We start from the raw sequence: 54198 nt of genomic DNA on the forward strand, positions 1-54198 counted from the left end.
CGAGATGGAAAATCATGGCACCGATTTTTCGTCGCGCCACAAGTTGGCGCGCGAGCGGGTCGAGGCGATGAAGGCGATCTGGACCGAGGCGTCAGCGGAGTATCATGGGGAGTTTGTCGACTTCGGGCCAATGGCGGCGCGCCCGAAGCCGATGCAGGCGCCGCATCCCAAGATCCTGATCGGCGGCGCGTTTCCCTATTCCGCGCGACGTGCGGTGCGTTATGGCGATGGCTGGATGCCGCAGGTGACGGCAAGCGACAGGACCCCGCTGACGGAGTTGATCCCCCGGTTCCGCCAGATGACGGCGGAAGCCGGACGGGATCCGGCGGCGATGCAGATCGTGATTGGGGCACAGGCGCCCGATGCGGCGCTGATCGAGCGGTATCAGTCGCTGGAGGTGGATATGGTCTATCCCAGCCTGCCGTCGGAAACAGCGGAGACGATCCTCCCGATACTGGATCAGTGGGTCGGGGTGATGCAGCAGGTGAACGGTTCGCCGGATCAGGTGTAGGCCGCCTCGACCATGCGCCTGACCAATTCGGCGGCTTCATCGGCCTGGGTTTCTTCCGGTGGGCTAACGGCTGGGGGGTCGGGCTGGAAGGTCGGCACCTCCGGGATGTCGGCGCCGCGAGCCCGCCGCGGGGGGCGGTCTTTCTTGCGTGGCGTGGCTGCTCGGGGCGTGGCTGCTCGGGGCGTGGTTGCTCGGGTTTTTCTTCGCATGGTGTCCTGTCACGGTGCCGGCGGAAACAAGCCGGTTACCGTCAACCCTGGCGGGTCGAGCTGCAAGTCGCCATCGTGAACGATCCGTGTCAGGATCGTTCCGTCCAAGTTGCGAGCGTGATGGATGATCGCTCGATCCTCGGTGCGCACGATAAGGTAGTGATGCACCGATGGAAGGCGGAAATAATCCACCAGCTTCGCTCTTGCATCGCGGGTTCGGGGGGACGGCGAGAGAACCTCGACCACGATGACCGGATCGTCGAGTGTGATCGCGTCGGCTGGCGGGATTGGCCCGCAGCGGACCAGCGCGTCCGGCTCGTAGGTCGTTGCGGCGTCAATGGTGACGGCCATGCCGTCAGGATAGACTTGGCACGGAAGCGCGTCGCGGTCGACGGCGTCGGCCAGGCGGCGGGCGTCGTGGAACTTGGTCAGCGCGTGGGCGCTGCGTTCGGGGGCCATGGTGACGACCTGGCCGGCGAAGAGTTCGAAGCGGTGTCCCTCGGGCTGGCGCATCGCCCAGGCGACGAATTCGTCGGAGGTCATGCGGGAGGGGGCTGGATCGGACATCGGATCATGTTAGCACAATTCATCCTGGCGTGGGCGAGGTTCGGTCAGAACACCAGGCGTCCGCCGACGATGCACAGCACGGCCGCAAGCACGGACCGCAGCGCGGTTTCCGGGATGCGCCCCGACAGGTAGCTGCCCAGGATGATGCCCGGAATCGAGCCGACCAGCAGCGAGCTGAGCATCGTCCAATCGACCGAGCCCAGCCACCAATGCCCGACTCCGGCGATCAGGGTGAGCGGGACGGCATGGGCGATGTCGGAGCCGACGATGACCTTCATCGGCAGGCGCGGATAAAGCATCAGCAGCGCGGTCACCCCCAATGCCCCGGCGCCGACCGATGACAGCGTGACGAGCGCGCCCAGCACGATGCCGGTCAGTATGGTAAGCCGACCCGCTTGGCGCGGCGAGATCCGGTCCAGCGTAGGGCCCATCAGCTGCAGGAAGTGGGAGCGGAGGATCAGCGACAGCGCGGTCAACAACAGCATGATCCCGAGCACCAGCGAGATCACTCGACCGCTGGTGGGACCGCCGATTCCGAAATGCGCGATCGCCAGCAAGGTGATGACGGTAGCCGGGACGCTGCCTGAGGCCAGTCGGGCGACCATCCGCCAATCCACGGTGTGGTTCAGACCATGCACCAAGGTTCCGACCGATTTTGTCGCGGAGGCGTAAAGCAGATCGGTGCCCACCGCGGTGGCGGGGTGGATGCCGAACATCAGCACCAGGATCGGCGTCATCAATGAGCCGCCTCCGACTCCGGTTTGGCCGACCAGGAGTCCGACGACAAATCCTGAGACTACGTAAAGCGGGTTGATGGCGGAAAACAGATTCATTCGGGATCACCGGTTGCTATCTGCTCTTGGGATATGTGCCGTTCGGGGGGCACATGCCGTTTGGCTTGTGGCAGCCTATCACGCCGGCAGCGTTGCCTGGGAACAGCGCTTTGGTTCGGCTGTCGAGTGGCGTGGGACAAGGCAGGCATGACGCTACGCTGAGCGCTTGAGCTGTACGCTGGGCGCCTGTTATCTGTCGTCCACCGGCAGGTTCGCCTGCACCGATGGGCGGGCATTGAAAGTTTCGTGCCAGGCGGCCAGTTTCGGATGGCCGTCGCGCCAGGCCAAGGATGCGAAACGGAAATCCAGATAGGCCAGAGCCACGCCGATGGCGAGATGGCCGACGCTGAAACGGCTAGTCGAAAGCGCCTCGGCTTCGGGCTCGAGTGCGGCCGCGCAGGCGGCCAACTTGCAGCGCCACAGTTGCTTGTGCGGTTCGCTCTGCCGTTCAGGCGGCCGGAAGCCTTCGGCGAGCAGCGGCAGGGCGGTATCCAGCATGCCTTGTCCCAGCGCGTGCCGCCGCAATGCGGTCAGTCGGTCGGGCCAGGCTGTGGGGTAGAGTTTCGGGCCGTCATGCAGGGTGTCGAGGTACTCGATGATCACCGGCGAGTCGTAAAGCGCGGTGCCGTCCGGCAGTTGCAGCGTCGGGATCTTTCCGAGCGGATTGATCCGCATCAGTTCCGCATGCGGGGTGGTGCCGCCGGCTACCGTGCGGACCGTGCGGATACTATCATGGAGGCCCATTTCCGCAGCCGCGATCATCACTTTTCGCACGTAGGGCGAGCGCGGGGACCAATGCAGGATCATCGTCTGGTTCATTCGTGGACCTTCAGCAGGCATTGGGTCAGAGGTGTCTTGTCGCACGAGTCACCCGCCTTGAACGTTGCGTCCGGCGCGACCACGCCGAGGAATCCTCGGATCGGCACAGGGAGATTGACGTTGCCATGAACTGGATCGAAGTCAACGGTACCAGCCTAGGATGCGGCGGTCTTCGCCGCATTCCGAGCACGCTGGCTTGGCAACGATCCGACGAGCTTCGCGGCGATCAACCGCATGCTGGCGGCGGACAACATCGCGCCCGAACTGGGCCGGATCGCATGTCCCGCTCTATTGACCGCCGGGCGGCATGACGGGCTGCGGCCGCCGTCGATCATCGAGCCGATGGCGAAGCAGGTTCCCGGTGGGCAATTCCTGGCGTTGAACAGTGGACATTTCGCGCCGGTGCAGACTCCGGCGCTGGTGGCGCAGGCGATGCATGCGTATCTGCACGCAGTGGGGCTTGATCGCCAGGATTTCGGCGGCCGGATTCTGGCGGCTGATTTGATGGCGGCTGGATTCTGGCGCCTGGTTCATGATTTGGTTAGGCTTGCGGGGCGCGTTGCAGGTTGCGCGGCCTGATCGTGCGGCACAATCCAGAGGGGGTGGTCCATGCCTACGAAGTCGATGCATTCGGTTTGGCGCGGCGGGCTGTTGGCGGCGGGGGTGTTCGGATTTGCCTTGACCGGGGCGGCGATTGGGGCGCGGGCCCAGATCCGCATCGCCGTGGCGGGTCCGATGACCGGGGAATACGCCGTGTTCGGACAGCAGATGAAGACCGGGGCGCAACAGGCGGTGGCCGACATCAACAAGGCGGGCGGGGTGCTGGGTCAGCAGCTTGGGCTGGAGGTCGGCGACGATGCCTGCGATCCGAAGCAGGCGGTATCGGTTGCCAACCAGTTTGCGTCGAAGGGGGTCAAGCTGGTGGCTGGGCATTACTGCTCCGGCAGTTCGATCCCGGCGAGCAAGGTCTATTCCGAGGAGGGCATCCTGCAGATCTCGCCGGCTTCGACCAACCTGAAATACACCGATGAGGGAAGCTGGAACACGTTCCGTGTGTGCGGCCGCGACGATGCCCAGGGCAAGGTGGCCGGCAACTTCCTGGCAAAGCATTTCAAGGACGAGAAGATCGCGATCCTGAACGACAACTCGGCGTACGGCAAAGGCCTGGCGGACGAGACGCAAAAGGCGCTGCACGCGGCCGGCGGTCAGGAGGTGCTGGCGGCGGCCTACACGCCGGGCGAGAAGGACTACTCGTCACTTGTGAGCCGGCTGAAGCAGGCGGGTGTGACGGTGATCTATGTCGGCGGCTATCATACCGAGGCCGGTCTGATCATCCGCCAGGCGAAGGAGCAGGGCATGAAGGCCACGCTGGTCGGCGGCGATGCTCTGGTGACCACCGAGTTCTGGCAGATCGCCGGTGACGCCGGGGCCGGCACGTTGATGACGTTTCCGCCCGACCCGCGGCTGATGAAGACGGCGGCGGACGTGGTGAAGGAGTTCAAGGCGAAGAACGTCGATCCCGAGGGATACGTGCTTTACACCTATGCGGCGATCCAGGTGTGGGCCGACGCGGCGAAGAAGATCGGCAGCACGGATCCGAAAAAGGTCGCCGCGGCTTTGAAGGCGTCGGGCAACTGGCCGACGGTGCTGGGGCCGATCAGTTTCAACAGCAAAGGTGACACGACGGGCGGTGGCTACGTGTTCTACGTCTGGAAGAACGGGTCGTACGCCGAGATGTAGCGCGGTGGATGGCGATGGGGCGGCGGCCGGATCAATCCAGGCCGGCCACCTTGTGGTAGCCGCGGCCGTAGTAGATCAGGCCTTCGTGGGCCGATCCGGTGCGCACGGCCTCGACCAGGCAGAAGAACACGTCGTGGGTGCCGACCTCGACCACCTGGGTGATGCGGCAGTCGAACACCACCACGGCCTGGTCGAGCACCGGGGCGCCGGTCTCCAGGGTCTGCCAGGCGTAGCCGTCGAAGCGTTCGTTCATGGTGTGCTGGGTCAGCCCGGCGAACACCGGTGACAGGCCTTCCTGGGCCGGGGTCAGCGTGTTGACGCAGAGCACGCCGTTCTGTTTCATCGCCGGATAGGAATCGTTGGTTCGGTTGGCGCAGACCAGCAGGGTGGGCGGTGTGTCGGTGACGCTGGTGACGGCGCTGGCGGTGAACCCGGCCCGGCCGCCCGCGCCATCGGTGGTGATGACGTTCACCGCGGCGCCCAGACGGGCCATGGCCTCACGATAGGCTTGCTTCTCCACCGGCACCTTAGGCGTCCTCCGCTGCAATGCGGTGAGTATGCAGCACGTTCGCGGCAGTGGCCAGACGAGGCCGGGGCGCAGAGTGTCTGGGGTGCAGAGCGTTGTGGAACTGCCGAACCCAGCCGATTAAACGATGGCCATACGGTTGGGGGCGTCGAGTCGGACGATGGCGAACGAATCGGTGGCTGAAACGATGGGCGCCTCGGGCGGAAGGGTCGTCCGCGGGGGCGCGCTGCTGGCCGACCGGTGCAGCGAGCGGCACGGTTGATGCGGCTGCCGGCCGCCCTGGTGCCGTTGCGCAATGGCACCTTCCGCCATCTGTGGATCGCCAGCGTGGTCGGCTGGCTGGGGACCTGGCTGCAGAACACCGGCGCCGGCTGGTTGATGACGTCGCTGGCGCCGGAGCCGTTCATCGTGGCGATGGTTCAGGCCGCGACCATCATGCCGGTGTTCCTGCTGGCGCTGCCGGGCGGTGCGCTGGCCGACATCGTCGATCGCCGGGTGTTCCTGCTGGCGGCGCAGACCTGGACGATCCTGGCGGCGAGCCTGCTGGCGGTCCTGACGCTGTGTCACCTGATGACTGCGGTCTGGCTGCTGGTGCTGACCTTCGCGATCGGCATCGGGTCGGCGCTGACGGGTCCGGCGTGGAGCGCGATCGTGCCGGAACTGGTGCCGCGCGAGGACATGGTGCAGGCGATCGCGCTGAACGGCATCGGCTACAACCTGACCCGAGCGGTGGGGCCGGCGATTGCGGGTTTCCTGATTTTGCTGGGCGGCTCCAGCCTGGCGTTTTCGATGTATGCGGTGTCGATCCTGGCGGTAATCCAGGCACTGTTCGTGTGGCGGCGGAACCGCCGGTTCACCGGGTTGCCGCGGGAGCATCTGGTCTCGGCGATGCGGGCGGGGATGCGCTTCGTGCGCAACACGCCGGCGGTGCAGGCGGCGATGATCCGCACTGCCTCATATTCGATCCCGGCGTCGGCCCCGTGGGCGCTGCTGCCGCTTTATGTGCGGCACGACCTGGGGCTGGGCCCTGGGATGTATGGCTTGATCCTGGGCATGATGGGGGTCGGCGGGGTGACCTCGGGCATGCTGCTGCCGGTGGTGCGGGCCAAAGTGTCGCGTGGAGCCACGGTGGTGGGCTGCACGCTGCTGTCGTGCGTCGGAATGGCGGTGATAGGGGCGGAGCGGCACTGGATACCGGCGTGCTTGGGGATGTTGCTGTTCGGCCTGGGATGGACCTCGGCTTTCGCCACGATCCAGGCGGCGGCGCAGTTGGTTTGTCCGCCCTGGGTGCGGGCTCGGGCGCTGTCGATCTACCAGTTGGCGCAGAACGGCGCGCTGACCCTGGGCTCGGTCGGCTGGGGGATATTGCGCGGCGAGGTGGGAATCGCGCGCACCTTCCTGACCGCTTCGGTGGTCGGCGTGGTGCTGATGCTGATCGTGCGCGGCTTCAGCATCGAGGCGCTGGTGCGCGCGGTTTCGCCGGCGGCCGAGCAGGCGGCGCTGATGCCGGAGGCGCCGGCGGCGGAGTTTGTGCCGATGCTGCGGAGCTCGCGCGGCCGGATCATGGAAGTGGCGTATTATCGGGTGGAACAGGCGCGGCGGCTCGAGTTTCTGACGTTGATGGGCGAATTGCGTCACGTCCGCGGCCGCGCCGGAGCGGTGTTCTGGCAGGTGTATGGCGATGTTGCCCATCCGGAGGGCTGGGTCGAGGTGTGGTCGATGGAAAGCTGGACCGAACACCTGCGCGAGGCGATCCGTCTTTCCGACGACGATAAGAAATTGCTTGCCTCGGTTGCGGGATTTCAGCGCCAGGCGCAGCGGCCGTCGCGTTTTTTGGCGATCGAGCCGAACGCCTACCTGGTGGCGCACCGCGACCCTGCGATGGGGCAGACCAATCGGCCGATGGGTACACAATAGTATCAACGTCGTGATTTAGGGTTACCGAAATAACAGGAGTTATGAAGACAACCCGGCCTGGGGGTACTTCGTTGGCTTTATGCAGGGTTGGACGGTCTGCGACGCGCCCTGCGTGAAACCGCGATGAGGGAACACGATGGCTGCATCCCAACACACCGGTAATCCGGGGAATTTTGCCGAGGATCGCGCGAAAGCCGCTCGTGCCGGCCATATTGGCGGCCAACACAGTTCGGGTAACTTCGCCAACGATCGAGAGCGTGCCGCTCGGGCGGGCCGCAAGGGCGGTCAGATGAGCCACGGTCGGCCGCGCGGTAGCGACGCCGCCGGAACCGCGGGCGATGAGGCTGAGCGTGGTTCGGGAAGCGCTGCCGAGGTTCGGGAGGCAACGTCCGAGACAGGTCATGCGGGCGGCTCGCCCTGACTCGTTGCAAAACGCTGGACTTTTGGGAAAGGTGGATGAGATGAGCGGTCAAGCAGGCAGTGCCGGCGCGCTGCGGGAGCTGAGGGCGACGTTCGCCAGTCCCGATCAGATGCAGGATGCGGTCAGCAAACTGTCGATGTCGGGGTTCGACAGGGCTGACCTGAGCCTGCCGTCACCGGGGTTGCTGGACGGCACCGAGACACCAGAGTCGGGGACCAAGGCGGCGTCCACCGGATCGGACGCGCAGCAGGCCCGCACCTTGGGCGCCAGCTTGGCGGGGACGGCCGCGGCGCTGGCGGCGGCTGGCGTCACTGTGGCTACGGGCGGGGCGGCGGCGCCGGCGGTGGCGGCGGCGGTGGTTGCCGGCGGTGCGGCCGGCGGGTCGGTTTTCGCGGTGCATGGCGCGGCCAACAAGAAGGAGCAGGCCGAACGGGACACAAAAGCGGCGAGCGGGGACCTGGTGCTCGCCGTGCGCGCCGCCACCGATGCGAAGCGAGCCGAAGCGGAAGCCATTCTGCGTGCCGCGGGGGCGACCGGCATCGAGGTGGCCGCCTGACCACCCAGGACTGATCGGCCGTCTCAGGCGGGCGCGGTCTGATCCTCGCGGATCATGGTGGCGCCTTTCTCGCCTATCATGATCGTTGGGGCGTTGGTATTGCCGGTGGTCAGGGTCGGCATGATCGAGGCGTCGATGACGCGCAGCCCGGCCAGGCCGCGGACCCGAAGCCGGGAGTCCACCACGGCGGCGGGTCCGTCGCCCATGCGGCAGGTTCCCACCGGATGGTAGATCGTGGTGCCGTAGCGCCTGGCGTAGTCGAGCAGCGCGTCGTCGGTGCCGATGTCGGGTCCCGGTAGCGTTTCCACGGTGCTGTAGCGGGCGATCGCCGGAGCGGCGAAGATTGTTCGGGTGAACTGTATGCCGGCCTTCAGGACCTGGAAATCAGCGGGGTCTGACAGGTAGTTTGGCGTGATGACGGGTTTTTCCGTGGCATCGGGGCTGCGCGCCATGATCGTGCCGCGACTGTCGGGGCGAACCGGGCAGACTGCGACGGTCATGCCATCCTGGCGCTCCAGGGTGCCGAACTTGGTCGGATCGTAGCTTGCCGGTGTGAACAGAAGTTGTAGGTCTGGACTGGCTTTTTCCGACGCCGAGCGGCAGAACACCTGGGCTGTGGTGATGCCGAAGGTCAGCGCGCCGCGGCCTTGGACGGCGAATCGTGCCACCTCGCGCGCCAGCCTGACGCCGCGGGCCAGCTTGTTGATCGAGATCGAGCCGGTGACCCGATGCGAGATTCGGGCGACGTAATGATCCTGCAGGTTGGCGCCGACGCCGGGCAGGTCGTGCACCGCCGGGACGCCGATCGATTGCAGGTGCTGGGCGGGTCCGACGCCGGACACCTGCAGCAGATGCGGTGAGTTGACGGTGCCCCCGCTGAGGATGACTTCCTTGTTGGCGCGCGCCTCGATGGTCTGGCCGCGCTGGCGAAAGGCCACGCCGACACAGCGCTTGCCCTCGAATAGCAGTTTCGTTGCGACAGCGTCGGTTTCGACCTGGAGGTTGGAGCGGCCGCCGGCCTGTTTCAGGAAGGTCTGGGCGGTCGAGCCGCGCCACTTTCCCTTGCGGGTCATCTGTGAGTAGCCGACGCCTTCCTGCTGGCGTCCGTTGAGGTCGTTGCTGAAACGGTAGCCGGCCTGCTGGGCGGCCTCGATGAAGTGGTGGGTCAGCGGCAGGATGGTGCGGTAGTCCTCGACTTTTAGCGGGCCGTCCTTGCCGCGGTAGTCCGGGTCGTTGCCTTGCTTGTAGTCCTCGGACTTGCGGAAGTAGGGCAGCACGTCGTCGAAACTCCAGCCGCGGCAGCCCATCTGCGCCCAGCCGTCGAAGTCGGCCGGGTTGCCGCGGACGTAGAGCATGCCGTTGATCGAGCTGGATCCGCCCAGCGTCTTGCCGCGTGGCCAGTGGATCGGGCGTCCGCCGCTGCCTGCGCCGGCCTCGGCGCTGTAGTTCCAGTTGACCACGGGGTGATGCAGCAACTTCAGGGTGCCGGCGGGGATGTGGATCCACAGCAGCGAGTCCTTTGGTCCGGCTTCCAGCAGGATCACCTTGGCGCCGGTTTCGCTCAGGCGGGCGGCGACGACGCAGCCGGCGGAGCCGGCACCGACGATGATGTAATCAGCTTGCATCCGATGGGTCCTGGTTCGATGACAGCGGGGTCAGGCGGTGGCGGTGATGTCCTGCCACAGCCGACGTGCTTCGCCGCCCGGGTCGTTCTCTATCCGGCACGTCTTGTCCAGGATCAGGGTGGCTCGGGTGTGGGCGTCATAGGCGGGCCACGCGGGGATGGCGGTGTGGTCGGGGTGGCCGTTGCGGGCGAAGGCGGCCCAGACCGAGGACATGGTGTCGGCCAGATGCTGGGCATCGGGGCTGCTGCCGGTGGCGTTGGTCAGGTCGAGCGTATTGAAGGCGAACGGCACGTCCATTGCGTGCGGCGCCTTCAGCTTGCCGCCCAGCACCGGGGTTTGCCACTCGAACGAATACATCCACACCGGGGCGCGGTTCAGGGCTGCTCGGCGTTGTGCCAGCACCAGCGAGCGGATGCGGAAGTTGCAGTCCGTGGTGGCCGCGATCAGGCGTTCGGCGGGGTTCAGGTCGGGATACAGTTGTCCATACAATTCGATGACGCGGCCGGTGTAGGGGCCGGCGATCGGTTCGATCCGCTGGCGCAGCGCGTCCTCGGTCAGGGTGCGATCCCAGACCGCATCGACGACGGCGAGGAAGTTGGCGGTCTCGTGCTTCATGTCGCCGATGATGAGGGGGATATCGGCACAGATGTCGGAGGCCGCCGGGTCGAACGGTTGGGCCGGCAGGATGTCGCCGTCGACCACCGGTCCGAACGGATAGCGATCGAACAGCGCCGTCGGGGACGGGCCCAAGGCCTTGGTCGCCGGGTCCACGGCGGCCAGCAGGTCGGCGACCGGCACCGCCTGCAGCGCCTCGATCGTCGCCGCGGCGGCCCCGAGGTGCTGGCGCACGCACTCGGTCAGTGCCAGCGCGCGATCGCGGGTCCGCAGGCGCACCGCCGCGCCGCTTTGAATGATCGCTCGGTGGAACAGACCTTTTGCCCGTGGCATCGACAGCAGCGTGCTGACCTTGGCGCCCCCGCCTGATTCGCCGAAGATCGTTACGTTGCCGGGATCGCCGCCGAAGCCGCTGATATTGTCCCGCACCCATTGCAGCGACGCCACCATATCGAGGGTACCGGCGTTGCCGGACAGGCGGAACGGGTCGCCGCCGAAAGCCGACAGATCGAGGTGGCCGAAAATGTTCAGCCGCTGGTTGACGGTGACCACCACGACGTCGTTGCGCGCGGCCAGGCGGGTGCCGTGGGTGCGCGGGGAGTTGGCGTTGCCGTAGGCGAAGGCGCCGCCATGGAACCACACCATGACCGGGCGTTTCGCCGTCGGATCGCAGCCTTGGGTCCAGATGTTGAGCGTCAGGCAATCCTCGGTCTCGGGCGAGGGATCGGCGGCGCCGGAAAAGTTTTCCAGTTCGGGGCGGGTGGCGGGACGCAGGCCATTCTGCGGCGCCTTGCCGGTGAAGTCGGAGCAATCGCGGATGCCAGCCCAGGGGGCGGGCGGGCGCGGCGGCAGGAAGCGGTTGGCACCGGCCGTGGAGGCGGCGTAGGGGATGGTCTTGAACGCCACGACATCCTCGGCCACGGTGCCCGCCACCTTGCCGGACGCGGTTTCGACCACGTTGTTCATTCGCCATCCTCCGTCGGTTCCGAGGTAGTTTGCCGGAGGAAGCGGATCGAAGGAAAGGGGCCGGGCGGCAAAGCGAACATTGCGCGAGAATCGACCAGGTGGCGTAGGATGGCGGCAGTCAGCGAGCGAGACGGATGATCAAGCACCCGGACAAGTATCACGACTTTGAGGACCCGCAGGCGCAGCCGCGTTATACCGGCATCGCGACGTTTTTCCGGACGCCGGTGGCGCAGCAACTGGACCAGGTAGATATCGGCGTCATCGGGGTGCCGTTCGACGGGGGGGTGACCAATCGGTCGGGAACGCGGCACGGTCCGCGGGCGGTGCGCGAGCAGTCGACGTTGCTGCGGCGGATCAACTCGGTGACGCGGATCGAGCCGTTTGCGGCGGCGCGGGTGCGCGACCTTGGGGATTGCTGGATCGAGCAGCCGTATGAGTTACAGGGGGCGTTGCGCGAGATCGAAACGTTCTACCGCGGCGTGACCGGGGCCGGCATCGTGCCCTTATCGGTCGGCGGCGATCACGCCATCAGCCTGCCGATCCTGCGGGCGGTCGCGGCACATGGTCCGGTGGGGATGGTTCATATCGATGCTCATTGCGATACCGGTGACGACTATATGGGGTCGCGTTTCCACCACGGCGCGCCGTTCCGCCGAGCGGTGGAGGAAGGCCTGCTGGACCCGAAGCGGGTGATCCAGATCGGCATCCGCGGCACCACCAACGACCCCGACATGTGGGGTTTCAGCCAGCGCAGCGGGATGCGGGTGCTGCCGATGGAGGAGTTCGACGACAACGGCTGGCGCCATGCCGCCGCGGAGGCGCGTCGCGTCGCCGGAGGCGGCCCGACCTACCTGAGTTTCGATATCGACAGCCTCGACCCCTCTGAGGCGCCGGGAACCGGGACGCCCGAGGCGGGTGGGATAACCGCGTTGCAGGCGCTGCGTCTGCTGCGGGCGTTGCGCGGCATCGATTTTGTCGGCGGCGACCTGGTCGAGGTCTCGCCGCCCTTCGATGTCGGTTCGCTGACTGCGTTCAACGGCGCGTCGGTGCTGTTCGAAATTTTGTGCCTGCTTGCCGAGGCTTTGGGGGTTCGGCGGGGCGCTCGGCCGGCGTGACGTCAAGCTAGCAAGGTGGTGCGAAACCGTCGGGGCAGATCACCGTGGAGCCGGGCGGCACGACGATAGTGGTGCCGGGGCGCGGGGCGGAACTCTGCGTGTAGCTGATGCAGCCGGGCAGGCCGAGCGGCAGGAGCGCGACCAGAAGAAGCTTCTTCATGTGATGGGACCTTTTGCGTCGGTTGACGGAATGATCTTGAGTGCGACACCTGCAGCGTTCGTTCTGGGGTCATGGCCCGATTCAACACGAAGACACAATGGCACGAAGTTTCGGGGAGTATCATTTAGGGGATGGGATCTACCGCCGGGATCGACGATCGCATCCAGGCTGAGATGCATGTCTGAGATGCATGTTCGATGTCCGTCGGCCCCGCTTGCGTGATTGCACAATGCCCGCGCTTCGCGGGTTCAGATGCGATCTACCCGCGGCGCGCGCATGCTGGCGAGCAGTGCCGGGATGAATACCAGGCTGGCCAGCAAGGTGCAGCCGAGGCTGATCAGCAGCAGCTTCCCCATGCTGGCGGTGCCCGGATGGCCCGATAGCGCCAGCGAGCCGAACGCGGTGCCGGTGGTCAGCGCGGAAAACACGATGGCTCGGGCGGTCGCGCTGCCCAGCGGTCGCTGCTGGCCGGCGCGCCAGTTCATCACGAAGTAGATGTTGAATGAGACGCCGACTCCGAGCAGCAGCGGCAGGGCGATGATGTTGGCGAAGTTGAGCGGCATCGGCAGCAGCACGGTAATCAGCAGCGTCAGCAGCGCCGACATCAGCAGCGGAGCCATCACCAGGGCGGCATCCAGCAAGCGGCGCAGCAGGCCGAACAGGATGACGGCGATGGCGATCACCGCATAGACCGCGGCTTGGCGAAACGCACCGACGATGGTGTCGGCGGTGTCGGCGATGGTGACCGCCGATCCGCCGGCATCGGGCGCCACCGCCGACACCTGATGGACGAAGGTCTTCAGGCCTTGCGGGCTTTGCGTCTCGGGCGTCGGATTGACCTGCACCCTGGCGCGGCCGTCCGGCAGCACCCAGTCGCGGGCGAAGTCGGCGGGGATCGAGGCCAGGGTTATCGGTTCGGCGGTCAAAGCCAGTCTGAGATGGGCAAGCTGTGCCGGCAGGAAGCGGGTCAGCGCGGCGTTGGTCGCCATCAGCACGTCATCCGGCGCGGTCTGCAAACGTTGCAGATCGCCGGCCACCAGAGCCAGGGGGTGATCCTTCGGCAGTTTGGCCAGCGCCGGATCGATCTGTGCCAAGGCTGCCTTGGCCGCCATTCTGATGTCTTGCGCGGTGACCGGGGTGGCCGAACCATGCGGCGCCAGGGTGGGTGCGAGGATGGTGTTGGCGTCGGCGATCACCGCCAGCTTCTGTGGCTGATCGGGCGGCACGAAACTGTTGATGCTGATCACCCCCGCCACGGTCGACAGTGTCTTGATTTTGTCGGCGATGGTGGCTGCGGCCTGGGCGTTGGGTGCTAGTACGTCGATGGTGTACGGATTGGTCACCGGATTGTTGACCAGGTCGCGCAGGGTGCGCATCGCCTCGGTGTTGGGGTTCTTGGTATCGAGCGGATCGGAATCGAACCTGAGCCCCGGCGAGACGGCGACCGCGGCGATCGCCAGCAGGCAGAACGTCAGCAGGATGATCCGCCGCCGCCGCACGATGATGGGTTCGATCCGGGCGGCGAAGGTGAATCCGACCTCGGCGGCCTCACCGCGTGGGCGGAACAGGGTGATGGCGGCTGGCAGGAAGCCCAGGGTGCAGATGAAGGCGATGACCATGCCGGCGCCGGCGATCAGGCCCAGTTCGGCGACGCCTGAGAACGCCGTCGGCACGAACGCCAGGAAGCCGGCGGCGGTAGCAAGGGCGGCGATCAGGATCTGCACGCCGACGCGGCGGGCGGTCTCGGTCATGGCGGCGGCGGAGTCGGCGGTCTCGAAGCGGAATTCGCGGTATCGCACGGAGAACTGGATGGCGAAGTCGACGGCGATGCCGACGAACAGGACGCCGAACCCGACCGAGACCAGGTTCAGCGTGCCGACCGCTAGGGCGGCGAACAGCACCGTCAGCATCAGTCCCAGCAGCAGGGTCATCAGGATCGGCACGATCAGGCGCCAGGTGTGCACGGCCAGGAACAGCCAGAGTGTGATCAGGATCAGGCTGCCGATCAGGCCCTCGACGGCGCCTTGTGCGACGGTGGCGAATTCCTCGTCGGCCAGCGCCACCTGGCCGGTGATGCGGACGCGGGCGTCGCCGGATTTCACGTAGGGCAGATCGGCGATGATGGCGCGCATGGCGTTGGTCGCCGCACCGCCTGGCTCGAGCGCGCCGAAATCCTGGTGCGGCTGGACGAGCACGAAATGGTATGGGCCGGCGAGTTCACTGAGGCCGCCGCCGAGCAGGTTTTGCCAGGACAACGGCTTCGGGTGGCCGGCCAGCGCATCGGCCATCGCCTGATGGAAGCCCTTGATCGGAGCCAGGAAGGGCGACAGGTCGGCGTCTGCCTGGGTGACGCCCATGCCGAGCAGGGAGAGGGCAGAAAACAGGCCGCGGGCGGACGGGTCGGCGACGAGTTGGCCGAGAAACGGCTGTGCGTCGATGGTCTTGTCCATCAGGGCGGACAACTGCTTGGTCTGCAGGAACAGCAGGCCTTCCTTTTGCAGGAACGGGCTGGCGTCGGGGCGGCGCACGGTCAGAAAATGGCCCTTATCGGTGGCCAGCCGGTCAGCCAGTTCGGCGGCGGTGGCGTCGGCTTCCTCGGGGATGCGGGCATCGACGACGGCGACCAGAAGGTTGCGGAACTGCGGGAAGTCGCGGTTCATCTCGGCCGCCTGTCGGCGCCAGGGCAGGGTGTCCTTGAACAACAGATCGGTATCGGTGCTGACGCCGAGATGGGTCCAGGCGATCCAGCCGGCGAAGGCCGCCAGCAACACTCCTGCGCAGACGACAGGAAATGAAAAACGGCGGCTTAAATCGACCAGGCGGACAAGCAGGCGGATCAGCATGCGTAAGGACGGCCCATGGAAAATGGCGGCGGCTTCTGATAGTCGCTCCGATTACGCGGGTCCATCGCGCTGGCGGTAAAACTTGGCGTTTGGCGGTGCCCAATGGACTCAGTCTGATGAACGCGGTCTTGAGCTGAAGCCGCGGTGCCGGTATAGGCCGGGGCTCGCGCGGCCGGTCGGGATCGGGGGCGCCAGCAAGGAAGCTAGAGCATGAAGCCGGGCATTCACCCCGAATACCACGAGATCAAGATCGTGATGACTGACGGGTCGCAGTTCACCACGCGGTCCTGCATGGGCCAGCCGGGCGACACGCTGCGGCTGGACATCGACCCCAAGTCGCACCCGGCCTGGACCGGGGTGCAGCGGATGATGGACACCGGCGGGCAGGTTGCCAAGTTCAACAAGAAATTCGCCGGACTCGGCACCAAAAAGTAACCGCGTCGGCTCGAGGCGTAGCCCCGAATCAGCAGCCTGGGCCCCCGGCGCACGCCGCGCTGGGCGTGGCGAACCTCTTGAACGGACAGGCATTGGTGACCAGCTGTTGTGGGTCGGAAATGCCCATTCGGGGTTTCCGGGCTTGCAGGATAGGCTGGCCCGTTTCGGGCGGCCGCAACTAGTGACCTTGCTTCAGCAGGAGGTTTTCCCATGACTACCGTTGATTTTGCTCCGCTTTTCCGCACCGCGATCGGATTTGATCGGTTGGCTCGGTTGGTGGATACCGCCGCTTCCGGCCAGGACGCGCAGAGTTATCCGCCCTACAACATCGAAAAGACCGGCGACGATTCTTATCGTCTGATCATGGCCGTGGCCGGCTTCCGGCCCGAAGACCTGGATCTTACCGTCAAGGACAACACCCTGGTTGTATCCGGGCGTGTCGCCAATGACGGCCAGAAGTCGGAGATCCTGTATCGCGGCATTGCCGGACGCGCGTTTGAGCGCCGCTTCGTGCTTGCCGACCACATCGTCGTCGAGGGTGCGGATGTACAGCATGGATTGTTGCACGTCGGCCTGAAGCGAGTGGTGCCGGAGGCGCTGAAACCGCGCAAGATCGCCATCGGTAGCGGCGCTCCGGCGGTGCAGACCTCGATCGCCAACGACACCCAGGACGCTTCGAAAGCAGCCTGACCGGTGGTGCGATGATGAACGCGGGGGCCGGGTCCGGCCCCCGTTTTCATGCCGACCCGTTTTTCATGCCGAATCGACTGCACCACAGCCGCTGGGATCGCGGCAGGCGGCCCAGGGCGGTGAAGTCAGGGGCGCTTGAAAAATGCGTCGGCGGCGCTGCGGTGGGTATTCTTGCGGCCGATGTCGGCCTCGACCCTGGCGATCTCGGTTCTTAACTCCTCGATATAACTGCGCAGTTCGTCGATGCCGAGGCTGTCGAGCAACAGCGGGTCCAGCCGGCGGCGTTTCGTCAGGGGGTCGTCTTCTTCCCGGGCCATTTGGTTGTTCCTTCGGCGATATCAGGCGACTTGGCGTCGCAGCCATGCGTGCCGGAGAGATCATAATACCGCCAAAGTCGCTTGACCCACCCCCCTTGCCTTGTCATATCCGGCACTCGGCCGCGGCCATGAGTTGTCGTCTTGTGTGGGCATCTGCGCTGCGTGGCCTGCAATCGACAACGTCTGAACGAAGACGACCTTTGGCCCTGAGAGTGTGAAATGCCATGACCCTTCCGCTGATGCCAAAAGCCACCGCCGTGTGGCTGATCGATAAAACCGCCCTCACGTTCACGCAGATTGCGGAGTTCTGCGGCATGCACCCGCTCGAGGTGCAGGCTATCGCCGATGGCGAGGTCGCCCAGGGGATCGTCGGCTACGACCCGGTTGCCAACATGCAGACCACGTTGGAGAACATTCGCCAGTGCGAGGCTGATCCGAACGCCCGGCTGAAGCTGATTGCCAACGCCCTGCCGATGCCCAAGCGGTTGCGTGGGTCGCGCTATACGCCGGTTGCCAAGCGCAATGACCGTCCGGATGCGATCGCCTTCGTGCTGCGCAATTTTCCTCAGCTTTCGGAAGCCCAGGTCGGCAAATTGCTGGGCACGACCAAGGACACGATCCAGAAAGTGCGGGAACGCACGCACTGGAACAGCGCCAACATCAAGCCGCGCGATCCTATCATCCTTGGGTTGTGCAGTCAGACAGATTTGAATGCGGCGGTGGCTCAGGCCAACGACCGCCTGCAGCGGGAAGGACGGACGGTGCCGGTGCCGCCGCCGCCGGAGGCGGACGAGGCCGCCTGACCGGCTTGGCGGGGCAAGCTGAACGGTGTCCGTTCAGTCGGCTTGGGTTCGCAGCCTTTCCATTTCATCTTTCAGGCGCAGCTTTTCGAGTTTAAGTCGCATGAGGGCTTCCGTATCGGGTTGCGGACGATGGTCCTCGTCGAAAATTCGCGTTTCGAGCGATGCGTGCCGTTCCTTCAGCGCGTCGAGACGGGTATTCAGGCTCATGGACTGGGTACCTCCGCGTTTAACCGGTGGGCTGCCAGCGGGCACCGCAGTGACCGCGGCGGGTCAGCGTAACGCATTTGCAAACGATCTGGCCAGCTACAACTTTGCCCCAGATTCGAACGTTTATTTCTATCGTAGGTTGTGGTCATGCTGAACGATAGGGATTCGCTGCTGCGCAAGCTGCACGGGTTGCGCAGCGAGCATCGGGATTTGGACACCGTCATCGCGCGCCTCGCTGACCAGGGCGCATCGGATCAATTGCATCTGCAGCGTCTGAAAAAACGCAAGCTGATGCTACGCGATGAGATCGCCTGGCTGGAAAGCCGGCTGATCCCGGACAGTATTGCCTGAGATGGCGGCGGGGCAGGCCGCTTTGGTCGGGATCATCATGGGCAGCCAGTCGGACTGGCCGGTGCTGATGCATACGGCCGAAATGTTGGTTCGGCTGGGCGTGCCTCATGAGGTGAAGATCGTCTCGGCGCATCGGACTCCGGATCGGCTGCGCCGCTATGCGACGACGGCTCGGGATCGCGGGTTGAAGGTCATCATCGCCGGGGCGGGGGGTGCGGCGCATCTGCCGGGGATGTGTGCCGCGTGGACGCCGCTGCCGGTGCTGGGTGTGCCGGTTGAGGGGTCGGCGCTGGGCGGCATGGACAGCCTGCTGTCGATAGTTCAGATGCCGGCGGGAGTCCCGGTTGCCACCCTGGCGATCGGCCGGGCTGGCGCGGTGAACGCGGCGCTGATGGCGGCGGCGATTCTGGCTATTAGCGATGTCCGGGTTGCGGCCCGACTGGATGCGCTGCGGGCCGAGCAGACCGGGGCGGTGCCGGATGCTCCGGATGCGACGTCTGCGCGGCGGGAGCGCGCGGATCGGTCATGACACGGTTTCCGCTGCCGCCGAATGCGACCATCGGTCTGGTTGGGGGCGGCCAGCTTGGCCGGATGTCGGCGCTGGCCGCGGCGCGACTCGGGTACCGCTGCCACATCCTGACGCGGGAGACCGACAGTCCGGCGGCGCAGGTGTCGCACGGGGTTACGATCAGTGACTATAGCGATCCGGTCTCGTTGCGTGCGTTCGCCGATGGGGTGGACGTGATCAGCTTCGAATTCGAGAACGTCAGCGCGGAGGGGCTGGACCTGCTGGCCTCGATCAGGCCGGTGCGGCCGTCGCCCTCGGTATTGCGGATCAGCCAGGACCGGGTGGAGGAGAAGACTTTTCTGAATGGCGCCGGCGTGGCGACGGCGCCTTGGGCGCGGGTCGAGTCCAGGGGGGAGCTTGACGAAGCGGTGCGGCGGCTTGGGCTTCCGGCGGTGTTGAAGACCACCCGGCTGGGTTATGACGGCAAGGGGCAGGCGACGCTGCGTGCGGTGGAGGACCTGGACGGTGCGTGGGATCGGCTGGACCCGAAACCGCTTGTGCTGGAGGGGTTTGTCGACTTCGCGCAGGAGATCAGCGTGGTGGTGGCGCGCGGTGAGGATGGTGACTTGTCGTGCTTCGATACGGTGGAGAATCGCCATCGCGATCACATTCTTGATCTGACGCTGGCGCCGGCGCGGATTTCGCAGGCGGCGGACCAGGCGGCGCGGGCGATCGGCTGTCGTGTCGCGGAGGCGCTAGACGTGGTTGGGCTGCTGGCGGTGGAGATGTTTATCGACAGCGGCGGCAACGTGCTGGTGAACGAGATTGCGCCTCGGCCGCACAACTCCGGGCACTGGACGATCGATGCCTGTCCGGCGAGCCAGTTCGAGTTGCACATCAGAGCGATCGCCGGGCTGGCGCTGCCGCCGGCGACGCGGCACTCGGATGCGGTGATGAAGAACCTGATCGGGCCCGAGGGGATGGCGCTGTGGCCGGCCGCGCTGGCGGAGCCGGGTTTGATCCCGCATCTGTATGGCAAGGCGGCGGCGCTGCCTGGGCGGAAGATGGGGCATGTGACGCGGTTATTCCCACGTGGCGGGCTGCCGGGGGATTTCGGGGTGGATGCGGCGCTGGCCGTACTGGGTGGCTGAGGTCGATCGGTGCCTTGCTTCCGCCGCGTTCGGGGGCTATAGGCGCGGCTTCGGCCGGAGTGTAGCTCAGCCTGGTAGAGCACTGTGTTCGGGACGCAGGGGCCGGAGGTTCGAATCCTCTCACTCCGACCAGACGCCACTTCGTTTGAAGTATTCAGACCGGTTGTTTCAGCCGACTGCGGCGTATGGCTCGATCGCTTCGTCGTCCATCGTGGCCTGGGCGGTTTTCAATTCATAGATCGACTGCAGGTTCATCCAGTATTGCGCTGATGTGCCGAACACACGACCGAGCCGGATCGCCATTTGTGCGGTGATCGCCCGGTCACCGTTGACGATTTCGGTAATCGCGTTGTGCGGCACGTGGATACGGGTGGCGAATTTTCGGGCGCTGGTGGCGAGGGCTTCAAGTTCATCCTTTAGGAAGACGCCGGGATGGATCGGCGGAAGATTGTCGGTTGGACTGGTCATCGGAATTCTCCGGTTCTAGAGCTTTTAGTGATAGTCGGTGATCTCGACATCGTGGGCATCCCCGGACGCTTGAATGGCATCCGGCCCGACCGGCAGTGAAGTGTGGGGCGCCCATCTGAAGCAGAGTCGGTACTGTTGATTGATCCGGATGCTGTATTGTCCCCTGCGGTCGCCCCTCAGTGCTTCAAATCGGTTCGATGGTGGTGAGCGAAGGTCGGCCAACGTGGTGGCTGCCTGAAGCTTGGTCAGAGCCTTGGTTGCGGCCCCGCTGAAAGACTCGAATTCCTTGACGCGCCGTCCCGCAAGGAATTGCTCGGTTCGCTTATCCTTGCACCCGGTGATTGCCATGAAGAATTCCGCCCGAGATGGAGTATGGTATATACCACATACCATTTCAAGATCGGCTTAAGTCACGGTCCGCTCACTCGGTGCATGGGAAGCCAAGGAGCGGGGGACTCGCTGATCATGCGTCGGACCATTTTTGTCCCCAGTGGTCGGCGAATACCACATCCTGCAGCGAGGTTCTTCCGACCGGTCCGAACTTTCCCAACGGGTAGCCGATCGGCAGTATGGCGTAGGAGTGGGCGTCCTCGGGCAGTCCCATCGCGGTTTCGGTTTGCTTCTCGAACAGCAGATAGAGGGTTGTCAGGGTGGCACCGAGGCCGAGCGCGCGGGCTGTCAGCAGCATGTTTTGCACCGCCGGGTAGATCGAGGCGCCCGAGGTTCGGCTGTGCGTGCCGCCTTGCAGGCAGGGCACGATCCATACTGGCGCATCCTGAAGATGGTCGGCCAGGTGTTCGGCGGCCGCCAGCATGCGGTCGAACCGGTCGCGGGTGGATCCGGGTGCGGGGGCGCCGGCGCGGTATCGCGGTGCCACGGTTTCGTGCCAGGCGCGACGGTACCATTGTGCCACTTCGGTTTTGATCGATGAATCTCGGATCACCATGAAGCGCCAAGTCTGCATGTTGCCACCGTTGGCTGCCGCGATGCCGGCATCGAGGATCTGGCGGATCAGTTCGGCGGGCACCGGGTCCGGTTTCAGGCGGCGCATCGAGCGGGTGGTGCGGATGATCTCGAACAGGTCGGTGTTCATGGTGGGGCCTTGCTTATTGGCGCCGCTCGGTTTTTGCCGCGGCATCTGGTTGGATATCGAAATTAGGTCATTCCCAATCGCTGCGAGGCGATGCGCGCGCCGTCGGCCATTGATCGCAGCTTGGCCCAGACTACGTCCTCGGAGACGCGGCCGCGGCCGGCTGAGGTATCGAAGCCGCAATCGGTGCCGGCCAGCACGCGGGTCGGATCGCCGACCGCGCGGGCGGCCAGTTCGAGCCGGTCGGCGACCACCTCAGGGTGTTCGACGAAATTGGTCAGCGGATCGATCACTCCGGCCACCACCACTTGGCCGTCGGCGAGCGGCAGGTTCTTCAGGCAGCGGTATTCGTGGGCATGGCGGGGATTGGCGAACGGCAGCACCCAGCCGCCGACTTTTGCCCGGCTGATGGTGGGCAGGATGTCTTGCAGATCGACGTCGCAATCGTGGGGGGCTTCGTAGTTGCCCCAGCAGGCATGGATGCGGACGCGGTCGGGGGGGATGTCGGCCAGGGCCTGGTTGATGGCTTCCACCACGCGTTCGGCGAAGTCGATGAAATCGCCCAGCTTGCGGTCCTGGAATGAGACGTGCCTTTCCAGCGCAAGGTCGGGGGCATCGATCTGCAGCAGGAAGCCGGCGGCGACGATCGCCTGATACTCGATCCGCAAGGCTTGGCCGAGAGCGTGCAGATAGGCGTCCTCGGTGTCGTAGTGTTCGTTCATCATGGCGGCGGCGATGATTCCGGGCGAGGGTGCGGTCATGAACGGTTCGGCAAAGCGGCCCTCGACCTCGGACAGGGTGGCGCGGAATTCGTCGCACTCGGCCTTGATCAGGGCGGGGTCCAGATAGGTCACGGCGCCGATCGCCTTGGGCAGGGCGCCGCGGTTGCTGACCGAGCGGCGGGCGCCGTCCTGTTCGCTGGCCCAGGCCTGGTAGCCCGGGTATTTGACGACGTCAGCCATCGGGCGGCGATTCCAGGTGCCGCCGAAGCCGGTCATCCGGCGGCGCACGTAAAGGAAGAACGCCTCACGCTGCTGCTCGCCGTTGTTGCCGACGTCGATGCAAGCGGCGATCTGCTGGCGCACGACGTGGCGGGTGGCCAGCTTGCCGGCGGCATCGAGGGCCGCTTCGTCGATCGCCTCGCCGGCGGCGCGGCGCGCATAGAGCTCGGTCAGCGCGGGCGGGCGCGGCAGGCTGCCGGTATGGGTGGTCAGGATGCGATGTTGGCTGGTGAGCATCAGCCGGTGGCCTCCATAAAGCTGGTATAGCCGAACAGGCCTACGGCGCCGCCGGTGTGCAGGAAGACGACGGTCTCGTTCCTGGGGAGAACGCGCTTGCGGATCAGGTCGATCATCCCCGCCATTGCCTTGCCGGAGTAGACCGGGTCGAGCAGGATTCCTTCTTGCTGGGCTAGCATTTGCACCGCCTCTCGCATCGCTTCGGTGGGGATGCCGTAGCCGGCGCCGACGTAATCGCAGTTGGCGACCACGGCCTGGCGCGGCACGCCGGCGCCCATTCCGACATATTGGGCGGTCTCCTGGGCCAAGCGATGGACGTTTTCTTCCTGGCGGTCGCGCGGCAGGCGGACGCCGATGCCGAGCACGGGGACGTGGGCGTTGATTCCTTCAAGCCCGACGAGCAGGCCGGCATGGGTTCCGGCGCTGCCGGTGGCGGTGACGATGCGGTCGATCCGCAGGCCCATTTCGTCGGCCTGCTGCATCAGTTCCTGGGCGCAGGAGACGTAGCCGAGCGCGCCGACCTTGTTGGAACCACCGCCGGGGATGACGTAGACCTGCTCGCCGGCGGCACGCAGGGCGGCGCCCTTGGTCTCGGCCTCGGCGTTCATGTCGAGGCCGGCAGCGCGGTATTCGATGTGGCATCGGAACAGCTTGTCCAGCAGCACGTTGCCGCTGCCGAGGTAGTCGCGATCGTTGGTTTCGACCCGGTGTTCGAGCAGCGCGGTGCAGGTCATGCCGACTTTGCGTGCCACCGCGGCGGTTTGGCGGACGTGGTTGGACTGCACCGCTCCCTGGGTGACGACGTGGGTGGCGCCCTGCGCCTTGGCCTCACCGATCAGCCATTCCAGTTTGCGCACCTTGTTGCCGCCGGTGGCCACGACGGTGCAGTCGTCGCGCTTGATCCAGATCTCGGGGCCGTCGAGGGTTCGGGTCAGGTTGTCGAGTCGCTCCAGCGGGGTGGGCGCCGGGAACAGGCGAACCCGCGGAAATCGCGCGAGATGCATGGGCGTTCTCCTGAAGAATTGTTTTGTCTGGATATCAAATGTTTAATTTGGTGTATCCTGTCCCATCCGGCACCCCGGGGCCAGATATGCCAGGGTTTGGATGTGTTGGTCCGACGGCGGTCATTCGTCGTATCGGACAGATATAGAAGCGCAGACAGGAAGGGCGATCAGCCATGCACATCATCCGGCGACGCGGTTGGGAGGTGGCGGAGCGCGCGGTCACTCCAGAACATCTGGTGCTGCATCGCCGGTCATTGCTGGCCGGCGCGACGGCGATGACCATCCTGCCCGCGATGGGGGCTTCCGCCGATACCCCGGCGGTGCGCGACTATAAGCCCGGGCGGCCGCTGACCGAGGAGAAATACGCGACCACCTACAACAACTACTACGAATTCGGCGACAGCAAGGATATCTGGCGTGACGCCCAGGCGCTGAAGCAGCGGCCGTGGACGATCAAACTGGACGGCATGATGAAGCAGCCGCGCACCATCGATATCGACGACCTGCTGAAGCAGGTGTCGCTGGAGCAGCGGGTCTATCGTCACCGCTGCGTCGAGGCGTGGGCGATGACGGTGCCGTGGACCGGGTTTCCGCTCGCCGCGCTGCTGAAACTGGCTGAACCACTGGGTTCGGCGAAATACGTGGTGTTCGAGACCGCACAGGACAAAGTGATGTCCGGCCTAGATACGCCACTTTATCCCTGGCCGTATGTCGAGGGGGTGACGATCGACGAAGCCGGCAATGACTTGGCGTTCATCTCCACCGGGATGTATGGCAAACCGCTGCCGCCGCAGAACGGCGGCCCGATCCGGCTGACACTGCCGTGGAAATACGGCTTCAAATCGGGCAAGGCGATCGTGAAGATCAGCTTCACCGACAAGCGTCCGATGACCTTCTGGGAGGCCCTGGGGCCATCGGAGTATGGTTTCTGGGCGAATGTGAACCCGGCGGTTCCGCATCCGCGGTGGAGCCAGGCGACGGAACGGCTGCTGGGCAGCGACGAAAGAGTCCCAACACAGATTTTTAATGGCTATGCTGAACAGGTCGCCGCGTTATACGCTGACCGCAAGACAGAGAAGCTATTCATGTGATTGCCCAACGCGTCCTGGCCGTGATGTCCGCCATTTTCCTGGTCGCCGCCGTCGCCATTGCGACGTTCGGGCCGGAAAGCATATCGCTGGGGCAGGCGCTTTATCTGCTGGATCATGACGTGCTGGACAAACTGCCTGCCTGGTCGACCCGGACCCTGGGAACCTGGATGTGGACGGCGGTGATCCAGCCGTTGCTGGTGCGGCCGGCGTGGCTGGTCCCGGCTTCGGCGGGGATCGTTTGCATTGGGCTGTCGATGTCGTTCGCCTACCGCAAGACGTCGCACCGGTCGCATCGGCGAAGCTGACTGGGTCGGCGTCGGACCGGGGGGCGGCTTTTGCGACGGCCGGTGATCAAAATAAGGCGATTGGGCGCGGCGGGTTTGCGATTGGCCCACGTACCGGACGCGGTCGGATCAGCGGGGGTTTTGCAATGGCGCGTTTGAAGACCGACCCAGCTCATTTTGAAGTCGTCAAGAACGCGCTGTATTCGGCGGCCGAGGAGATGAAGATCGTCCTGGCGAAGACCGCCTATTCGCCGCTGCTGAAGGTGGCGGGGGATTACTCTTGCGGCATTTTCGACGTTGACGGGAACATGGTCGCCCAAGGGCCGGACCTGCCGATCCATTTGGGGTCGATGCCGGATGCGGTGCGCGCGGTGGTGCGGGCGTTCGGCGACGTGGTGCCGGGGGACGTGTTCATCCACAACGATCCTTATGACGGGGGATCGCATCTGCCGGATGTGAACGTTGTGGCGCCGGCGTTCCATCAGGGCCGCTTGCTGGGGTTCGGCTGCGTCCGAGCGCACTGGCCGGATATCGGCAGTGCGACGCCGGGCAGCTATGGCGCGGTCACCGAGATCTATGGCGAGGGACTGCGCCTGCCGCCGGTGCGGCTTTATCGGGATGGCCGGCCGGACCCGGCGGTCGAGGCGATCATCCTGGCCAATGTGCGCACTCCGGCGGAGCGGCTGGGCGATCTGCGGGCGCAGGTGGCGGCGAACTATCGGGCGGCGCAGCGGCTTGGGGAGCTGGCGGCGAAGTATGGCACCGACTCGCTGTTGGACATCATGCAGGAGGTGCTGGATTACTCGGAGACGATGATGCGGGCGGCGCTGCGGGCGCTGCCTGACGGCGAGGCCGAATTCACCGATGTGTTCGATGGTGACGGGGTGATCGGGCCGGGAGAGACCGAGGACGAGACGTTCAAAGTTCACATCAAGCTGGTGAAGCGCGGCGATACCATCACCGCTGACTTTACTGGGTCGGATGACGCGGTCGCTGGGCCGATGAACGCGCCGCTGACGGTGACCGCGTCGGGGGTATTCTGCGCGCTGAAGATGATCGCCGACCCGAACAGCCTGATCCCGCCGAACTCCGGTTGCTGGCGGCCGGTGACGGTGACCGCGCCGCCGGGATCGGTGGTGAATGCGCAGCATCCGTCGCCGGTGGTGTATGCCAATCACGAGATCTCGCACCGGGTGGCGGACATGGTGATGGCGGCGTTGTTCGCGATCACGCCGGGTTCGGTGATGGCAGGGTCGCAGGGGACTTCGGCGGTGATCACGTTTGGCGGGGTGGATTATCGCAACGGCGATCGTTTCGTCAGTTACGAGTCGGTCAAGGGAGGGTTTGGGGCTCGGCCGGTCAAGGATGGCATCAACGCGGTGGCGAGCACCGTGTCCAACATGAGCAACACGCCGATCGAGATTCTGGAGATGAGTTTTCCGTTGCGGGTGGAAGAGTATTCGCTGGTGCCGGACAGCGGCGGGGCCGGCACCTATCGCGGTGGGCTGGGGGTGCGGCGGGTGTGGCGGGTGCTGGAGAACCAGGCGCATGCCGCGGTTTGCTGCGAGCGGACGGTGACGGCTCCGTTCGGGTTGGACGGTGGATTGGCTGGGGCGGCGGCGCGGCTGGAACTGATCGCGCCGCGGTCGAATGCGCGCCGGTTGACCAGCAAGGGCGGGTTCCTGGCGCCGGCCGGGTCGCTGGTGGTGATGCAGGCGCCAGGGTCTGGTGGATACGGACCGCCTTCAGGACGCGACCGGGCCGCTCTTTGCGAAGATCTGCTGGACGGTTACGTTACCGCGGCTGAAGCTCGCCGGGCGTACGGCGTCGAACCGCCCTGAGACAACGTGATGCCGGGACAACCCGCCTGGCCTAGACAACGCAAGGAACATGTCATGTCGCAATCGCTGCCGCTCGTGCCACAGAAGGGGTCCTATAAGGTCGAGGTCGAAGCAGGAAAGTCCTATTGGTGGTGCGCCTGCGGCCAAAGCAGCACGCAGCCGTTTTGCGACGGCAAGCATAAGGGTTCGGGCTTTGCCCCGATCAAGTTCGAGGCGGACGAGAGCCGGGTGGTATCGTTCTGCGGCTGCAAGGGAAGCGGCAAGGCGCCGCTTTGCGATGGGTCGCACAAGAATATCCCATAGGGAGCCAGCTTCCTTTTCTCGGACAGATCCGCCATGCTTTGTTGCCTATACAATGGAGGTGACAGGTGACCCGATCGGAATTGACCGAGAAGATCCTTGATATCAAGCGGGAGAAAGACTGGAGCTGGAAGTATATCTGCGAGCAGATCGGCGGAATGTCGGAAATACTTGTCGTCGGCGCGCTGCTTGGGCAGATGAAGCTGGTCAAGCCGCTGGCACGCAAGGCCGCTTCATTGTTCGGGCTGAGCGCGGCTGAGCAGCGGATGTTGAACGAAGTGCCGTACCGCGGAACGGCAATGCCTCCGACCGATCCGTTGCTTTACCGGTTCTATGAGCTGGTGATGGTGAATGGGCCGGCCTGGAAGGCGCTGATCGAGGAGGAGTTCGGCGACGGCATCATGTCGGCGATCGACTTCGATGTGGCGATCGATCGAGAGGCCCATCCGAAAGGTGACCGGGTGAAGATCACGATGTCGGGGAAGTTCCTGCCGTTCAAGTATTACGGCAATGAGCAGGGGGTTCCGGAGACGGGGGTGCGGGAGGAGTAAGCGCATGTTCCGCGTTGCGGATCGACCCTCGCGCAGGTCATGACGCGTGCTTAGTCTGACAGCGGCCAGCCTCGTCGTTGGTAGGCGCCGTCCCAAAACAGGTACTCGTATTGGGTGGAGCGGGTGAAGGCGGTCATCATTCGGGCGCGCAGGACGTCGGTCGAGGCGGCGGCGGCTGAATCGGTCGCTGCGATGACGGCGCGGACGGCGTCGCCGAACGCGGTGTCGGAATAGGTGTCGATCCAGGCTCGATACTTGTTGTCCGGGGCGGCGGTTCGGGCGATCGCGTTGCCGACGTCCCAGTAGATCCAAAAGCAGGGCAGCAGCGCCGCCATCAGCACTTCCCATGGTTCGTGGTGGGCGGTGGCGAGCAGGAAGCTGGTGTAGTTCAGGCAGTCCGGTGACGGTTGGACGGGTGACGGTTCGGGCGGTGTCGGATCGGCGGCGAAATGGGTCAGGTATTGGGCGTGCAGTGCCTGCTCGACCGCCACGGCTTGCAGCGCGCATTCGCCGAACAGGCGCAAGGTCGCGCCGTCCGGTCCCTTGGCGCCGGCGATCACCAGGATGCGGGCGTATTGGTCGAGATAGAGCGCATCCTGGGTGATGTAGAACCGGAACCTGGCGGGTTCGAGGGTGCCGGCGGCGAGTTCGCGGTTGAACGGCAGGGCGTGGATCGCGGCGCGCAGTGCGGTGTTGTTTTGCCAAGCGTGGTCGCAGAAACTGGTCATGCAATACTCTTGGAGGCCATTTCGAAGGTGTTGCGAGACAGGCCGGGCAGATCGAGAATCCGTTGCAGTTCAGCCTGCATCAGAGTTTGGCGCGCGGTGTCGAAGCGGCGCCATTGACCCAGCGGCGAGACCATGCGGGCAGCGACCTGGCTGTTGGTTGGGTCAAGCTGAACGATGGTGTCGGCGTACAAACTGTAACCGGCGCCGGACCGATCATGGAAGCGAACCTGATTGGCGCCGAAACTGCTGACCAGTGCTCGGATTCGGTTGGGATTGCGCAGGTCGAAATCGGGGTGGTTTTTGAGCTCTTGCACCGACTGGGCGGTGGCGGGCAGCGGTGACAGCGCCTGGATCGCGAACCATTTGTCGAGCACCAGCGGATCGCCTCGCCAGGCCTGATAGAACGCGTCCAGGGCCTGCACGCGCTGCAGGCAATCCTCACCCGACAGGATCGCCAGCGCGGTCAGCACGTCGGTCATGTTGCCGCCGGCATCGAACTGCGCCTTGGCGAGTGGCACTGCCTGGGCGTCGCCGCCGGCGACCAGATAGCTGAGGCAGGCATTGCGCAGCGAGCGCCGGCCGATCGCTGCGCCGTCCATGGTGTATCCACCACTGTCGGTCAGTTTGTCATACAAAGCACGCAGCGGGCGGCTGAGCGCCTGGCCGATCGCGGCGCGGGCGGCATCGCGCGCGGTGTGGATCGCATCGACGTCGACGATGGCCATCTTGTCGGCGAGCGAGGCTTCGCCGGGAAGCGCCAAGGCCTCGGCGGCGAACGCCGCTTCCTGGTCCAGGATGGACGCCATCGCCTCGATCAGCGCGGGGTCCGTGACCGGTTCGCGTCCGGCCTGGATGGCGGCGACCATGTCGAGCAGCACCGAGGCTGCGAATTGCTGGCCGGATTCCCAGCGCACGAACGGGTCGCTGTCGTGAGCGGCGAGGAAGCGCAGGCGATCGGGGGTAAGGCCGGACAGCTTCACCGGGGCGGAGAAATCGCGCAGCAGCGATGGCACCGGGGGGCTGGCGACGTCGGTGAACTCGAAACTGTTTTCCGTTTGGGTGGCGAGCAGGATGCGGGTGCCGGCGACGGGTTCGGGGTCGCCTTGCAGGCTTGTAGTGAGTTGTTGGCCGTTGCCATCGAGCAGGCCCATCGCAACCGGAATGACCTGGGGGGACTTGTCCGGCTGGCCGGGGGTGGGTTTCGTGGTCTGGCGGATCGTCAGGGTGTAGCGTTTTGTTGCGGTGTCATAAGAATCCTCGACCGAGATTTCCGGTGTGCCGGCTTGATGATACCACAATTTGAAGTCTTGCAGATCGACGCCGGATGCGTCCTGCATGGCCTGCACGAAATCGTCGATGGTCACGGCTTGATTGTCGTGGCGGGCGAAATAGAGGTCCATGCCGCGGCGGAAGGCGGGACGGCCGATGATGGTGGCCATCATGCGGATCACCTCGGCGCCCTTGTTGTAGACGGTGGCGGTGTAGAAGTTGTCGATCGCCATGTAGCTTGCCGGTTGCACCGGGTGGGCGAGCGGGCCGGCGTCCTCGCGGAATTGCGCCGCGCGCAGGCCGCGAACGTCGCCGATCCGCTTTACGGACCGGCTGCCCTGGTCGGCGGAGAATTCCTGATCGCGATAGACGGTGAGGCCTTCCTTTAGCGACAGTTGAAACCAATCGCGGCAGGTGACGCGGTTGCCGGTCCAGTTGTGGAAATACTCGTGCGCGATGACGGTCTCGATGCCCTGGTAGTCGGTGTCGGTCGCGGTCTCGGGCCGGGCGAGGACGTATTTGGTGTTGAAGACATTCAGGCCCTTGTTCTCCATCGCGCCCATGTTGAAGTCGGACACCGCGGCGATGTTGAACACGTCGAGGTCGTATTCCAGGCCGAACACGTCCTCGTCCCACCTCATCGAGGTTTTTAGCGAGTGCATGGCATGGGCGCAGCGGTCTTCGTCGCCGCGGCGGACGTAGACGCCGAGCTCGACGGGGCGGCCGGAGCGGGTGGTGAAATGGTCCTTGACAGAAACGAGATCGCCGGCGACCAGGGCGAACAGATAGCATGGTTTTGGATGCGGATCGGTCCAGGTGACGGAACGGCGGTGGTCGCCGAGGTCGGAGATCGGGCCGGGGTTGCCGTTGGACAGCATCACCGGGCAGGCGCTGATGATCGTCGTGGTGTAGCGCGACATCACATCAGGGCGGTCGGGGAAGTAGGTGATGCGGCGGAAGCCCTGAGCCTCGCACTGAGTGAAGTAGTTGCCGCCGGAGACGTAGAGGCCACTGAGTTCGCTGTTGTCCGCGGGGGCGATGCGGGTCTCGATTTGCAGCGTGCAGGCGTCGGGCATGTCGGGGATGACCAGGCCGGACTTGACGATGTGGTAGTCGGCCTCCGTCAGGGGTGTGCCGTCGCGGGCGAGGCGCAGCAGGGTCAACGCCTCGCCGTCCAGATGCAGGGCGGCGTCGATGGGGGCGGCGGGGTTGCGGCGCAGGCTGAGGCTGGCGACGACGGTGGTGGCGGCTTCGTCGAGGTCGAAGCGCAGGTCCACGGTGTCGATCAGGAACGGTGGCGGCGTGTAGTCGGCCAGCCGGATTTCCTGCGGGGCGACATCGGTGGCGATGGCATCTGCGGGCATGGGTTCTCCGGCTAACGGTTTAGCGGGGCTGACAGTTTGGCGGGCTTACGGTTTGGCTTGGCTGACGGTCTAGTAGGGACATGGCGACGCTAGCGGTTTCGGCCGGCCTCGGCGAGGACCTCTTTTGCCAGCGGCAGCATGGCGTAGTCGACCATGGCGCCCTGGTAGCTGACGGCGCCGAGGCCGGCTTTTTCCGCCGCCTCGAACGCAAGCAGCAAACCCTTGAAGTAGGCGACTTCCTCAGGCGTGGGCCGATAGACCGCGTTGGCGACGGCGACGTGGGACGGATGCATCACGGCGACGCCGGAATAGCCGATGTCGCGGGCCTTGCGGATCAGCCGTTCCACCGCGGCGAGGTCGTCCTGTGGCGTGCCGAAGATGCCGGCGATCGGATACATCGCGCCGCCGGCCCGGCTGTCGAGCACCAGTTTCGATGCCAGATACAGTTGTTCCTCGCCGCCGCCGGTGGCTCGGAAACCGAAGGCGCGGGCGAAGTCGCCGGACACCGGGCCGCTGAGCGCGCCGTGGATGCCGCGCACCCTGGGGCTGGCGTTCGCCAGGTGATAGGCGTGGTACATGCCCTGGGCGGTTTCCGGCAGCGGCAGGATACCGACGCTGGCGTGGGCGATGCCGGCGCGGCCTTCGGCGTAGCTGAGCAGGTCGTGCAAGCGGCGGACTTCCTCGGCGCTGGCGACTTTCGGCGGCACGATGGCGGTGAGGCCCTGGGTGACGGCGGCTTCGACCTCGACTGCGGTGCCGTCGTGCAGCGGCTGGATGCGGACGAAGGCAGCGACGTCGGCGTCACGCAGTTCGTGGATTTCGCTCTTCAGTTGTTCCATCGCCTGCGGCTTGAATTGCGGCGGGACGGAGTCCTCGATGTCGAGGATCACCGCGCCGGGGGAGACGCGGATGGCTTTGGCTACCCAGTCGCGGCGATGGGCGGGCACGAACAGCGCGGATCGGATGGGCCACATGGGCGGGTCTCCTGGCACGAATGGGGAAGTTTGCGGCGAGGCGGGGCATGGTGCAATCGTGGCGGCGGAGGTTCCGTTGCATGCCCTATCCCAGTCATTTGCTGCCGACCACGGTCGTCGGCAGCTATCCGCAGCCGGACTGGCTGGTGGATCGCGCGGCGCTGCATCGGCACGGGGTGCCGCGGGCACATGCGCGCGACGTGTGGCGGGTGGCGGGCGAGTGGCTGGAGCAGGCGCAGGATGACGCGACGATCCTGGCGATCAGCGACATGGAGCGGGCCGGGATCGACATCGTCAGTGACGGCGAGATCAGGCGGGAAAGCTACTCCAACCGATTTGCGCTGGCGCTGGATGGCATCGACGCGGAGACGCCGGGTGAGTTGCGATCCGCTGCCGGTCGGGTGACCAAGGTGCCGCGGGTGGTGGGGCCGATCCGCCGCGTGGCGGGGGTGGAGACGCGGGATGCGGCGTTCCTGCGGGCGAACGCGGCGGGGGCAACGAAGCTGACCTTGCCGGGGCCGTTCACGCTTTCTCGGCAGGTGCAGGACGATTTCTATCGGGACGAGGAAGCACTGGCGATGGACTACGCCGTCGCGGTGAACGCGGAGCTGCGGGCGCTGAAGGCGGCCGACATCGATGTGGTGCAACTGGACGAGCCGTGGGTGCGGACGGCGCCGGAGCAGGCGGTGCGCTACGGCGTCAAGGCGATCAACCGAGCGCTGGAGGGGATCGAGGGGCCGACGGTGGTGCATCTGTGTTTCGGCTATGCCGCGGTGGTGGCGGAGAAGCCCAGCGGATATGGGTTCCTGGCGGAATTGGGCGATACGATTGCCGGGCAGATCTCGATCGAGGCGGCGCAGCCCAGGCTGGATCTCGGCGTGCTGCGGGAGCTGGCCGGCAAGACGATCATGCTCGGGGTGCTGGACCTGAACGATCCGCGGGTCGAGGCGGTGGAGGTGGTGGCGGATCGGATCAGGGATGGCTTGCGCTATGTCGCGGCCGACAAGCTGGTCGCGGCGCCGGATTGCGGGATGAAGTATCTGCCGCGGCAGACCGCGTTCGGCAAGCTGCGCACGATGGCGGAGGCGGCGGCGATGGTGCGGCGTGAATTGGCCGGGTCGGCCGCCGGTTGCTGATCCCGATTTAGTTCTGTTCAGTTTGATAGGGCGATCGTCTGAGGTTGGTTCAACCTCAGACGATCGCACTTTAGGCGCGGCGCAACCGACGGCGGGGTTCGACTAATCGGCGGCTTGTTTGAAGTCCTCGGCGTAGCGCGTCAGGGCGCCTGCATCGGTCGGCACGATCGGGGCGAAGTCGGTGTGCGCGATCCACTCCGCGCGGGTCGGCTTGCGGATGTAGTTGGAGACGGCGTTCAGGGTCAGATAGACGATCTTGCGCGGATAGGGCGTGATGTTGCCGGCCGAACCGTGCACCAGGTTGCCGTGGAACAGCAGCAGGCCGCCGGGTTTGCCGGTGGGGGCGACGATGCCGCCTTTCGCCACCAGATCGGTGACGGTCTGCTCATCGAGGGTCCATAACGGGTAGGACGTGGTGCTGGTGTCGTGTGCGGCGGTCAGCACGCCCTGGGTGTGGCTGCGCGGGACCAGCATCAGCGGGCCGTTGATCGGCATTACCTCGTCGAGGAAGACGGCAATGTTCATGGCGCGGGGTTCGGGCATGCCGTCGTCGCGTGCCCAGGTGCCGTAATCCTGGTGCCACTGCCAGACGTCGCCGGTGAACGAGGCTTTGGCGTTGATCTTGTATTGGTGCATGTAGACCTGTTCGCCGAACAGTTGTTCGACCGGGCCGATCATGCGCGGATGGCGGGCGAGTAGCCCGTGCGCCGGGTTGTAGAGGTGCGCGGCGAAGGCGGTGCGCGGGGCGCCGGATTTCTCGCGCCAGACTTCCGGACGCTGCTGGCGGTAGATCTGTTCGGCCTCGGATTTGAGGATGGCGACCTCGGCCAGGGAGAAGGTCTCCGGCAGGAACAGGTAGCCTTCGTCGTGGAACTGGTGGGTCTGGGCTTCGGTCAGCATTGGGGTTCCTCCGTTGGGTTTATGCGGCCTGGGGTTGCAGTCGTTCAGCGGTGAGGCGACCGGCGGTGGCGGCATGGGCGCGGGCGGCGGATTCGGCGTTCGCCGGGTCACCAGCCAGGATGTGGCGCAGGATCTCGGCGTGCTCGTGGTGCCAGACCCGGGTGGCGTAGTTCGGTTCGCGCAACACGCTGGCCATCGAGCGCATCAGATGCGGCCACCAGGGCGCGGTGATATCCTCGATCGCCGGGTTGGCTGACAGGCGGTACAGTGCGCGGTGGAAATCGGTGTCGGCGCGGACCAGGATCGGGATCGGAGTGGCGGCGGTGAACTGCATGCCGTCCGCGAGTTGGCGCTGAAGCGCGTCGGTTTCCGCGGTGTTGGCGGTTCGGCCGGCCATGGTTTGAGCAGCGAGCCGGGCGGCGAGGCCGTCGATGGCTTCGCGGACCTGATACAACTGCCGGACCCGGAGCGGGTCGAGCGGGACGACGCGGAGGCCCTGGCGCCCAGCTTCCTCGACCAGGCCTTGGCGTTTCAGCAGATGCAAGGCGTGGCTGACCGGCTGACGCGACACGCCGAGGCCATCCGCGAGTTCGGCTTGGCGGATGCGTTGGCCGGGGGCGAGGCTGCCGTCGGCGATCGCCTGCAGGATCTGCTGGTAGGTGCGATCGACGAGGTTGAGGGTGGTGGTTAGCGGCTGCAACATGGAATTCGGAATTCCAGATTTACAGTCGAGAATTACGGCGGAAGCGGCTGCTCGTCAAGTGGTGCTGAGCAGTGGCCAAGGCGCGGTGGACACGGGTTCCGCGGCTCGGTCCCGCTCAGTCCGGTTGTCCCGTTCGCGGTTCATGGTGTTTGGCGAATAGTCTGGCACAGCGCTTGCCTATCTGAGATTCATAAGCTCGCCGCACCGTGCGTCCCCTTATCCGGGAGATCGTTCCATGCATCCTTCGCGTCGCAGCCTGACAAAACTGATCGGCTCCGCAACCATCGCATCGCTGTTCCGCTCCGGTGCCGCGCGATCGCAAGCCCGCAGCGTCAGCATCGGCATCACCTTGCCGCTGACCGGCGCGGGGGCGGAGGACGCGGTGAACATCCTGCACGGCGCGGTGCTTGCCATCGAGGAAGCCAACGCCGCGGGTGGTCCGGGCGGCTATCATGTGCAGATCGAGACGCTGGACAACGCTACCGCCACCGCCGGGCAGTATGATCCGATGCAGGCGGCGGTGAATGCCCGCAAGCTGGTGATCGACAAGAGCGTCGTCGGCGCGGTCGGCCCGATGAACAGCGGCAGTGGCAAAGCCATGGCGGCGATCCTCAGCCAGGCCGATCTGGCGACGGTGACCCCGAGTTCGACCAATCCCGACCTGACCGATCCGAAATTCGCAGCGCTTTATCGGCCGGGCGGAAAGGCGATCTACTTTCGCACCGTGACCACCGACTCGTACCAGGGTCCGAACATGGCGAACTTCATGGCGCAGCAACTGAAGATCAAATCGGTGTTCGTGCTGGACGACAGCGGCGCCTACGGCGTCGGCATCGCCGATGCGTTCCAGGCGCGAGCGGCGAAGATCGGGATCAACGTGCTGGGCCGCGACCGGGTCGATCCGTTGGCGGCTGATTACAGTTCGGTGCTGACCCGGGTGCGCGGGCTGGGAGCGCAGGCGCTATATTGCGGTTCCAGCGCGCTGGCCGGGATCAAGCTGGTCAAGCAGTCGTACGAGATCGCGCCGAACATGATCAAGGCGGGCGGCGACGGCTTGCACCAGGTGTCGGTCCTGGGGGGCGCCGGGTTTCCCGCGGCGGAGGGCTGGTACACCACGATCGCGGCGCCCCATATGCTGGACGATAAGGTGATGCAGCCCTGGATGGATCGTTACGTCAAGCGTTGGGGCACGCGGCCGGCGGATTATTCCATCACCGCCTATGACGCGGCGCAGGTTGTGCTGGCGGCCATAGCGGCAGTGGCGAAAACCGATCAGCCGGTGACCCGAGCGGCGGTGCGTGACGCGATCCAGGCCGGGCGGGTGAAAACGCTGCAGGGAGACTTGGCGTTCGATGGGAACGGTGACCTGGACTCGCACGTCGTCAGTGTGTTCCAGGTGAAGTTCGACCCGAATTATCCGCCGACAGATGTCGTGCACCAGTTCAAATACATCGGCGCGGCGCCGTCGGACGCGAGCTGACCGGCCGTTACGATTCCATAAGGGCGTGGGTGTCCTGCTCGGACAACGGGTGGGTGTCCTCTCCGGACAATGCGTGGGTGTCCTGCTCGGACCATACCAGGGTTGCCGGGTCGCCGGGTTCGGTGGGCTTGCGGTAGAAGGTCTGGTCGGGGACCAGGGCGGAGACCTCGTCGCCGGCCTCGGTCAGCAGTGCTACCCGCACCATCGAGCCCTGATACTCGACGGCGGTGACCTTGCCGTTGACGTAGGGGCCGTTGACGTGCGGGCCGTCCTGGGGTGTGCCGAGGCGGCAGCGGTCGGCGCGGACGGCGACCGGACCCTGGTTCGACCGCAGCACGTTGTGGCTGCCGATGAAGCGGGCGATGAATGGGCTTACGGGGCGTTCAAAGACGTCGCGAGGTGGGGCGGATTGGCGGATGTGGCCGTTCTCCATCACCACCATGAGGTCGGCCAGGGCCATCGCCTCATCCTGGCTGTGGGTGACGTGAATGAAGGTGATGGCGAGTTCGCGCTGCAGGCGCTTGAGTTCTTCGCGCACCTTGACGCGCAGGAAGGGGTCGAGCGCGGACAGTGGTTCGTCGAGCAGCAGCACCCGGGGGCGGTTGATCAGCGCGCGGGCCAGGGCGATGCGTTGTTGCTGGCCGCCGGATAGTTGCGCGGGCAGCCGGGTGGCGAAGTCGGCCATGTGCACCAGAGCGAGGTATTCGCGCGCTCGGTTGTGCCGCTCCTGCTTGGCGACGCCGCGCATTTTCAGGCTGAAGGCGACGTTATCGAGGCAGGACATGTGCGGGAACAGGGCGTAGCTTTGGAACATCATCGCGGTGCCGCGCTTGATCGGCGGCAGGTCGGAAACGTTCTGTCCGTGGATCAGGATGTCGCCGTCGGTGACCGCCTCGTGGCCGGCGATCATGCGCAGCGTGGTGGTCTTGCCGCAGCCGCTGGGACCGAGCAGGCAGCAATAGGTGGCGCGGGGGATGCGCAGGGAGATGGTATCGACGGCCAGGGTTGGGCCGTAGCGCTTGGTCACCGATATTAGTTCGACGTCGAAACGTGTATCCATTATCCGACCTTTGCCAATGTGCGGCCGCGCCGCCGCTGCAGCCGCAGCACGACCAGCAGCGAGACGGTGATCGCCAGGAACGACACGGCGGTGGTCAGCGTGCCGATGGCGAACAATGTGGGCGAGGTATCCGACGAGATCAGCGCGTAGATTTCCAGCGGCAGGGTGTTCTTCGGCCCGATCGTGAGCGTTGTGCGGGCGTATTCGTCGTATGACAGGGTGAAGGCGGCCATGGCGACGCCGATGATGCCGGGCAGCAGGATGGGGATGGTGATGTGGCGCAACCGCTGCCAGGCGTTGGCGCCGAGATCGGTGGCGGCTTCCTCCCACGAGCGGTTGAAGCGGTTGACCACGGCGAACATGGCGAACAGGCCGAACGGCAGGGTCCAGGTCAGTTGGGCGCCGAGCGCGGAGGTGAACAGGCTGGGTTGCAGACCGAGGAACTGGAAGCCGAGACCGATGCCGAAGCCGACCAGCAGGCTGGGCATCACCAGGCTGGCGACGGCGAGGTAGAACAGCACGCCCGATCCGGGGAAGCGGCGGCGGAAGCCAAGCCCGGCGGCGACCGAGATGATGACGGTCAGCACGCTGACCACGGCGCCGAGGGCGATCGAGCGTTCGAACGCCACCGGCAGGTTGGCCATCTGGCCTTTCTGGAACACCTCGCGGAACCAGACCAGCGAGGTGCCGACCATCGGGAAGGTGACACCGCCGTTGGGGCCTTGGAACGACAGCACGTAGATGACGAACATCGGCCCGTAGAGAAACAGCAGAAAGGCACCGAACAGGGTTGCCAGGGCGTAGAAGGTCCAGGGGCGTTTGTCGCTGATGCGGCTGGCCGGCATGCTATTTCACCAATTCCTTGCGGACGTCGACCACTTTCATCATCGCGGCGACCAGGATGGCGACGAAGACGACCAGCACCATGGCGTTGGCCGATGCCGGCGGGTACTGCATCGCCTGGATTTCGGTGGACAGCATCGAGACGATGGAGGCGCTTTGGCCGCCGCTCATTTGGCGGACGACAAAGTAGTCGCCCATCACCTGGGTGAACACCAGGATCGAGCCCAGGACGATGCCGGTTTTCGACAGCGGGATGACGATGTCGACCATGGTGCGCCATCGGCTGGCGCCGGCGTCGACCGCGGCTTCGAGCAAAGCGGGGTCGATTTTTGACAGTGAGTTGGCGATCGGGCCGACCATCAGCAGGGTGAACAGGTGGACGTAGGTGACGATGACGGCGAAGTCGGAAAACAGCAGGAAGGTCAGCGGGTGCGAGGTGATGCCGAGGCCCATCAGCAGTTGATTGAAGGCGCCGTTCCGGCCAAGGAATGGGATCCAGGCGATGGTGCGGATGATGCCGGAGGTCCAGAACGGAACGGCGCAGAGCAGGAAGAGCACGGTGCGGGTTATGTTGTTCCGGATGTGGAAGATAAGGAAGTATGCGATGTTGAAGCCGAGGAACAGGGTAATCGCCCAGACGATGAAGGCGAATCGGAGCGAACTGACGTAGACTCGCCAGGTGGCCGGCGTGGTCAGCAGTTCGCGGTAGTTGTCCAGCAGGAATGCCGGGTAGATGCCGACGCGGTCGTAGTCGTAGAAGCTGACGATCAGGAAAAGCGTGGTCGGCAGGGCGAACAGGACGATCAGGATCAGTGCCAGCGGGCTGACCTGAAGCCAGGATACCAGCCAGGGCGGCAGCCGGGTGGATCGATTTTGCCTGGACGTTGCAACCCCACGGCCGACCGCTACGACCGAACTGAGGCCGGCTGTGGTCATGCCGCCTGCTGGATGGCGTCGCGGCAGCGCATCAGCGGCATGATGCGGGTGCCGAACTGCTCCATGCCGATGACGAAGTCGTCGAAGGTCATCATCACGCCGCGCACGCCGGGGACCTCGGCCAGTTCGTCGAGCATCCGGGCGACCGTGGCGTAGGATCCGACCAGCACGCCCTGGTTGGTCGGCAGCTTGTCGGTGCCCATGATGCGGCGCCGGTTGGGTTGGGCGTAGATGTCGGTGCTGGGGTCGTCCTGTGCCTGTTCGTCGCGATAGGCCAGTGCCTCGAGGTCGGTTCCGGCTTTGTAGTGGTCCCATTTGGCGTCGGCGGCGGCATCGGTTTCGTCGGCGATGATCATGACCAGGATCAGGGCGCCGCAGTCGCGGCCGGTCTGCTTGTTGGCCTCGACCAGGCGGGCGACGCTGGGTGCGACGGAGGTGGGGGCGTTGTGGCCGAACGCGGCGCAGAAGTTGTAGTCGGCGTATTGCGCGGCGAATTTCGTGCCGGCATCGCTTTGCGCGGCGCAGATGATCGGGATTCTGGCGGTTGGCGTCGGCAGGCAACGGCAATCGTCCATCTGGAAGAAGTCACCACGGAAATCGGAACGGCCGTCTTGCCACAACTGGTTCATCACGGTGACGTATTCGGCGCAATACTCGTAGCGGCGCTTGTAGTGTTCGGCGCCCGGCCAGATGCCCATCTGGGTGTATTCACGGCGCTGCCAGCCGGAGATGATGTTCACGCCGAACCGACCGTGCGAGATGCTGTCGATGGTGACCGCCATGCGGGCGGCGATCGGTGGCGGCATGGTGAGCACGGCGCAGGTGGCGAACAGTTTTATCCGGCTGGTGGTGGCGGCGAGGCCGGCCATCAGGGTGAACGATTCCAGGTTGTAGTCCCAGAATCCCGACGGGCCGCCGAAGCCGTGCAGCTTGATCATCGACAGCGCGAAATCGAACCCGAACTGCTCGGCCTTATCGACAATCGTCTTGTTCAGATCGTAGCTCGGTTTGTATTGCGGCGAGGTGGTCGAGATCAGCCAGCCATTGTTGCCGATCGGAATGAAGACGCCTAGCTGCATGGCGGGGATTCCTGTTCAGGAGGTGATGAATTCGTTCCATCGGCGGGTCAAGTAGCGGTCCTGATCCATCACCGAGTTCCACACTGCGATGTTGCCTAGCCGTTCCCACATCGACCCGCCGTCGCGCACTTTGCCGGCTTTTTCCATGATTTTGCCGAACGGGCTGAGGATGTCGGCCTGGGCGGGCTTGCCGTCGAACCAGTAGGCCGCCTCGGCCGGGGTGAGAAATTTGCGCGCGTTGTCGGGCTGGGCGGAGTAGTAACCTTCACGGGCGATGAACGAGCCTTCGAAGCCGCTGGTGTACCAGTTCATGTACTCGTGGAAGCAGTCGAGTTTCAGGCCGTCGACGTGCTTCATGACACCGAGCGAATAACCCCAGCCGCGATAGCCTTCCTTGAGCGGTTGGAAGGTGCAGGGAATGCCGCGGGAGCGGACGGCGGCGACGGCGGGCGACCACATCGACTGGATCACCACCTCACCCGAGGCCATCAGGTTCACCGACTGATCGAACGACGTCCAGAACGAACGGAACTGGCCGGCCTGCTTGATGTCCAACATGATCTTGATGGTCTTGTCGATCTCATCCTTGGTCATGTTGCCCTTGTCGCCGTATTTGATATCGCCGCGCGCCTCCAGCGCCATCGCGACGTCGATCACGCCGATCGCCGGGTTGTCCTGGATGGCGGCCTTGCCCTTGAAATCCGGCGCCAGCAAGTCGGCCCAGCTATCGACCTTACGGTGGATCAGGTCGGGACGGATGCCCAACGTGTCGCCGTTGGTGACGGTGGGGATGACGGTCAACCATTCGGTTGGCGGGCCGCCGGTTGCCTTGTTGCCGGTGGCGTCGGTGGCATACAGCACCGAGGTCGGGGTGATGCCCTGCTGCGGCAGTTTGCGGCCATCCGGATACTCGCCCTTGGTGAAGAGCGGCATGGTCTGGTCCATATACTTGAACTTCGCCACCGGAATGGTCTGCAATATATTCCGCCCGATCAGGTAACGCATGTAGACGATGCTGACATCGGCGCAGTCGATCGCGTTGGAACTGGACAGAAAACGGTTCAGCAGGTCGGCGTTCTCCGCCGCCTGCATCTGGATGGTGAAGCCGAGGTCCTTGGTTGCCTGTTCGGCGATGGCCGGGATGGCGGTGACCGGCGGCCCGACGTGACGCAGGACGATGTTCTTGACGTTCTGGGCCCAAATGGTTGGGAAGCCGGTGAGGGCCCCCGATCCGGCGGCCGCGCCGGCGCCGGTCAACACGGCTCGGCGGGAGACGCCATGCGGCGGTGGCTTGGCGATGGCGGAGGTCATGATCGGGTTTTCCTTGCGGTCGGTTCAGAGGTCAGGTTCGGGTCATAATGCACATTAGCCTAGAGCGAACCGGTGATCGCTGCAATGCAGCATGGTACAAAATGCCCTGAAACTTTGCTGAGTCAAAGACCAGTTGCTTTGAATGAATGGTTTTTAGGCGATTCATGCACAATATGAGTCCATTCGCTGCGATAAGTTGCTGCCTGCTGTGCGATGCAACCGAAGCGTCCGTTTGGGACGGTGGGTCCGGCCTCGGGGCCGGAGGATGACACGCACCGCGCTCTATCGCATGGTGTCGCGGTGGATTTTGAAGGAGGAAACCAATGGGTATGCTTGACGGCAAGGTCGCGGTGGTGACGGGGGCCGGTGGCGGCATCGGACGGGCGACGGCGATCGCGCTGGCTGCGAATGGCGCGAAGGTCGTGGTCAACGACGTCGGGGCCACGGTGACCGGCGAGGGCCAGGATGTCGGTCCGGCGCAGCGCGTGGTGGCCGAGATCGAGCAGGCCAACGGCAAAGGCCGAGCAGTGGCGAACGGCGGCAGCGTGGCGAGTTGGGAAGACGCCCAGCGAATGGTGCAGGATGCGATCGATAATTTCGGTCGCATCGATATCGTGGTGAATAACGCCGGCATTCTGCGCGATCGCATGTTCCACTATATGTCGATCGAGGAATGGGACGCGGTGATCAAGGTGCACCTTTATGGTGCGTTCTATGTCTCGCGCGCGGCGATCCCGCATTTCCGCAAGCAGGAGAGCGGGTGCTATACCCACATCACCTCGACATCCGGTCTGATCGGCAGCGTGGGGCAGGTGAATTACGGTGCGGCCAAGCTGGGCATCGCAGGGTTGTCGCGCAACATTGCAATGGATATGCAACGGTATCATGTGCGGTCAAACTGCATCGGGCCGCACGCGTTCAGCCGGATGATTGAGACCGTGCCGGGACAGACCGAGGAACAGCTGCAGGCGCGCGCGGCGAAGACCCGGCCGGATCACATCGCGCAGTTGATCGCGTTTCTTGGGACCGACGCTGCCGCGGGGGTGTCGGGGCAGATTTTCGGGGTGCGGGGGAACGAGGTGTATCTGTACAACCAGCCGCGTCCGATCCGGATCATGGCACGCCCGGATGGCTGGACACCGGAAAAGCTGGCGGAACATTGGCTGCCGGCGGTGACCAACAGCTTCACGCCGTTGGAGCGGACGCGGGACGTATATCCCTGGGATCCGGTCTAAGTCGTCGTCTGATGGCCGGGTTCAGCCCGGCCATCGACGGTGGGCGACGGCCGTGACAACGGCGGTTTGACCGCCGCGCAATCCCCAAGGATCAACACCTTATGCCATCCAGACTTCGCGGCGCCGATATTGTCGTGCGGACACTTGGGCGCGCCGGCCACAGCGATATTTTCACGCTGTCCGGCAATCACATCATGTCGCTGTTCGACGCCGCGATCGAAACCAGGCTGTCTTTGCTGCATGTCCGTCATGAGGCGGCGGCGGTGCACATGGCCGACGCGTATGGACGTTTGACCGGACGTCCGGGGATCGCCTGGGTGACCGGCGGTCCGGGGCATGCCAATGCGGTGGGGGCGCTGTTCACCGCGCTGGGGCAGGAGACGCCGATGCTGCTGTTGTCCGGGCATACCGAGACTGATCAGCTTGGCCGCGGCGGATTTCAGGAGCTACGCCAGGTGGATATGGCGGCTCCGGTGTGCAAGGCGGCGTGGCTGGCGACCGATACCGCGACGGTCGGTATGGAGGTGGCTCGGGCGCTGCGGCTGGCGGCGTCGGGGCGGCCGGGACCGGTGCATCTGAGCCTGCCCTCGGATGTGCTGGATGCCTCGGTGGCGGAGGATGCCGTGGTGTGGCCGGAGGTGGCCGATTTCACCGCGCCGGCGTTGGCGCTGGATGACGCGGCGGCGGACGCGGTGCTGGCGCTGTTGACGGCGGCGAAGCGGCCGCTGGTGATCGGTGCGCCGGTGCTGGCGACTCGTTCGGGGCGTGACCTGTTGCGCCGGATCGAGCAAGCGCTGCGGGTTCCGGCCTGCCTCAGCGAGGGGCCACGCGGCTTCAACGATGCCAGCCTGGGCGCCTACGCCAAGGTGGCCGAGCGGGCCGATCTGGTGGTGCTGTTGGGGAAGGCGCTGGATTTCACCTTGAAGTTCGGGGCGTTGCCGTTCGCGCCGGAGTGCCGGTTCGTCGCCATTGATCCGGATGGGGCGATCCTGCAACGAGCGGCTCGGGGTCGCGGACTGGCGTTCGGCTGCGTGGCGGACACCTATCCGGCCGGGGAGGCGTTGATCGCCCGGGGACGGGCTCGGGAAGACGCGGCCTGGCTGGCGGAGGCGCGGTCGTGCTTCGACGATCGGCCGGCGGAATGGGCGGAGCTGGCGTCGAAAACCCAGGGCATGCTGCATCCGGCGCAGGTTTTCCGGAGCTTGCAGAGGTTCCTCGATGCCGATCCGGACAGCGTGCTGATCTGCGACGGCGGTGAGTTCGCGCAGTGGGGCCAGGCGATGCTGCGCAACGACCGGCGCATGATCAACGGCGTGGCGGGATCCATCGGGTCGTCACTGCCGATGGCCTGCGCCGCACGCGTGGTCGAGCGCCGTGCGCCGGTGTTCGCGGTGATGGGAGACGGCACGTTCGGGTTCCATATGGCGGAGATTGAAACCGCCGTGCGCCTCGATCTGCCGTTCGTTGCCATTGTCGGTACCGACCGCCGGTGGAACGCCGAATATAACCTGCAGGTGCGGGACTATGGTCCGAACCGCGCGCATGGCTGTGAGCTGAACGCGACGCGATACGATCTGGTGGCGACGGCGCTGGGTGGGCATGGCGAACTGGTCACCGCGGCCGGCGACATGTCGGGCGCAATCGAGCGATCGTTGGCCAGCCGCAAGCCGGCGGTGGTCAATGTCATGATCGAGAGCATCGCCTCGCCGGTGGTTCGGCGTTAGTGCCCCGAGGATGCGGGGTTCTGTAGTCGCTTCGCATCGTCCGCTGGCGATTTCGTTCTAATATCAGACCAATAATTTCTGTATAGCTGAGTGGGCATGCAGATTGCATGGCCGCGGCCGCGCGGCTGCGTGAAAACGCTGGCGCCGATCAATGCCTAATCCGAAGCGTTTCGCCAACGTCAAGCAGAAGGTTCTGGTCATGTCGCAGGGCACTTTAAGGCACAACTGTCTGGGTTTCACTGAATTGCTGGCGCAAGGCATCGCGCTGATCTCACCGACGATGACCGCTGCCTTGATCATTCCTGTAATGTATGGAAACACCGGTGACTGGAGCTGGCTGTCGTACGCGCTCGGCACCGTGATGCTGTTGTTCGTTGCGCTGAACCTCAATCAATTTGCCCGCCGCTCGACCTCGGCGGGTTCGATGTATGCTTACATCTGTCGCGGGCTTGGTTTTACCGTGGGGGCGATCGGTGGCTGGTCGCTGATATGGGCTTATCTGGGGATTTCGATGGCAGGCGTCGCCGGGTTCTCCATTTTCGCCGAGAAGTTGTTCGAGATGGCCGGCATCCATGTGCCGCTGCTGGCCTTGGCCGCGGCCTGCGTGCTGATGGCATGGTTCTGCGCCTGGAAGGACGTCAAGGTCTCGGCGGTGCTGATGCTGGCACTGGAAGGAATTTCCATGACGCTGATCCTGCTGTTGTGCGTGATCAGCTTGTTTCAACATAACTTCGCAATCGACCACGCGCAGTTCGACACCGCGAACCTGCCGCTGTCGGGGCTTGGGCTTGGGGTGGTGGTGGCGATCTTCAGCCTGGTGGGTTTCGAGTGTGCCACGGCGTTTGGTGATGAGGCGCGCGATCCGCTGCGGACCATTCCGCGCGCGGTGATCCTCAGTCTGCTGATCTCGGGTGCGTTCTTCGTGTTTGTGACCTACGTGATGGTGCAGGCGACGCATGGGGCGAAGCCGCCGCTCGATCAGATGGACGCGCCGCTCAACGCCATGGCCGCCATGGTGCATGTGCCGCTGCTGCAGATCCCGCTGTCGCTGGGGGCGATGGTGAGCTTCTTCGCGTTGTGCCTGTCCTGCATCAATGCCGGTGGCCGGTTGATCTTCGCGATGGGACGCCACGGCCTGTTCCATCCGGCGACCGCCGGCGCGCACGACGTGAACGCGACGCCGCATGTCGCGGTCTCGGTGATGGGGGTGATCGCCTTCGTGGTGCCGGCGCTGGGCCTGTTGTGGGGTCTGGCACCGCTGGATATCTTTAGCTATGTCGGCACCTTCGCCGCATTTGGGTTTCTGGTGCCGTATATCCTGATCACCGTTGCCGCACCCGCCTATCTGGCAAAGCGGTCGCAACGTCGTCCGCTGGACGTGGTGATCTGCGTGGCGTCGCTGGCGCTGCTGGTCATCCCGACCGTCGGTAGCGTCTATCCGGTGCCAGCCGCGCCGGTGGTCTATTTCCCTTATGTTTTTCTGGTCTACCTGGTGGCGGGCATTACCTGGATCCTGAGCGTGCGCCGGCGCAAGCCGGAGGCGTTGGTGGAGATCCAGCAGGATCTGGATCTGGCACATGCGCGCCATCAGGTCGCCTGAGGGTTGAATGAACGTTCGCGTTGCCGCGTTGTGGCGCTATCCGGTCAAGGGACTGCGTGGTCAGCCGGTGCAGGCGATCGAGGTCGAACGCTGTGGCTTCGCGAACGATCGGCGCTGGATGGTGGTGGATTCCAACGGTCGCTTCCTAACACAGCGGGAATTGCCGGTGATGGCGACGATTTCCGCCGAGCTGGTGGCGGACGGACTGGTTCTGCGCACCGAGGGCGATCGGGGGGTTTTTGTCCCGCGACCGGCAATTGACGTCGAAACGATATCGGTCACCGTGTGGCGCAGCACGGTGCCTGCCGCGCGGGCGCATCAAGCCGCGACGGACTGGCTGAAGGCGGTGCTTGGTCGGCCATGCCAGTTGGTCTATCTGGCAAATTGCGATGCCCGGCCGGTGGACCCGGACTATGGACAGCCGGACGATCGCGTCAGTTTCGCGGACGGGTTTCCGGTGTTGCTGACGTCGATGGATTCACTCGCGGACCTGAATCGCCGTCTGGCGCAGCCGGTGCCGATGCATCGCTTCCGACCCAACCTCGTCATCGAACATGGCGGCGCGTGGGCCGAGGACGGCTGGCGCCGGGTGCGGGTGGGAAAAGTGGAGTTCCGGCTGCCGAAGTCATGCAGTCGCTGTGTGGTGACAAGCGTTGACCAACAGAGCGGGGAAAGACCGAACCCGCATGAGCCACTGCATACACTGGGGACATTTCGCCGGGCCGCGGGCGGGGTGATGTTCGGGCAGAACATGATCCCCCAGACGTTGGCCCGCGTAGCAGTCGGCGATCCGGTGACGGTGCTGGAAACCGGCACGCCGAATGTTCCGGCCCGCGCGCTCAGCGCTGGGTGATGGCATTACTGGTCTACCTCGCGGCGGCGCTGGCCGAAATCGCTGGTTGCTTCGCTTTCTGGGCGTGGTTGCGTCTGGGCCGGCCGGCGTGGTTGATCGTGCCTGGGGTGGCGTCATTGGTGGTGTTTGCCTGTCTGCTCACCTTGATCGACACCAATGCTGCAGGCCGAGCCTACGCGGCCTATGGCGGGATCTATATCCTGATGTCGCTGGTTTGGCTGTGGATGGTCGAGGGTCATCGTCCGGACCGTTGGGACCTTGTTGGTGTGATGGTCTGTCTGGCCGGAAGCGCGCTGATCCTGTTCGGCCCGCGCGAGGGCTAGATCAGCCCCGCCGGTGCCGGCTGATTGACGCGGCACTTCGCAGCACGCACGCTCTTGGCGGCACGCAACGAAAGGGAGCCACGATGTCACGTCCATTCGAGGGCATCCGCGTCATCGACATCACCCATGTCCTGGCTGGGCCGTTCGCGGCCTATCAGCTTGGGCTGATGGGCGCCGACGTGATCAAGGTGGAACATCCGGATGAGCCCGATCAGAGCCGCGATTCGGGCACCGACGCCGATTTGAACCATGCTGGCATGGGGACCGGGTTTCTTACTCAGGGGTCGAACAAGCGCGCCATCACGCTGAACCTGAAAACCGAGAAGGGGCGGGAGATCCTGAAGCGGCTGGTGGCGACGGCGGATGTGCTGGTGGAGAACTATCGGCCGGGGGCGTTCGAGGCGCTGGGGCTGGGTTATGAGGACCTGCGCGCGATCAATCCGAAGCTGATCTATGCGTCGTTCTCGGCGTTCGGTCAGGATGGTCCGAAGCGCCAGCGCACCGCTTATGACCATGTCATCCAGTCGACCTCGGGCATCATGGCGATGACCGGCACGCCGGAGGTCAATCCGATCAAGATCGGTGCTCCGGCGATCGATTACGCGACCGGGACGATGGGTGCGTATGCGCTGTCCGCCGCACTGTTCCAGCGCGAACGTACCGGGCAGGGCCAGCGGATCGACATGGCGATGCTGGATGTCGCGATGATGCTGATGGCGAGCCATGTCACCGGCTATCTGCGCAACGGCAAGCATCCGCGGCCGTCGGGCAACCGCATGCCGCACGCGACCTCGATGGCGTATCAGACGGCCGCCGGAATGGTGATGCTGGGGGCGTCGAACCTGCGCCAGCAGAAGCGGTTGTGGACGGTGCTGGAGCGGCCCGAGCTGATCAAGCGCAGCAACGACGAACGCGACGCCGATCATCAGCGTGAGGCCTCGGTGCTGGGCGAGATCATGCTGACGCGGACGGCCGCCGAGTGGGAGGAGTATCTGCAGCAGCGGCACGTGCCGGCGTCCCGGGTGCGGACGATGGGGGAGGCACTCGCCGACCCGCAACTGGCGTCGCGTGGTCTGCTGCACCGGGCGGACGCCACGCCGGGAATCGAAGGGTCGTTCAGCGTGCCGGTCGCGGCGTTCAAGTTCGGTCACGACGGGCCACGAGTTGACCGGCCGCCGCCGATGTTCGGTCAGCACAATGACGAGGTCTTAGGCGAACTCGGCTACAGCTCGGCCGACATCGCCGGATTTCGTTCCGCGCGGATCATCTGAATGGGATGTTGCATATGAAACTGGGACGGCTTGGGGTTTGGTATTCCCCGGACAAACATGCCGGTGCGCAGCAGATCGCGGCATTCGTCAAGACGGTCGAGAGACACGGCTACGATACGCTGTGGTATCCCGAATCGCGCGGTTATGAGTCGTTCACGGTGGCTGGCTATATGCTGTCGCACAGCGACAGGTTGCAGATCGGCAGTTCGATCGCGTCAATCTATGCGCGCGATGCGTTCACCTCGCAGCGCGGGATGATCAGTCTGAACCAGTTGTATGGGGATCGCTTCATCCTCGGGCTGGGGGTCAGCCATATGCCGATGGTCGAAGGTGTCCGCGGGCATGTTTATCAGAAGCCGGTGCCGGCGATGCGGTCATACCTCGAGGCGATCAGGAAGGGCGAGGCGGGTGCGGACGAATTTCCGATCTGCATCGCCGCGCTGGGGCCGCTGATGCTGAAGCTGGCCGGGCAGATGACACGCGGGGCGGTGCCGTATAATACGACACCAAAACATACAGCCGAGGCGGCGAAGATCCTGGGTCCCGACAAATGGTTGGCGATCGAGCAAAAAGTGACGATCGAGGCCGACCCGATCAAGGCTCGGGCGTTGGGGCGGGAAGAGCTTTCTCGCTATATGGTGTTGGACAATTACCGCAATTCCTGGTTGGGCATGGGCTTCACCGAGGCTGATCTTTCGAACGGCGGTTCGGACGCGTTCATCGATGCGATGGTGCTATGGGGCAGCGTGGAGGAGGTCAAATCCGGGCTGCGGGCTCATTTCACTGCCGGGGCGACGCACGTGGCGATCCAGCCGGTGCATCGGATGGGGGATACCTCGGGGCGGGACGCGATGCTGGCGGCGCTGGCCGATACCTGAGTGGCGGGCGCGACGCGAAACAAAAAGCCTGCTACAATCCCACGATGAGCGTGTCCCTGCGCAAGCCGATGACGGTTGAGGCGTTCCTAACCTGGGAGGAACGCTGGGAGTTCGACGGTTTGGGACCGGTGGCGATGACCGGCCGGACCAACGCGCATGAAGCGATCGGGGGCAATCTTCGGTCACTGCTGCTTCAGGCGTTGCGGGGAACCCCATGCGCGGTGCGTGGGCCTACGTTGAAGATCGAAGCATCCGGGCGAATCCGGTATCCCGATGCTTTCATTTTTTGCTCCGCTGCCAGGCGCGACCAAACGGTGATCGCCGATTCGGTCGTCGTGTTTGAAGTGCTGAGCCAATCCACCTCGCGGATCGACCGGATCGAAAAGCTGCGGGAATATCAGGCCACGCCGTCGATCCGGCGCTATGTGATCCTGGAGCAGGACGCCGTTGCCGCGACGGTCTATCTGAAGCGAGACGAATCATGGACCGTCAGCGTACTGACCGGAGACGCCGTGCTGGCGATGCCCGAGGTCAACGCCGAGATACCACTGCCGGGGGTATACGCCGACGTCGAGCTTCCCTCGGCTGATACCGCGGAAGGCTGACCTATTCCGCCGCCTCAGCGTAAGCCTGAAGCGGGGCACAGGTGCAGATCAGGTTGCGGTCGCCGTAGACGTTGTCGACGCGCTTCACCGGCGGCCAGTATTTCGACGCGGCGACCCACGGCAACGGAAAAGCGGCCTGGGTCCGCGTATAGGCGTGTGTCCAGACCTCCGCCATGACCTCGGCAGCGGTGTGGGGGGCGTGTTTCAGCGGGTTGTCGGCGCGATCCAGCGTGCCGGCGGCGATCGCGCCGATCTCGGCGCGGATCGCGATCATGGCGTCGCAGAAACGGTCGATCTCGGCTTTCGACTCGCTTTCGGTGGGCTCGATCATCAGCGTGCCGGCGACCGGCCATGACATTGTCGGGGCGTGGAAACCATAATCCTGCAGGCGTTTGGCGATGTCCTCGACCTGGATGGCGGCTTCGGTGGCGAAGCCGCGGCAGTCGATGATGCACTCATGCGCCACCATGCCGTCGGGGCCGGTGTAGAGGATCGGATAGGCGCTACGCAGCCGGCCGGCGATGTAGTTGGCCGAGAGGATGGCGACCTCGGTAGCCCGCTTCAACCCAGCCGGCCCCATCATGCGGATATAGGCGTAGGCGATCGGCAGGATCAGCGCGCTGCCGAACGGGGCGGCGGAGACCGGGCCGATGCCGGTTGGCGGGCCGGCGTCGGCACGCAGCGGATGGTTCGGCAGCAGGCCGGCAAGATGCGCCGCCACGCCGATCGGGCCGACACCAGGGCCGCCGCCGCCGTGCGGGATGCAGAACGTCTTGTGCAGGTTCAGATGACACACATCGGCGCCGATCGAGGCGGGCGAGGTCAGCCCGACCTGCGCGTTCATGTTGGCACCGTCCATGTAGACCTGGCCGCCGTGCTGGTGGATCGCCGCGCAGATGTCGCGGATGCCGGCCTCGAACACGCCGTGTGTCGATGGATAGGTGATCATCAGTGCCGCCAGCCGGTCGGCGTGTTTCGCCGCCTTGGCGCGCAGGTCCGCCAGATCGACGTTGCCGTCGCGATCGCAGCCGACGACGACCACTTGCATGCCGGCCATTGCGGCGCTGGCGGGGTTGGTGCCGTGCGCCGAGGATGGGATCAGGCAGACGTTGCGATCGCCCTGATCGCGCGACTGGTGCCAGGCGCGGATCACCAGCAGCCCGGCGTATTCGCCCTGCGACCCGGCGTTGGGCTGCAGCGACACGGCGGCGAAGCCGGTGGCGGCGCAGAGCCAGGATTCCAGGCGGCGGATCAGCGTCAGGTAGCCGGTGGTCTGGTCGGGCGGCGCGAACGGATGGATGTCGGCGAAGCCGGGCAGCGTGATCGCTATCATCTCCGCCGTGGCATTCAGCTTCATCGTGCACGAACCCAGCGGGATCATGCTGCGGTTCAGCGCGATGTCCTTGTCCTCCAGGCGCTTAAGGTAGCGCAGCATCTCGTGTTCGGCGTGGTGCTGACTGAACACCGATTGCCCCAGGAAGTCGGTGCCGCGCAGCACCGCGGGCGGGATCGCGGCGAAAGCGCCGCCAAGGTCGGCACCGAGCAGTTGGGCGAGGGCCAGGAGGTCGTCGCGCGTGACGGTCTCATCCAGCGCGATGGCGACGCCGGTGTTGTCGACGCGGCGCAGGTTGTAGCCGCCGGCGGCGGCGCGGGCGATCAGGTCGTCGCCGGCTTCGATGACGATGGTATCGAAGAAGGTGTCGTGGCGCAGACGCAGCCCGGCGCGGATCGCCGCGGCGGCCAGCATGCGGGCCTGCAAGGAAACTCGGCGGGCGATTCGGCGCAGGCCGTCCGGGCCATGCCAGACGGCATAGCAGCCGGCGATCACCGCCAGCAGGACCTGCGCGGTGCAGATGTTGGATGTGGCTTTCTCGCGCCTGATGTGCTGCTCGCGGGTTTGCAGTGCCAGGCGCATGGCGGGGTGCCCGGCGGCGTCGAGCGAGACACCGACCAGGCGTCCGGGCATGGTGCGCTTGAAGCTCTCCCTGGTGGCGAAGAAGCCGGCATGCGGGCCGCCGAAACCGACCGGGACGCCGAAGCGCTGGGCCGAACCGACCACGATGTCGGCACCCATCTCGCCGGGCGGGGTCAGCAGGGCCAAGGCGAGCGGATCGGTGGCGACGATGGCCAGCGCGCCGGCTGCCTGCGCGGCGGCGATTTCCGCCGACAGGTCGCGCAGGGCGCCGCTGCTGCCGGGGTATTGCAGTAGCAGCGCGAACGGATTGGCGGCGCCGATCGCGGCGATGTCTCCGGGTGCGACCGGATGCAACGTGATGCCGAGCGGCCCGGCTCGGGTTGCCAGCACGGCGAGGGTTTGCGGGTGCAGGTCGGTGGCGACGGCGAGCACGTTCGACTTGGTCTTGCCCAGGGCGTGGGCCATCGCCATCGCCTCGGCCGCGGCGGTGGCCTCATCCAGCAGCGAGGCGTTGGCGATCTGCATCCCGGTGAGTTCGCAGATCATGGTCTGGAAGTTCAGCAGCGCTTCCAGGCGCCCTTGCGCGATCTCGGCCTGATAGGGCGTGTAGGCGGTGTACCAGCCGGGATTCTCCAGCACGTTGCGCAAAATGACCGGCGGCGTGACGGTGCCGTGGTAGCCCATGCCGAGCAGGCTCTTGGTGGTTGCGTTCTGCCCCGCCAGCGCGCGCAGTTCGGCGATCGTGGCGGCCTCGTCGATCGCCGCCGGCAGGTCCAGCGCGGCGTTGGAGCGGATCGAGGCGGGCACCGTCTTGCCGGCGACGTCGTCCAGCGTCGCCGCACCGACGCGGTGCAGCATGGCGGCAAGTTCGGTTTCGGACGGGCCGATGTGGCGGCGGACGAAGCCGTCGTTATCCTCGAGCTGTGCCAGTTCGGCGGCGGCGTCCAGGCCGGAATAGTCCATCGCTACAGGGTCTCCAGGAATTCGTCGTAGGCGTCCTGATCCATCAACGCCTCGAACGAGTCGGTGTCGTCGAGTTCGAGGCGGAAGAACCAGCCTTCGCCCTCGGCGTCGCTGTTGACGATGGAGGGGTCTTCGGTGACCGTCTCGTTGATTTCCACGATCTTGCCGGCCAGCGGTGCGAACACGTCGGAGGCGGCCTTGACGCTTTCGACGACGGCGCAGGTTTCGCCCTCGGCGACGGCGCGTTCCAGCTCCGGCAGCTCGACATGGACCAGGTCACCGAGCTGTTCCTGGGCGTGGTCGGTGATGCCGACGGTGGCGATGTCGCCGTCCATCAGCACCCATTCGTGGTCCTTGGTGTAACGCTTGTCAGCAGTCTTGCTGGCCATCGGGGCGTTCCTTCTAAGCTTAGGGTGGAGATCTCAGCGTAGATAGCGATGGGGTGTGAACGGCAGCGGCACGACGCTGGCGGGGATGGTCTTGCCGCGGACGATCAGGTTCAACCGGGTGCCGTCGGCGGTGAGGTCCTTGCGAACATAGCCCATGGCGATCGGGCCGTTCACGCTGGGGCCGAAGCCGCCGGAGGTGATGGTACCGGCCTCGGTGCCGTCGTCGGCAACGATCATGGTCTGGGCGCGGGCCGGGGCGCGGCCATCCGGACGGACGCCGACGCGGCGGCGCGGCACGCCGTTGTCGAGCTGGTCGCGCATCATGATGCCGCCGGGAAAATCCCAGTTCGTCTTGCGGCGCTTGCTGATCACCCATGTCAGGCCGGCCTCGATCGGGCTGGTCAGTTCATCGATGTCGTTGCCGTAGAGGCAGAGGCCGGCTTCGAGTCGCAGCGAATCACGGGCGCCGAGGCCGATCGGGGCGACCTCCGGCTGGCTGATAAGGCGGTTGGCCAAGGCTTCGGCATCGGCGGCGGGGATCGAGATCTCGAAGCCGTCCTCACCGGTGTAGCCGGAGCGGGATACCAGGCAGTCGATGCCATCCAGCTTGACGGCGGCAATGGCCATGAACGGCAGCGCGGCGGCCTCGGGGGACAGGCGTGACATGACGGCGGCGGCTTCGGGGCCCTGCAGCGCCAAGAGCGCCCGGTCGTCGTGCGGGGTGAGGCTCAGGTGTTCGGGGAGGTTGGCGGCGAGATGGGTGAAATCGATGTCCTTGCGCCCGCCATTGACCACCAGGAACAGGCGATCGGCGTCGAGCCGGGCGACCATCAGGTCGTCAATGATGCCGCCGGCTTCGTTGGTCAGCAGGGTGTAGCGTTGACGGCCGGGTCTGAGGCCAGTGATG

57 protein-coding genes and 1 tRNA gene (2 of these 58 cut by a window edge) are annotated in these 54198 nt (G+C 65.2%); 29 read left to right on the plus strand and 29 right to left on the minus strand.

All coding sequences use genetic code 11. The annotated features are described in order from the left end of the window. Nucleotides 1-511: the 3' portion of an LLM class F420-dependent oxidoreductase gene (locus ACQY4T_RS09600; RefSeq protein WP_428540737.1), read on the plus strand. It extends 359 nt beyond the left edge of the window; only the last 511 of its 870 coding nucleotides appear in the window; its start codon lies off the left edge, out of view; its stop codon occupies nt 509-511. On the opposite strand, the gene ACQY4T_RS09605 is transcribed toward ACQY4T_RS09600, so the two are convergent. From ACQY4T_RS09605 to ACQY4T_RS09620, 4 genes are all read right to left on the minus strand, one after another. After that, the gene (locus ACQY4T_RS09605; protein ID WP_428540740.1) at nt 502-720 is read right to left on the minus strand and encodes a hypothetical protein; all 219 of its coding nucleotides are present in this window, start codon (nt 718-720) and stop codon (nt 502-504) included. The two genes, ACQY4T_RS09600 and ACQY4T_RS09605, sit on opposite strands and share 10 nt — an antisense overlap. 9 nt (nt 721-729) lie before the next feature. After that, a complete protein-coding gene (locus ACQY4T_RS09610; RefSeq protein WP_428540741.1) occupies nt 730-1287 on the minus strand; it encodes a Uma2 family endonuclease in 558 nt (185 codons plus the stop codon). 44 nt (nt 1288-1331) lie between these two features. Further along, nucleotides 1332-2120 carry a sulfite exporter TauE/SafE family protein gene (locus ACQY4T_RS09615; protein WP_428540743.1) on the minus strand — a complete coding sequence of 263 codons (789 nt, stop codon included), beginning with the start codon at nt 2118-2120 and terminating at the stop codon, nt 1332-1334. A gap of 189 nt (nt 2121-2309) precedes the next feature. Beyond that, complete coding sequence (locus ACQY4T_RS09620; protein ID WP_428540746.1) at nt 2310-2939, minus strand: glutathione S-transferase family protein; 630 nt, start codon at nt 2937-2939, stop codon at nt 2310-2312. A gap of 342 nt (nt 2940-3281) precedes the next feature. Here ACQY4T_RS09620 and ACQY4T_RS09625 point away from each other — a divergent pair, with 342 nt between their 5' ends. Both ACQY4T_RS09625 and ACQY4T_RS09630 read left to right on the plus strand, forming a co-directional pair. Further along, a complete protein-coding gene (locus ACQY4T_RS09625; RefSeq protein WP_428540749.1) occupies nt 3282-3518 on the plus strand; it encodes a hypothetical protein in 237 nt (78 codons plus the stop codon). Nucleotides 3519-3548: 30 nt separating this feature from the next. Beyond that, a complete protein-coding gene (locus tag ACQY4T_RS09630) occupies nt 3549-4679 on the plus strand; it encodes a branched-chain amino acid ABC transporter substrate-binding protein (protein ID WP_428540752.1) in 1131 nt (376 codons plus the stop codon). 31 nt (nt 4680-4710) lie between these two features. Here ACQY4T_RS09630 and ACQY4T_RS09635 read toward each other — a convergent pair whose 3' ends face one another. Beyond that, nucleotides 4711-5172, minus strand: coding sequence for a flavin reductase (locus tag ACQY4T_RS09635; RefSeq protein WP_428542786.1), 462 nt, complete (start codon nt 5170-5172; stop codon nt 4711-4713). A 294-nt stretch (nt 5173-5466) separates the two neighbouring features. On the opposite strand from ACQY4T_RS09635, the gene ACQY4T_RS09640 reads away from it, so the two are divergent. From ACQY4T_RS09640 to ACQY4T_RS09650, 3 genes are all read left to right on the plus strand, one after another. Then, a complete protein-coding gene (locus ACQY4T_RS09640) occupies nt 5467-7122 on the plus strand; it encodes an MFS transporter (protein ID WP_428540755.1) in 1656 nt (551 codons plus the stop codon). Between the two features lie 136 nt (nt 7123-7258). Further along, nucleotides 7259-7543 (plus strand): general stress protein, encoded by a 285-nt coding sequence (locus ACQY4T_RS09645; protein ID WP_428540758.1) that lies wholly within the window; start codon nt 7259-7261, stop codon nt 7541-7543. A 40-nt stretch (nt 7544-7583) separates the two neighbouring features. Next, complete coding sequence (locus tag ACQY4T_RS09650; RefSeq protein WP_428540761.1) at nt 7584-8099, plus strand: hypothetical protein; 516 nt, start codon at nt 7584-7586, stop codon at nt 8097-8099. Nucleotides 8100-8122: 23 nt separating this feature from the next. On the opposite strand, the gene ACQY4T_RS09655 is transcribed toward ACQY4T_RS09650, so the two are convergent. Together ACQY4T_RS09655 and ACQY4T_RS09660 are read right to left on the minus strand one after the other, a co-directional pair. After that, entirely contained in the window at nt 8123-9724 is a 1602-nt protein-coding gene (locus ACQY4T_RS09655) for a GMC family oxidoreductase (RefSeq protein ID WP_428540764.1), read from the minus strand. A gap of 30 nt (nt 9725-9754) precedes the next feature. Next, nucleotides 9755-11305, minus strand: a complete 1551-nt coding sequence (locus ACQY4T_RS09660) for a carboxylesterase/lipase family protein (RefSeq protein WP_428540767.1) — start codon at nt 11303-11305, stop codon at nt 9755-9757. Between the two features lie 134 nt (nt 11306-11439). On the opposite strand from ACQY4T_RS09660, the gene speB reads away from it, so the two are divergent. After that, nucleotides 11440-12420, plus strand: coding sequence for an agmatinase (gene speB, locus ACQY4T_RS09665; protein ID WP_428540770.1), 981 nt, complete (start codon nt 11440-11442; stop codon nt 12418-12420). A 7-nt stretch (nt 12421-12427) separates the two neighbouring features. Here the strand turns inward: speB and ACQY4T_RS09670 are convergent, their stop codons facing one another. Then, nucleotides 12428-12580, minus strand: coding sequence for a hypothetical protein (locus tag ACQY4T_RS09670; protein WP_428540773.1), 153 nt, complete (start codon nt 12578-12580; stop codon nt 12428-12430). Between the two features lie 248 nt (nt 12581-12828). Continuing rightward, nucleotides 12829-15423 carry an MMPL family transporter gene (locus tag ACQY4T_RS09675; protein WP_428540776.1) on the minus strand — a complete coding sequence of 865 codons (2595 nt, stop codon included), beginning with the start codon at nt 15421-15423 and terminating at the stop codon, nt 12829-12831. Between the two features lie 210 nt (nt 15424-15633). Here ACQY4T_RS09675 and rpmE point away from each other — a divergent pair, with 210 nt between their 5' ends. After that, nucleotides 15634-15858: a 50S ribosomal protein L31 gene (gene rpmE / locus ACQY4T_RS09680; RefSeq protein ID WP_428540779.1), complete on the plus strand. Its 225-nt coding sequence runs from the start codon at nt 15634-15636 to the stop codon at nt 15856-15858. A 210-nt stretch (nt 15859-16068) separates the two neighbouring features. Then, a complete protein-coding gene (locus tag ACQY4T_RS09685; RefSeq protein ID WP_428540782.1) occupies nt 16069-16548 on the plus strand; it encodes an Hsp20 family protein in 480 nt (159 codons plus the stop codon). A 125-nt stretch (nt 16549-16673) separates the two neighbouring features. Here the strand turns inward: ACQY4T_RS09685 and ACQY4T_RS09690 are convergent, their stop codons facing one another. Next, nucleotides 16674-16865: a DUF1192 domain-containing protein gene (locus ACQY4T_RS09690; RefSeq protein WP_428540785.1), complete on the minus strand. Its 192-nt coding sequence runs from the start codon at nt 16863-16865 to the stop codon at nt 16674-16676. Nucleotides 16866-17089: 224 nt separating this feature from the next. On the opposite strand from ACQY4T_RS09690, the gene ACQY4T_RS09695 reads away from it, so the two are divergent. Then, a complete protein-coding gene (locus ACQY4T_RS09695; RefSeq protein WP_428540788.1) occupies nt 17090-17668 on the plus strand; it encodes a DUF1013 domain-containing protein in 579 nt (192 codons plus the stop codon). Nucleotides 17669-17701: 33 nt separating this feature from the next. Here the strand turns inward: ACQY4T_RS09695 and ACQY4T_RS09700 are convergent, their stop codons facing one another. Next, the gene (locus ACQY4T_RS09700; RefSeq protein WP_428540791.1) at nt 17702-17875 is read right to left on the minus strand and encodes a YdcH family protein; all 174 of its coding nucleotides are present in this window, start codon (nt 17873-17875) and stop codon (nt 17702-17704) included. 147 nt (nt 17876-18022) lie between these two features. Here ACQY4T_RS09700 and ACQY4T_RS09705 point away from each other — a divergent pair, with 147 nt between their 5' ends. The 4 genes from ACQY4T_RS09705 (at nt 18023) to ACQY4T_RS09720 (ending at nt 20017) form a co-directional block, all read left to right on the plus strand. Next, nucleotides 18023-18226, plus strand: coding sequence for a YdcH family protein (locus ACQY4T_RS09705; RefSeq protein WP_428540794.1), 204 nt, complete (start codon nt 18023-18025; stop codon nt 18224-18226). A 1-nt stretch (nt 18227) separates the two neighbouring features. After that, nucleotides 18228-18755, plus strand: coding sequence for a 5-(carboxyamino)imidazole ribonucleotide mutase (gene purE / locus ACQY4T_RS09710; protein ID WP_428540797.1), 528 nt, complete (start codon nt 18228-18230; stop codon nt 18753-18755). After that, nucleotides 18752-19885 carry a 5-(carboxyamino)imidazole ribonucleotide synthase gene (locus tag ACQY4T_RS09715; RefSeq protein WP_428540800.1) on the plus strand — a complete coding sequence of 378 codons (1134 nt, stop codon included), beginning with the start codon at nt 18752-18754 and terminating at the stop codon, nt 19883-19885. The genes purE and ACQY4T_RS09715 overlap by 4 nt, the downstream gene beginning before the upstream one ends. A gap of 55 nt (nt 19886-19940) precedes the next feature. Then, a tRNA-Pro gene (locus tag ACQY4T_RS09720) sits at nt 19941-20017 on the plus strand. Nucleotides 20018-20053: 36 nt separating this feature from the next. Here ACQY4T_RS09720 and ACQY4T_RS09725 read toward each other — a convergent pair. From ACQY4T_RS09725 to ACQY4T_RS09745, 5 genes are all read right to left on the minus strand, one after another. Then, nucleotides 20054-20353: a HigA family addiction module antitoxin gene (locus ACQY4T_RS09725; protein WP_428540803.1), complete on the minus strand. Its 300-nt coding sequence runs from the start codon at nt 20351-20353 to the stop codon at nt 20054-20056. 24 nt (nt 20354-20377) lie between these two features. Continuing rightward, nucleotides 20378-20701 (minus strand): type II toxin-antitoxin system RelE/ParE family toxin, encoded by a 324-nt coding sequence (locus ACQY4T_RS09730; RefSeq protein ID WP_428540806.1) that lies wholly within the window; start codon nt 20699-20701, stop codon nt 20378-20380. Between the two features lie 115 nt (nt 20702-20816). Beyond that, on the minus strand, nt 20817-21446 hold the full coding sequence (locus ACQY4T_RS09735; protein WP_428540809.1) for a nitroreductase family protein: 630 nt from the start codon (nt 21444-21446) through the stop codon (nt 20817-20819). A gap of 62 nt (nt 21447-21508) precedes the next feature. Further along, nucleotides 21509-22681 carry a cobalamin-independent methionine synthase II family protein gene (locus ACQY4T_RS09740; protein WP_428540812.1) on the minus strand — a complete coding sequence of 391 codons (1173 nt, stop codon included), beginning with the start codon at nt 22679-22681 and terminating at the stop codon, nt 21509-21511. Then, nucleotides 22681-23685, minus strand: a complete 1005-nt coding sequence (locus ACQY4T_RS09745) for a D-cysteine desulfhydrase (protein ID WP_428540815.1) — start codon at nt 23683-23685, stop codon at nt 22681-22683. Before ACQY4T_RS09745 ends, ACQY4T_RS09740 begins: the two co-directional genes overlap by 1 nt. A 173-nt stretch (nt 23686-23858) precedes the next feature. Here ACQY4T_RS09745 and msrP point away from each other — a divergent pair, with 173 nt between their 5' ends. The 5 genes from msrP (at nt 23859) to cynS (ending at nt 27752) form a co-directional block, all read left to right on the plus strand. Further along, nucleotides 23859-24776 carry a protein-methionine-sulfoxide reductase catalytic subunit MsrP gene (gene msrP, locus ACQY4T_RS09750; RefSeq protein WP_428540818.1) on the plus strand — a complete coding sequence of 306 codons (918 nt, stop codon included), beginning with the start codon at nt 23859-23861 and terminating at the stop codon, nt 24774-24776. Between the two features lie 23 nt (nt 24777-24799). Beyond that, the gene (locus ACQY4T_RS09755; protein ID WP_428540821.1) at nt 24800-25081 is read left to right on the plus strand and encodes a hypothetical protein; all 282 of its coding nucleotides are present in this window, start codon (nt 24800-24802) and stop codon (nt 25079-25081) included. A 125-nt stretch (nt 25082-25206) separates the two neighbouring features. Further along, nucleotides 25207-26901 carry a hydantoinase B/oxoprolinase family protein gene (locus tag ACQY4T_RS09760; RefSeq protein ID WP_428540824.1) on the plus strand — a complete coding sequence of 565 codons (1695 nt, stop codon included), beginning with the start codon at nt 25207-25209 and terminating at the stop codon, nt 26899-26901. A 54-nt stretch (nt 26902-26955) separates the two neighbouring features. After that, on the plus strand, nt 26956-27204 hold the full coding sequence (locus ACQY4T_RS09765; RefSeq protein WP_428540827.1) for a CDGSH iron-sulfur domain-containing protein: 249 nt from the start codon (nt 26956-26958) through the stop codon (nt 27202-27204). A gap of 65 nt (nt 27205-27269) precedes the next feature. Then, on the plus strand, nt 27270-27752 hold the full coding sequence (cynS, locus tag ACQY4T_RS09770) for a cyanase (RefSeq protein ID WP_428540830.1): 483 nt from the start codon (nt 27270-27272) through the stop codon (nt 27750-27752). A 50-nt stretch (nt 27753-27802) separates the two neighbouring features. Here the strand turns inward: cynS and ACQY4T_RS09775 are convergent, their stop codons facing one another. The 3 genes from ACQY4T_RS09775 to ACQY4T_RS09785 form a co-directional block, all read right to left on the minus strand. Then, a complete protein-coding gene (locus tag ACQY4T_RS09775) occupies nt 27803-28480 on the minus strand; it encodes a TenA family protein (protein WP_428540833.1) in 678 nt (225 codons plus the stop codon). After that, a complete protein-coding gene (gene pepN / locus ACQY4T_RS09780; protein WP_428540836.1) occupies nt 28477-31113 on the minus strand; it encodes an aminopeptidase N in 2637 nt (878 codons plus the stop codon). The genes ACQY4T_RS09775 and pepN overlap by 4 nt, the downstream gene beginning before the upstream one ends. A gap of 89 nt (nt 31114-31202) precedes the next feature. Beyond that, the gene (locus ACQY4T_RS09785) at nt 31203-32087 is read right to left on the minus strand and encodes an HpcH/HpaI aldolase/citrate lyase family protein (RefSeq protein ID WP_428540839.1); all 885 of its coding nucleotides are present in this window, start codon (nt 32085-32087) and stop codon (nt 31203-31205) included. Nucleotides 32088-32167: 80 nt separating this feature from the next. Between ACQY4T_RS09785 and ACQY4T_RS09790 the strand changes: the two genes are divergently transcribed. Beyond that, a complete protein-coding gene (locus ACQY4T_RS09790; RefSeq protein WP_428540842.1) occupies nt 32168-33223 on the plus strand; it encodes a 5-methyltetrahydropteroyltriglutamate--homocysteine methyltransferase in 1056 nt (351 codons plus the stop codon). Nucleotides 33224-33325: 102 nt separating this feature from the next. Here the strand turns inward: ACQY4T_RS09790 and ACQY4T_RS09795 are convergent, their stop codons facing one another. Both ACQY4T_RS09795 and ACQY4T_RS09800 read right to left on the minus strand, forming a co-directional pair. Continuing rightward, complete coding sequence (locus ACQY4T_RS09795; RefSeq protein WP_428540845.1) at nt 33326-34123, minus strand: phytanoyl-CoA dioxygenase family protein; 798 nt, start codon at nt 34121-34123, stop codon at nt 33326-33328. A gap of 19 nt (nt 34124-34142) precedes the next feature. Continuing rightward, nucleotides 34143-34826, minus strand: a complete 684-nt coding sequence (locus tag ACQY4T_RS09800) for a GntR family transcriptional regulator (RefSeq protein ID WP_428540848.1) — start codon at nt 34824-34826, stop codon at nt 34143-34145. A 235-nt stretch (nt 34827-35061) separates the two neighbouring features. On the opposite strand from ACQY4T_RS09800, the gene ACQY4T_RS09805 reads away from it, so the two are divergent. After that, a complete protein-coding gene (locus ACQY4T_RS09805; RefSeq protein ID WP_428540851.1) occupies nt 35062-36306 on the plus strand; it encodes a branched-chain amino acid ABC transporter substrate-binding protein in 1245 nt (414 codons plus the stop codon). Nucleotides 36307-36313: 7 nt separating this feature from the next. On the opposite strand, the gene ACQY4T_RS09810 is transcribed toward ACQY4T_RS09805, so the two are convergent. The 5 genes from ACQY4T_RS09810 to ACQY4T_RS09830 are packed head-to-tail and all read right to left on the minus strand — an operon-like array spanning nt 36314 to nt 41535. Beyond that, the gene (locus ACQY4T_RS09810; protein ID WP_428540854.1) at nt 36314-37366 is read right to left on the minus strand and encodes an ABC transporter ATP-binding protein; all 1053 of its coding nucleotides are present in this window, start codon (nt 37364-37366) and stop codon (nt 36314-36316) included. After that, nucleotides 37366-38211, minus strand: coding sequence for an ABC transporter permease (locus ACQY4T_RS09815; protein WP_428540857.1), 846 nt, complete (start codon nt 38209-38211; stop codon nt 37366-37368). The genes ACQY4T_RS09810 and ACQY4T_RS09815 overlap by 1 nt, the downstream gene beginning before the upstream one ends. Nucleotide 38212: 1 nt before the next feature. Next, a complete protein-coding gene (locus tag ACQY4T_RS09820; RefSeq protein ID WP_428540860.1) occupies nt 38213-39145 on the minus strand; it encodes an ABC transporter permease in 933 nt (310 codons plus the stop codon). Beyond that, nucleotides 39142-40224, minus strand: coding sequence for a pyrimidine utilization protein A (gene rutA / locus ACQY4T_RS09825; RefSeq protein ID WP_428540863.1), 1083 nt, complete (start codon nt 40222-40224; stop codon nt 39142-39144). Before rutA ends, ACQY4T_RS09820 begins: the two co-directional genes overlap by 4 nt. Before the next feature lie 15 nt (nt 40225-40239). Next, entirely contained in the window at nt 40240-41535 is a 1296-nt protein-coding gene (locus ACQY4T_RS09830) for an ABC transporter substrate-binding protein (protein ID WP_428540866.1), read from the minus strand. Between the two features lie 323 nt (nt 41536-41858). Here ACQY4T_RS09830 and ACQY4T_RS09835 point away from each other — a divergent pair, with 323 nt between their 5' ends. From ACQY4T_RS09835 to ACQY4T_RS09870, 8 genes are all read left to right on the plus strand, one after another. Further along, the gene (locus tag ACQY4T_RS09835) at nt 41859-42770 is read left to right on the plus strand and encodes an SDR family NAD(P)-dependent oxidoreductase (protein ID WP_428540869.1); all 912 of its coding nucleotides are present in this window, start codon (nt 41859-41861) and stop codon (nt 42768-42770) included. A 101-nt stretch (nt 42771-42871) separates the two neighbouring features. After that, nucleotides 42872-44494, plus strand: coding sequence for a thiamine pyrophosphate-binding protein (locus ACQY4T_RS09840; RefSeq protein WP_428540872.1), 1623 nt, complete (start codon nt 42872-42874; stop codon nt 44492-44494). 151 nt (nt 44495-44645) lie between these two features. After that, on the plus strand, nt 44646-46094 hold the full coding sequence (locus tag ACQY4T_RS09845; RefSeq protein ID WP_428540875.1) for an APC family permease: 1449 nt from the start codon (nt 44646-44648) through the stop codon (nt 46092-46094). 7 nt (nt 46095-46101) lie between these two features. Continuing rightward, the gene (locus tag ACQY4T_RS09850; RefSeq protein ID WP_428540878.1) at nt 46102-46947 is read left to right on the plus strand and encodes an MOSC domain-containing protein; all 846 of its coding nucleotides are present in this window, start codon (nt 46102-46104) and stop codon (nt 46945-46947) included. Next, on the plus strand, nt 46947-47270 hold the full coding sequence (locus tag ACQY4T_RS09855; protein WP_428540881.1) for a YnfA family protein: 324 nt from the start codon (nt 46947-46949) through the stop codon (nt 47268-47270). Before ACQY4T_RS09850 ends, ACQY4T_RS09855 begins: the two co-directional genes overlap by 1 nt. Before the next feature lie 83 nt (nt 47271-47353). Beyond that, the gene (locus ACQY4T_RS09860) at nt 47354-48541 is read left to right on the plus strand and encodes a CaiB/BaiF CoA transferase family protein (protein ID WP_428540884.1); all 1188 of its coding nucleotides are present in this window, start codon (nt 47354-47356) and stop codon (nt 48539-48541) included. Between the two features lie 14 nt (nt 48542-48555). Then, the gene (locus ACQY4T_RS09865) at nt 48556-49419 is read left to right on the plus strand and encodes a TIGR03620 family F420-dependent LLM class oxidoreductase (RefSeq protein ID WP_428540887.1); all 864 of its coding nucleotides are present in this window, start codon (nt 48556-48558) and stop codon (nt 49417-49419) included. Between the two features lie 44 nt (nt 49420-49463). Then, complete coding sequence (locus ACQY4T_RS09870; protein WP_428540890.1) at nt 49464-50024, plus strand: Uma2 family endonuclease; 561 nt, start codon at nt 49464-49466, stop codon at nt 50022-50024. 1 nt (nt 50025) lies between these two features. Here ACQY4T_RS09870 and gcvP read toward each other — a convergent pair whose 3' ends face one another. The 3 genes in view from gcvP to gcvT are tightly spaced (at most 33 nt apart) and all read right to left on the minus strand, a layout consistent with a single transcriptional unit that may run on beyond the window. Beyond that, complete coding sequence (gene gcvP / locus ACQY4T_RS09875; RefSeq protein WP_428540893.1) at nt 50026-52902, minus strand: aminomethyl-transferring glycine dehydrogenase; 2877 nt, start codon at nt 52900-52902, stop codon at nt 50026-50028. A gap of 2 nt (nt 52903-52904) precedes the next feature. After that, the gene (gcvH, locus tag ACQY4T_RS09880; RefSeq protein ID WP_428540896.1) at nt 52905-53291 is read right to left on the minus strand and encodes a glycine cleavage system protein GcvH; all 387 of its coding nucleotides are present in this window, start codon (nt 53289-53291) and stop codon (nt 52905-52907) included. A 33-nt stretch (nt 53292-53324) separates the two neighbouring features. Then, nucleotides 53325-54198, minus strand: partial view of a glycine cleavage system aminomethyltransferase GcvT gene (gene gcvT, locus ACQY4T_RS09885; protein ID WP_428540899.1) — the 3' portion only. Its footprint extends 290 nt past the window's final position; the window shows 874 of its 1164 coding nt (coding positions 291-1164); its start codon lies beyond the right edge, outside the window; the stop codon is at nt 53325-53327.

Source organism: Rhodopila sp. (genome assembly GCF_965277825.1).
GTDB lineage: Bacteria > Pseudomonadota > Alphaproteobacteria > Acetobacterales > Acetobacteraceae > Rhodopila.

Excerpts from the sequence above, each read along its gene's own strand:
- ACQY4T_RS09725 (WP_428540803.1), bottom strand. The coding sequence starts at position 20,353 with ATGACCAGTCCAACCGACAATCTTCCGCCGATCCATCCCGGCGTCTTC.
- ACQY4T_RS09740 (WP_428540812.1), bottom strand. The coding sequence starts at position 22,681 with ATGCTCACCAGCCAACATCGCATCCTGACCACCCATACCGGCAGCCTG.
- ACQY4T_RS09745 (WP_428540815.1), bottom strand. The coding sequence starts at position 23,685 with ATGCATCTCGCGCGATTTCCGCGGGTTCGCCTGTTCCCGGCGCCCACC.
- pepN (WP_428540836.1), bottom strand. The coding sequence starts at position 31,113 with ATGCCCGCAGATGCCATCGCCACCGATGTCGCCCCGCAGGAAATCCGG.
- ACQY4T_RS09735 (WP_428540809.1), bottom strand. The coding sequence starts at position 21,446 with ATGAACACCGACCTGTTCGAGATCATCCGCACCACCCGCTCGATGCGC.
- purE (WP_428540797.1), top strand. The coding sequence starts at position 18,228 with ATGGCGGCGGGGCAGGCCGCTTTGGTCGGGATCATCATGGGCAGCCAG.
- ACQY4T_RS09775 (WP_428540833.1), bottom strand. The coding sequence starts at position 28,480 with ATGACCAGTTTCTGCGACCACGCTTGGCAAAACAACACCGCACTGCGC.
- ACQY4T_RS09760 (WP_428540824.1), top strand. The coding sequence starts at position 25,207 with ATGGCGCGTTTGAAGACCGACCCAGCTCATTTTGAAGTCGTCAAGAAC.
- ACQY4T_RS09690 (WP_428540785.1), bottom strand. The coding sequence starts at position 16,865 with ATGGCCCGGGAAGAAGACGACCCCCTGACGAAACGCCGCCGGCTGGAC.
- ACQY4T_RS09615 (WP_428540743.1), bottom strand. The coding sequence starts at position 2,120 with ATGAATCTGTTTTCCGCCATCAACCCGCTTTACGTAGTCTCAGGATTT.
- ACQY4T_RS09840 (WP_428540872.1), top strand. The coding sequence starts at position 42,872 with ATGCCATCCAGACTTCGCGGCGCCGATATTGTCGTGCGGACACTTGGG.
- ACQY4T_RS09715 (WP_428540800.1), top strand. The coding sequence starts at position 18,752 with ATGACACGGTTTCCGCTGCCGCCGAATGCGACCATCGGTCTGGTTGGG.
- speB (WP_428540770.1), top strand. The coding sequence starts at position 11,440 with ATGATCAAGCACCCGGACAAGTATCACGACTTTGAGGACCCGCAGGCG.
- ACQY4T_RS09635 (WP_428542786.1), bottom strand. The coding sequence starts at position 5,172 with ATGGCCCGTCTGGGCGCCGCGGTGAACGTCATCACCACCGATGGCGCG.
- ACQY4T_RS09620 (WP_428540746.1), bottom strand. The coding sequence starts at position 2,939 with ATGAACCAGACGATGATCCTGCATTGGTCCCCGCGCTCGCCCTACGTG.
- ACQY4T_RS09755 (WP_428540821.1), top strand. The coding sequence starts at position 24,800 with ATGTCCGCCATTTTCCTGGTCGCCGCCGTCGCCATTGCGACGTTCGGG.
- ACQY4T_RS09865 (WP_428540887.1), top strand. The coding sequence starts at position 48,556 with ATGAAACTGGGACGGCTTGGGGTTTGGTATTCCCCGGACAAACATGCC.
- ACQY4T_RS09870 (WP_428540890.1), top strand. The coding sequence starts at position 49,464 with ATGAGCGTGTCCCTGCGCAAGCCGATGACGGTTGAGGCGTTCCTAACC.
- ACQY4T_RS09670 (WP_428540773.1), bottom strand. The coding sequence starts at position 12,580 with ATGAAGAAGCTTCTTCTGGTCGCGCTCCTGCCGCTCGGCCTGCCCGGC.
- rpmE (WP_428540779.1), top strand. The coding sequence starts at position 15,634 with ATGAAGCCGGGCATTCACCCCGAATACCACGAGATCAAGATCGTGATG.
- rutA (WP_428540863.1), bottom strand. The coding sequence starts at position 40,224 with ATGCAGCTAGGCGTCTTCATTCCGATCGGCAACAATGGCTGGCTGATC.
- ACQY4T_RS09785 (WP_428540839.1), bottom strand. The coding sequence starts at position 32,087 with ATGTGGCCCATCCGATCCGCGCTGTTCGTGCCCGCCCATCGCCGCGAC.
- ACQY4T_RS09700 (WP_428540791.1), bottom strand. The coding sequence starts at position 17,875 with ATGAGCCTGAATACCCGTCTCGACGCGCTGAAGGAACGGCACGCATCG.
- ACQY4T_RS09790 (WP_428540842.1), top strand. The coding sequence starts at position 32,168 with ATGCCCTATCCCAGTCATTTGCTGCCGACCACGGTCGTCGGCAGCTAT.
- ACQY4T_RS09730 (WP_428540806.1), bottom strand. The coding sequence starts at position 20,701 with ATGGCAATCACCGGGTGCAAGGATAAGCGAACCGAGCAATTCCTTGCG.
- ACQY4T_RS09705 (WP_428540794.1), top strand. The coding sequence starts at position 18,023 with ATGCTGAACGATAGGGATTCGCTGCTGCGCAAGCTGCACGGGTTGCGC.
- ACQY4T_RS09655 (WP_428540764.1), bottom strand. The coding sequence starts at position 9,724 with ATGCAAGCTGATTACATCATCGTCGGTGCCGGCTCCGCCGGCTGCGTC.
- ACQY4T_RS09855 (WP_428540881.1), top strand. The coding sequence starts at position 46,947 with ATGGCATTACTGGTCTACCTCGCGGCGGCGCTGGCCGAAATCGCTGGT.
- ACQY4T_RS09845 (WP_428540875.1), top strand. The coding sequence starts at position 44,646 with ATGCCTAATCCGAAGCGTTTCGCCAACGTCAAGCAGAAGGTTCTGGTC.
- ACQY4T_RS09800 (WP_428540848.1), bottom strand. The coding sequence starts at position 34,826 with ATGTTGCAGCCGCTAACCACCACCCTCAACCTCGTCGATCGCACCTAC.
- ACQY4T_RS09795 (WP_428540845.1), bottom strand. The coding sequence starts at position 34,123 with ATGCTGACCGAAGCCCAGACCCACCAGTTCCACGACGAAGGCTACCTG.
- ACQY4T_RS09650 (WP_428540761.1), top strand. The coding sequence starts at position 7,584 with ATGAGCGGTCAAGCAGGCAGTGCCGGCGCGCTGCGGGAGCTGAGGGCG.
- ACQY4T_RS09850 (WP_428540878.1), top strand. The coding sequence starts at position 46,102 with ATGAACGTTCGCGTTGCCGCGTTGTGGCGCTATCCGGTCAAGGGACTG.
- ACQY4T_RS09645 (WP_428540758.1), top strand. The coding sequence starts at position 7,259 with ATGGCTGCATCCCAACACACCGGTAATCCGGGGAATTTTGCCGAGGAT.
- gcvP (WP_428540893.1), bottom strand. The coding sequence starts at position 52,902 with ATGGACTATTCCGGCCTGGACGCCGCCGCCGAACTGGCACAGCTCGAG.
- ACQY4T_RS09830 (WP_428540866.1), bottom strand. The coding sequence starts at position 41,535 with ATGACCTCCGCCATCGCCAAGCCACCGCCGCATGGCGTCTCCCGCCGA.
- ACQY4T_RS09630 (WP_428540752.1), top strand. The coding sequence starts at position 3,549 with ATGCCTACGAAGTCGATGCATTCGGTTTGGCGCGGCGGGCTGTTGGCG.
- ACQY4T_RS09835 (WP_428540869.1), top strand. The coding sequence starts at position 41,859 with ATGGGTATGCTTGACGGCAAGGTCGCGGTGGTGACGGGGGCCGGTGGC.
- ACQY4T_RS09685 (WP_428540782.1), top strand. The coding sequence starts at position 16,069 with ATGACTACCGTTGATTTTGCTCCGCTTTTCCGCACCGCGATCGGATTT.
- ACQY4T_RS09610 (WP_428540741.1), bottom strand. The coding sequence starts at position 1,287 with ATGTCCGATCCAGCCCCCTCCCGCATGACCTCCGACGAATTCGTCGCC.
- ACQY4T_RS09625 (WP_428540749.1), top strand. The coding sequence starts at position 3,282 with ATGGCGAAGCAGGTTCCCGGTGGGCAATTCCTGGCGTTGAACAGTGGA.
- gcvH (WP_428540896.1), bottom strand. The coding sequence starts at position 53,291 with ATGGCCAGCAAGACTGCTGACAAGCGTTACACCAAGGACCACGAATGG.
- ACQY4T_RS09805 (WP_428540851.1), top strand. The coding sequence starts at position 35,062 with ATGCATCCTTCGCGTCGCAGCCTGACAAAACTGATCGGCTCCGCAACC.
- msrP (WP_428540818.1), top strand. The coding sequence starts at position 23,859 with ATGCACATCATCCGGCGACGCGGTTGGGAGGTGGCGGAGCGCGCGGTC.
- ACQY4T_RS09820 (WP_428540860.1), bottom strand. The coding sequence starts at position 39,145 with ATGACCACAGCCGGCCTCAGTTCGGTCGTAGCGGTCGGCCGTGGGGTT.
- ACQY4T_RS09810 (WP_428540854.1), bottom strand. The coding sequence starts at position 37,366 with ATGGATACACGTTTCGACGTCGAACTAATATCGGTGACCAAGCGCTAC.
- ACQY4T_RS09765 (WP_428540827.1), top strand. The coding sequence starts at position 26,956 with ATGTCGCAATCGCTGCCGCTCGTGCCACAGAAGGGGTCCTATAAGGTC.
- ACQY4T_RS09605 (WP_428540740.1), bottom strand. The coding sequence starts at position 720 with ATGCGAAGAAAAACCCGAGCAACCACGCCCCGAGCAGCCACGCCCCGA.
- ACQY4T_RS09695 (WP_428540788.1), top strand. The coding sequence starts at position 17,090 with ATGACCCTTCCGCTGATGCCAAAAGCCACCGCCGTGTGGCTGATCGAT.
- ACQY4T_RS09660 (WP_428540767.1), bottom strand. The coding sequence starts at position 11,305 with ATGAACAACGTGGTCGAAACCGCGTCCGGCAAGGTGGCGGGCACCGTG.
- ACQY4T_RS09815 (WP_428540857.1), bottom strand. The coding sequence starts at position 38,211 with ATGCCGGCCAGCCGCATCAGCGACAAACGCCCCTGGACCTTCTACGCC.
- ACQY4T_RS09860 (WP_428540884.1), top strand. The coding sequence starts at position 47,354 with ATGTCACGTCCATTCGAGGGCATCCGCGTCATCGACATCACCCATGTC.
- ACQY4T_RS09640 (WP_428540755.1), top strand. The coding sequence starts at position 5,467 with ATGCGGCTGCCGGCCGCCCTGGTGCCGTTGCGCAATGGCACCTTCCGC.
- ACQY4T_RS09675 (WP_428540776.1), bottom strand. The coding sequence starts at position 15,423 with ATGCTGATCCGCCTGCTTGTCCGCCTGGTCGATTTAAGCCGCCGTTTT.